The sequence below is a fragment of the Bacillus crepusculi genome, assembly GCF_014764715.1.
Taxonomy (GTDB): domain Bacteria; phylum Bacillota; class Bacilli; order Bacillales; family Bacillaceae; genus Bacillus.
Window position 1 is genome coordinate 230,687 of sequence record NZ_JACXXE010000004.1, and the last position, 57,671, is coordinate 288,357.

Annotated in this window: 56 protein-coding genes and 1 pseudogene (2 of these 57 running past the window's edge); 16 read left to right on the forward strand and 41 right to left on the reverse strand. The window is 42.3% G+C overall.

What is annotated here, in order from left to right; all coding sequences use genetic code 11:
* From IEE86_RS10045 to IEE86_RS10055, 3 genes are all read right to left on the reverse strand, one after another.
* Positions 1 to 802, reverse strand: partial view of an L-lactate permease gene (locus tag IEE86_RS10045; protein WP_191097095.1) — the 5' end (the start) only. The gene continues 821 nt to the left of window position 1, outside the view; only the first 802 of its 1,623 coding nucleotides appear in the window; its start codon is at positions 800 to 802; the stop codon falls past the left edge of the window.
* A gap of 43 nt (positions 803 to 845) precedes the next feature.
* The gene (locus IEE86_RS10050; protein WP_191097096.1) at positions 846 to 1,793 is read right to left on the reverse strand and encodes an L-lactate dehydrogenase; all 948 of its coding nucleotides are present in this window, start codon (positions 1,791 to 1,793) and stop codon (positions 846 to 848) included.
* Positions 1,794 to 2,010: 217 nt separating this feature from the next.
* A complete protein-coding gene (locus IEE86_RS10055; RefSeq protein ID WP_191097097.1) occupies positions 2,011 to 3,441 on the reverse strand; it encodes a YfcC family protein in 1,431 nt (476 codons plus the stop codon).
* A 153-nt stretch (positions 3,442 to 3,594) separates the two neighbouring features.
* Between IEE86_RS10055 and IEE86_RS10060 the strand changes: the two genes are divergently transcribed.
* The gene (locus IEE86_RS10060) at positions 3,595 to 4,722 is read left to right on the forward strand and encodes a M20 peptidase aminoacylase family protein (RefSeq protein ID WP_191097098.1); all 1,128 of its coding nucleotides are present in this window, start codon (positions 3,595 to 3,597) and stop codon (positions 4,720 to 4,722) included.
* Positions 4,723 to 4,769: 47 nt separating this feature from the next.
* Here the strand turns inward: IEE86_RS10060 and IEE86_RS10065 are convergent, their stop codons facing one another.
* From IEE86_RS10065 to IEE86_RS10135, 15 genes are all read right to left on the reverse strand, one after another.
* Positions 4,770 to 5,492, reverse strand: a complete 723-nt coding sequence (locus IEE86_RS10065; RefSeq protein WP_191097099.1) for an SDR family oxidoreductase — start codon at positions 5,490 to 5,492, stop codon at positions 4,770 to 4,772.
* A gap of 133 nt (positions 5,493 to 5,625) precedes the next feature.
* Positions 5,626 to 6,387, reverse strand: coding sequence for an alpha/beta fold hydrolase (locus IEE86_RS10070; RefSeq protein ID WP_224740923.1), 762 nt, complete (start codon positions 6,385 to 6,387; stop codon positions 5,626 to 5,628).
* A gap of 109 nt (positions 6,388 to 6,496) precedes the next feature.
* Entirely contained in the window at positions 6,497 to 7,378 is an 882-nt protein-coding gene (locus IEE86_RS10075; RefSeq protein ID WP_191097101.1) for a glycine betaine ABC transporter substrate-binding protein, read from the reverse strand.
* Positions 7,378 to 8,223 (reverse strand): glycine/proline betaine ABC transporter permease subunit OpuAB, encoded by an 846-nt coding sequence (gene opuAB / locus IEE86_RS10080; protein ID WP_142946592.1) that lies wholly within the window; start codon positions 8,221 to 8,223, stop codon positions 7,378 to 7,380. The genes IEE86_RS10075 and opuAB overlap by 1 nt, the downstream gene beginning before the upstream one ends.
* A gap of 10 nt (positions 8,224 to 8,233) precedes the next feature.
* Entirely contained in the window at positions 8,234 to 9,502 is a 1,269-nt protein-coding gene (gene opuAA, locus IEE86_RS10085; RefSeq protein WP_191097102.1) for a glycine/proline betaine ABC transporter ATP-binding protein OpuAA, read from the reverse strand.
* 397 nt (positions 9,503 to 9,899) lie between these two features.
* Positions 9,900 to 10,994 carry a toxic anion resistance protein gene (locus IEE86_RS10090; RefSeq protein ID WP_034283225.1) on the reverse strand — a complete coding sequence of 365 codons (1,095 nt, stop codon included), beginning with the start codon at positions 10,992 to 10,994 and terminating at the stop codon, positions 9,900 to 9,902.
* A gap of 14 nt (positions 10,995 to 11,008) precedes the next feature.
* Positions 11,009 to 12,625, reverse strand: coding sequence for a YceG family protein (locus IEE86_RS10095; RefSeq protein WP_191097103.1), 1,617 nt, complete (start codon positions 12,623 to 12,625; stop codon positions 11,009 to 11,011).
* Between the two features lie 70 nt (positions 12,626 to 12,695).
* Positions 12,696 to 13,511, reverse strand: a complete 816-nt coding sequence (locus tag IEE86_RS10100) for an HAD family hydrolase (RefSeq protein ID WP_191097104.1) — start codon at positions 13,509 to 13,511, stop codon at positions 12,696 to 12,698.
* Complete coding sequence (locus IEE86_RS10105; RefSeq protein WP_191097105.1) at positions 13,508 to 14,617, reverse strand: cysteine protease StiP family protein; 1,110 nt, start codon at positions 14,615 to 14,617, stop codon at positions 13,508 to 13,510. Before IEE86_RS10105 ends, IEE86_RS10100 begins: the two co-directional genes overlap by 4 nt.
* The gene (locus IEE86_RS10110) at positions 14,610 to 15,941 is read right to left on the reverse strand and encodes a phosphoribosyltransferase family protein (protein WP_191097158.1); all 1,332 of its coding nucleotides are present in this window, start codon (positions 15,939 to 15,941) and stop codon (positions 14,610 to 14,612) included. Before IEE86_RS10110 ends, IEE86_RS10105 begins: the two co-directional genes overlap by 8 nt.
* Positions 15,931 to 17,118, reverse strand: coding sequence for an HpcH/HpaI aldolase/citrate lyase family protein (locus IEE86_RS10115; protein WP_191097106.1), 1,188 nt, complete (start codon positions 17,116 to 17,118; stop codon positions 15,931 to 15,933). Before IEE86_RS10115 ends, IEE86_RS10110 begins: the two co-directional genes overlap by 11 nt.
* Positions 17,119 to 17,219: 101 nt before the next feature.
* On the reverse strand, positions 17,220 to 17,999 hold the full coding sequence (locus tag IEE86_RS10120; protein WP_191097107.1) for a TerC family protein: 780 nt from the start codon (positions 17,997 to 17,999) through the stop codon (positions 17,220 to 17,222).
* 140 nt (positions 18,000 to 18,139) lie between these two features.
* Complete coding sequence (locus IEE86_RS10125) at positions 18,140 to 18,718, reverse strand: TerD family protein (RefSeq protein ID WP_191097108.1); 579 nt, start codon at positions 18,716 to 18,718, stop codon at positions 18,140 to 18,142.
* 40 nt (positions 18,719 to 18,758) lie between these two features.
* A complete protein-coding gene (locus tag IEE86_RS10130) occupies positions 18,759 to 19,340 on the reverse strand; it encodes a TerD family protein (protein WP_099726145.1) in 582 nt (193 codons plus the stop codon).
* Positions 19,341 to 19,360: 20 nt separating this feature from the next.
* On the reverse strand, positions 19,361 to 19,963 hold the full coding sequence (locus IEE86_RS10135; protein ID WP_058015234.1) for a TerD family protein: 603 nt from the start codon (positions 19,961 to 19,963) through the stop codon (positions 19,361 to 19,363).
* Positions 19,964 to 20,389: 426 nt separating this feature from the next.
* Here IEE86_RS10135 and IEE86_RS10140 point away from each other — a divergent pair, with 426 nt between their 5' ends.
* On the forward strand, positions 20,390 to 21,382 hold the full coding sequence (locus tag IEE86_RS10140; protein ID WP_191097109.1) for an LLM class flavin-dependent oxidoreductase: 993 nt from the start codon (positions 20,390 to 20,392) through the stop codon (positions 21,380 to 21,382).
* A gap of 211 nt (positions 21,383 to 21,593) precedes the next feature.
* Positions 21,594 to 22,634 carry an acyltransferase family protein gene (locus tag IEE86_RS10145; RefSeq protein ID WP_191097110.1) on the forward strand — a complete coding sequence of 347 codons (1,041 nt, stop codon included), beginning with the start codon at positions 21,594 to 21,596 and terminating at the stop codon, positions 22,632 to 22,634.
* A gap of 19 nt (positions 22,635 to 22,653) precedes the next feature.
* Here IEE86_RS10145 and IEE86_RS10150 read toward each other — a convergent pair whose 3' ends face one another.
* Positions 22,654 to 23,433 (reverse strand): glucose 1-dehydrogenase, encoded by a 780-nt coding sequence (locus IEE86_RS10150; protein ID WP_191097111.1) that lies wholly within the window; start codon positions 23,431 to 23,433, stop codon positions 22,654 to 22,656.
* Between the two features lie 111 nt (positions 23,434 to 23,544).
* On the reverse strand, positions 23,545 to 23,973 hold the full coding sequence (locus IEE86_RS10155; RefSeq protein WP_191097112.1) for a cell wall hydrolase: 429 nt from the start codon (positions 23,971 to 23,973) through the stop codon (positions 23,545 to 23,547).
* Positions 23,974 to 24,511: 538 nt separating this feature from the next.
* Between IEE86_RS10155 and IEE86_RS10160 the strand changes: the two genes are divergently transcribed.
* Positions 24,512 to 25,573, forward strand: coding sequence for a DUF5105 domain-containing protein (locus IEE86_RS10160; RefSeq protein WP_191097113.1), 1,062 nt, complete (start codon positions 24,512 to 24,514; stop codon positions 25,571 to 25,573).
* Positions 25,574 to 25,676: 103 nt separating this feature from the next.
* On the opposite strand, the pseudogene IEE86_RS10165 reads toward IEE86_RS10160, so the two are convergent.
* A pseudogene (locus IEE86_RS10165) lies at positions 25,677 to 26,141 on the reverse strand (transposase); the annotation flags it as partial.
* 158 nt (positions 26,142 to 26,299) lie between these two features.
* Here IEE86_RS10165 and IEE86_RS10170 point away from each other — a divergent pair.
* Positions 26,300 to 27,121, forward strand: a complete 822-nt coding sequence (locus IEE86_RS10170; RefSeq protein ID WP_191097114.1) for a hypothetical protein — start codon at positions 26,300 to 26,302, stop codon at positions 27,119 to 27,121.
* A gap of 318 nt (positions 27,122 to 27,439) precedes the next feature.
* On the opposite strand, the gene IEE86_RS10175 is transcribed toward IEE86_RS10170, so the two are convergent.
* Together IEE86_RS10175 and IEE86_RS10180 are read right to left on the reverse strand one after the other, a co-directional pair.
* The gene (locus IEE86_RS10175; RefSeq protein WP_191097115.1) at positions 27,440 to 28,615 is read right to left on the reverse strand and encodes an ABC transporter permease; all 1,176 of its coding nucleotides are present in this window, start codon (positions 28,613 to 28,615) and stop codon (positions 27,440 to 27,442) included.
* A complete protein-coding gene (locus tag IEE86_RS10180) occupies positions 28,615 to 29,355 on the reverse strand; it encodes an ATP-binding cassette domain-containing protein (RefSeq protein ID WP_041088909.1) in 741 nt (246 codons plus the stop codon). The genes IEE86_RS10175 and IEE86_RS10180 overlap by 1 nt, the downstream gene beginning before the upstream one ends.
* 161 nt (positions 29,356 to 29,516) lie before the next feature.
* Between IEE86_RS10180 and IEE86_RS10185 the strand changes: the two genes are divergently transcribed.
* Together IEE86_RS10185 and IEE86_RS10190 are read left to right on the forward strand one after the other, a co-directional pair.
* On the forward strand, positions 29,517 to 30,218 hold the full coding sequence (locus tag IEE86_RS10185) for a LytR/AlgR family response regulator transcription factor (protein WP_191097116.1): 702 nt from the start codon (positions 29,517 to 29,519) through the stop codon (positions 30,216 to 30,218).
* Positions 30,219 to 30,229: 11 nt separating this feature from the next.
* Positions 30,230 to 31,204, forward strand: a complete 975-nt coding sequence (locus IEE86_RS10190) for a sensor histidine kinase (RefSeq protein WP_191097117.1) — start codon at positions 30,230 to 30,232, stop codon at positions 31,202 to 31,204.
* Positions 31,205 to 31,232: 28 nt separating this feature from the next.
* On the opposite strand, the gene IEE86_RS10195 is transcribed toward IEE86_RS10190, so the two are convergent.
* Entirely contained in the window at positions 31,233 to 32,162 is a 930-nt protein-coding gene (locus IEE86_RS10195; protein WP_191097118.1) for an aldo/keto reductase, read from the reverse strand.
* 102 nt (positions 32,163 to 32,264) lie between these two features.
* Here IEE86_RS10195 and IEE86_RS10200 point away from each other — a divergent pair, with 102 nt between their 5' ends.
* Together IEE86_RS10200 and IEE86_RS10205 are read left to right on the forward strand one after the other, a co-directional pair.
* On the forward strand, positions 32,265 to 32,540 hold the full coding sequence (locus tag IEE86_RS10200) for a hypothetical protein (RefSeq protein WP_191097119.1): 276 nt from the start codon (positions 32,265 to 32,267) through the stop codon (positions 32,538 to 32,540).
* 314 nt (positions 32,541 to 32,854) lie between these two features.
* Complete coding sequence (locus tag IEE86_RS10205) at positions 32,855 to 33,895, forward strand: DUF4352 domain-containing protein (protein ID WP_191097120.1); 1,041 nt, start codon at positions 32,855 to 32,857, stop codon at positions 33,893 to 33,895.
* Positions 33,896 to 33,941: 46 nt separating this feature from the next.
* On the opposite strand, the gene IEE86_RS10210 is transcribed toward IEE86_RS10205, so the two are convergent.
* The 3 genes from IEE86_RS10210 to IEE86_RS10220 form a co-directional block, all read right to left on the reverse strand.
* A complete protein-coding gene (locus IEE86_RS10210; protein WP_191097121.1) occupies positions 33,942 to 35,027 on the reverse strand; it encodes an SEC-C metal-binding domain-containing protein in 1,086 nt (361 codons plus the stop codon).
* A gap of 193 nt (positions 35,028 to 35,220) precedes the next feature.
* Positions 35,221 to 36,159, reverse strand: a complete 939-nt coding sequence (locus tag IEE86_RS10215) for a response regulator (protein WP_191097122.1) — start codon at positions 36,157 to 36,159, stop codon at positions 35,221 to 35,223.
* 4 nt (positions 36,160 to 36,163) lie between these two features.
* The gene (locus tag IEE86_RS10220; RefSeq protein ID WP_318010279.1) at positions 36,164 to 37,450 is read right to left on the reverse strand and encodes an ATP-binding protein; all 1,287 of its coding nucleotides are present in this window, start codon (positions 37,448 to 37,450) and stop codon (positions 36,164 to 36,166) included.
* A 519-nt stretch (positions 37,451 to 37,969) separates the two neighbouring features.
* Between IEE86_RS10220 and IEE86_RS10225 the strand changes: the two genes are divergently transcribed.
* Positions 37,970 to 38,950: a glutaminase gene (locus tag IEE86_RS10225; RefSeq protein ID WP_191097123.1), complete on the forward strand. Its 981-nt coding sequence runs from the start codon at positions 37,970 to 37,972 to the stop codon at positions 38,948 to 38,950.
* Between the two features lie 32 nt (positions 38,951 to 38,982).
* A complete protein-coding gene (locus tag IEE86_RS10230; RefSeq protein ID WP_191097124.1) occupies positions 38,983 to 40,410 on the forward strand; it encodes an alanine/glycine:cation symporter family protein in 1,428 nt (475 codons plus the stop codon).
* A gap of 38 nt (positions 40,411 to 40,448) precedes the next feature.
* On the opposite strand, the gene IEE86_RS10235 is transcribed toward IEE86_RS10230, so the two are convergent.
* The 4 genes from IEE86_RS10235 to IEE86_RS10250 form a co-directional block, all read right to left on the reverse strand.
* Positions 40,449 to 41,309, reverse strand: coding sequence for an alpha/beta fold hydrolase (locus IEE86_RS10235; protein WP_191097125.1), 861 nt, complete (start codon positions 41,307 to 41,309; stop codon positions 40,449 to 40,451).
* 170 nt (positions 41,310 to 41,479) lie between these two features.
* Positions 41,480 to 41,845, reverse strand: a complete 366-nt coding sequence (locus tag IEE86_RS10240; protein WP_191097126.1) for a VOC family protein — start codon at positions 41,843 to 41,845, stop codon at positions 41,480 to 41,482.
* Positions 41,846 to 41,945: 100 nt separating this feature from the next.
* Positions 41,946 to 43,328, reverse strand: a complete 1,383-nt coding sequence (locus tag IEE86_RS10245; RefSeq protein ID WP_191097127.1) for an amino acid permease — start codon at positions 43,326 to 43,328, stop codon at positions 41,946 to 41,948.
* Between the two features lie 66 nt (positions 43,329 to 43,394).
* Positions 43,395 to 44,903, reverse strand: coding sequence for a class I adenylate-forming enzyme family protein (locus tag IEE86_RS10250; RefSeq protein WP_191097128.1), 1,509 nt, complete (start codon positions 44,901 to 44,903; stop codon positions 43,395 to 43,397).
* A 262-nt stretch (positions 44,904 to 45,165) separates the two neighbouring features.
* Between IEE86_RS10250 and IEE86_RS10255 the strand changes: the two genes are divergently transcribed.
* Entirely contained in the window at positions 45,166 to 45,603 is a 438-nt protein-coding gene (locus tag IEE86_RS10255; protein ID WP_191097129.1) for a MarR family winged helix-turn-helix transcriptional regulator, read from the forward strand.
* 202 nt (positions 45,604 to 45,805) lie between these two features.
* On the opposite strand, the gene IEE86_RS10260 is transcribed toward IEE86_RS10255, so the two are convergent.
* The 4 genes from IEE86_RS10260 to IEE86_RS10275 all read right to left on the reverse strand — a co-directional run bounded on the left by IEE86_RS10260 (position 45,806) and on the right by IEE86_RS10275 (position 50,287).
* Positions 45,806 to 46,939, reverse strand: a complete 1,134-nt coding sequence (locus IEE86_RS10260; RefSeq protein WP_191097130.1) for a zinc-dependent alcohol dehydrogenase — start codon at positions 46,937 to 46,939, stop codon at positions 45,806 to 45,808.
* A gap of 160 nt (positions 46,940 to 47,099) precedes the next feature.
* Positions 47,100 to 48,122, reverse strand: coding sequence for a quercetin 2,3-dioxygenase (locus IEE86_RS10265; RefSeq protein WP_191097131.1), 1,023 nt, complete (start codon positions 48,120 to 48,122; stop codon positions 47,100 to 47,102).
* A gap of 82 nt (positions 48,123 to 48,204) precedes the next feature.
* Entirely contained in the window at positions 48,205 to 48,768 is a 564-nt protein-coding gene (locus tag IEE86_RS10270; protein ID WP_191097132.1) for a TetR/AcrR family transcriptional regulator, read from the reverse strand.
* Positions 48,769 to 48,805: 37 nt separating this feature from the next.
* Entirely contained in the window at positions 48,806 to 50,287 is a 1,482-nt protein-coding gene (locus IEE86_RS10275; RefSeq protein WP_191097133.1) for an amidase, read from the reverse strand.
* Positions 50,288 to 50,457: 170 nt separating this feature from the next.
* On the opposite strand from IEE86_RS10275, the gene IEE86_RS10280 reads away from it, so the two are divergent.
* Positions 50,458 to 52,089 carry a S8 family peptidase gene (locus tag IEE86_RS10280; protein ID WP_191097134.1) on the forward strand — a complete coding sequence of 544 codons (1,632 nt, stop codon included), beginning with the start codon at positions 50,458 to 50,460 and terminating at the stop codon, positions 52,087 to 52,089.
* Positions 52,090 to 52,125: 36 nt separating this feature from the next.
* On the opposite strand, the gene IEE86_RS10285 is transcribed toward IEE86_RS10280, so the two are convergent.
* Complete coding sequence (locus IEE86_RS10285) at positions 52,126 to 52,662, reverse strand: ribonuclease FAU-1 family protein (RefSeq protein WP_191097135.1); 537 nt, start codon at positions 52,660 to 52,662, stop codon at positions 52,126 to 52,128.
* Between the two features lie 116 nt (positions 52,663 to 52,778).
* Between IEE86_RS10285 and IEE86_RS10290 the strand changes: the two genes are divergently transcribed.
* Complete coding sequence (locus IEE86_RS10290) at positions 52,779 to 52,982, forward strand: hypothetical protein (protein WP_191097136.1); 204 nt, start codon at positions 52,779 to 52,781, stop codon at positions 52,980 to 52,982.
* Positions 52,983 to 53,027: 45 nt separating this feature from the next.
* Here IEE86_RS10290 and IEE86_RS10295 read toward each other — a convergent pair whose 3' ends face one another.
* Positions 53,028 to 53,576: a GNAT family N-acetyltransferase gene (locus IEE86_RS10295; protein ID WP_191097137.1), complete on the reverse strand. Its 549-nt coding sequence runs from the start codon at positions 53,574 to 53,576 to the stop codon at positions 53,028 to 53,030.
* Between the two features lie 214 nt (positions 53,577 to 53,790).
* On the opposite strand from IEE86_RS10295, the gene IEE86_RS10300 reads away from it, so the two are divergent.
* Entirely contained in the window at positions 53,791 to 55,008 is a 1,218-nt protein-coding gene (locus tag IEE86_RS10300; protein WP_191097138.1) for a multidrug effflux MFS transporter, read from the forward strand.
* A gap of 209 nt (positions 55,009 to 55,217) precedes the next feature.
* On the opposite strand, the gene IEE86_RS10305 is transcribed toward IEE86_RS10300, so the two are convergent.
* The 4 genes from IEE86_RS10305 to IEE86_RS10320 form a co-directional block, all read right to left on the reverse strand.
* Complete coding sequence (locus tag IEE86_RS10305) at positions 55,218 to 55,388, reverse strand: hypothetical protein (RefSeq protein ID WP_003217225.1); 171 nt, start codon at positions 55,386 to 55,388, stop codon at positions 55,218 to 55,220.
* Positions 55,385 to 55,972 carry a DUF1700 domain-containing protein gene (locus tag IEE86_RS10310; protein WP_191097139.1) on the reverse strand — a complete coding sequence of 196 codons (588 nt, stop codon included), beginning with the start codon at positions 55,970 to 55,972 and terminating at the stop codon, positions 55,385 to 55,387. The genes IEE86_RS10305 and IEE86_RS10310 overlap by 4 nt, the downstream gene beginning before the upstream one ends.
* The gene (locus tag IEE86_RS10315) at positions 55,965 to 56,282 is read right to left on the reverse strand and encodes a PadR family transcriptional regulator (RefSeq protein ID WP_191097140.1); all 318 of its coding nucleotides are present in this window, start codon (positions 56,280 to 56,282) and stop codon (positions 55,965 to 55,967) included. The genes IEE86_RS10310 and IEE86_RS10315 overlap by 8 nt, the downstream gene beginning before the upstream one ends.
* A 92-nt stretch (positions 56,283 to 56,374) precedes the next feature.
* Complete coding sequence (locus IEE86_RS10320) at positions 56,375 to 57,205, reverse strand: YitT family protein (protein ID WP_224740914.1); 831 nt, start codon at positions 57,203 to 57,205, stop codon at positions 56,375 to 56,377.
* Between the two features lie 337 nt (positions 57,206 to 57,542).
* On the opposite strand from IEE86_RS10320, the gene mmuM reads away from it, so the two are divergent.
* Positions 57,543 to 57,671, forward strand: partial view of a homocysteine S-methyltransferase gene (gene mmuM / locus IEE86_RS10325; protein ID WP_191097141.1) — the start only. It continues 816 nt past the right edge of the window; 129 of the gene's 945 nt are visible here — the first part of the coding sequence; the start codon lies at positions 57,543 to 57,545; its stop codon lies off the right edge, out of view.

A 57,671-nucleotide genomic window follows, 5' to 3' on the forward strand; every position in this document is an offset into this window, starting at 1 on the left:
GCCATTTTCGAAGAAATAAAGTCAAAATGCCCATACTTGCTAAGGCAGAAATAATGTTGGCAAGCTCAGGACCCATCGTCACCATTGTGACAGCCTGTAAAATGGCATAGCTTCCACTCACAACAAGCAAGGCTGGCAGTGTTTCTTTCATTCCTTTGAAGCCATCTACAATGAGTATGAGAAGAAAAGGAATACAGAATGAAAGAAACGGGATCGTATATACAAGGGTTTGAGATAATGCAAGCGGCGTCATATTGCCCATTTGTGCCCCTGTAATGACCGGGATGCCCACTGCACCAAATGCGCCAGACGCAGCATTCGCAATTAAGCAGAGCATCGCAGCTTTCAGCGGTTTAAACCCAAGCTCTGTCAAGAGAGCGGCACTGATCGCAATCGGCACACCAAACCCAGCGGCTCCCTCTAAAAATGCGTTAAAGCTAAAACCAATTAATAAGAGCTGAAGACGTTGATCTTGAGAGATTCCTGCAATACTAGAACGAATGACATCAAATTTTCCAGATTTCACAGCAATTTTATAGAGCCATACCGCCATGATGACGATATATCCAATCGGCCACAGCCCACTAGATATACCGAGCAGCACAGCAGATAGCGCCTTTTCAACTGGCATATGAAAGAAGAAAACAGCTGTAACAAAACTGACGATTAAGGTAAAACAAGCGGCTAGAACACCTTTTAACTTAAATACGGTTAATGCAAGTAGGAAAAACAAAATCGGAAGCATTGCCACCAATGCACTGACGAACTCATTACCAAACGGATCATATATTTGCTGCCACATAGTGATTCATCCTTTTCTGCTCAGATAGGTTGCCTTTGATTGCTTAAAAATGAGGAGCCAAAATCTCTTTTAACACATTCACACTGTGTGCGAATTTTTCTTTTTCTGTGTCGTTCAGTGCAAGCTCCATCACTTCTGTTGCGCCATTTCGATTCACAAGGGCAGGTACTCCAATGTAGACATCCTCTGCTCCGTACTCTCCATCTAAGTAAGTGCTGACAGTCAAAATGCTGTTTTCATTGTGCAGGATTGCTCTTGTGATGCGGGCTAAACTCATGGCTACGCCGTAGTAAGTGGCGCCCTTTTTCTCAATGATTTGATAAGCAGCATGACGGACATTTTCCATGATGTCATCTAAGTCTTCTTGTTTGTATTGATCATTTCTCTTCATTAATTCTGTAATCGGTACACTTCCGATATTCGCATGACTCCAAACAGCAAGCTCTGTATCCCCATGCTCTCCAATGATGTACGCATGTACGTTATGTGCCGCTGCTTCAAAATACTCACTGAGCATATATCTAAATCTTGCGGTATCAAGAGTGGTCCCACTGCCAATCACTCGTTCTTTTGGAAGTCCACTGAATTTCCAAGTTGCATATGTCAAAATATCAACAGGGTTTGTGGCAACTAAGAAAATACCATCGAATCCGCTTTTCATCACATTGTCTACAATGCCTTTAAATATATTTAAATTTTTCTCAACAAGGTCAAGTCTCGTTTCACCTGGCTTTTGGTTCGCACCAGCACAGATACACACAATATCTGCATCCTTACAATCCTCATAATCTCCATACCACGTATTCACAGGATGCGGGGCAAATGCTTTCCCGTGGTTTAAATCCATGACGTCACCTATTGCTTTGTCTTGATTCAGATCAATCACAACTAATTCATCTGTAATTGCTTGATTTATTAATGTAAAGGCATAACTGCTGCCGACAAAACCTGCTCCAATAAGTGCTACTTTGTTTACTTTCTCGTTTGTCATTTATCTCATCCTCCTGAGTAAAACTAGGTTGTTTTTGTATGTGAAGTATTTCACATTATTATTGTGCAACACTTCACAAACTTTTGCAAGAGGGTTGCTCAAAAAATATATGTAGCGAATTTGTGAACACACTTATTGTGCTTTCAAAGCGCTGTCTCCATACATTATTTCCACAAGAAAAAAGCTGCCAAACAATTGCCGGCAGCTTTTTATATGTTTAATAAGGTCCCCAGTTGATCATAACGCCGATACAAATAAACACAAGACCGATGACAAACCAGATGAGCGCAAGCGGCACCATAAAACGCAGCCACTTCACATAAGGAATACCACTTGCAGCAAGCACAGCCATCAACACACCGGATGTCGGATTGACGCAGTTGACTACGCCTTCTCCAAGCATCACTGCTTCTACAGCTACCTGTCTTGTGATGCCCATTAAATCAGCGAGCGGCGCAAGAATCGGAATAAAAACAACTGCTTCTCCTGATCCTGATGAAATCAAAAAGTGTAGAAGCGCACTCGCAATATACATCCCAATCGCTCCAGCAATCGGGCTAAATCCTGTCAGCATACTCGCTAAGCCATTGACCACAGTATCAAGCAGCTTACCGTTTTCTAAAATGACTGAAATGCATCGTGCCATCCCGACAATCAGTGCACCGTATACAAGGCTTTGACAGCCGACAATAAACGTTTTTGCAATATCATTGGCCGCCAATCCGCCGAGCAGTCCAGCAGCGATCGCCATAAAAATAAACACACCCGCCATTTCCTTATCGGTCCAGCCAAGCTGAAGTGCGCCATATAAAAATCCGCCAAGTGACAAACCACACACCGCTAAAATCAGCTTATGTCTTCCGGTAAAGTCAGGCTTGTCCACTGATTCCGTATCGGCTCCTCCAAGTCCCTTAGCGGGAAACCATTGATCGCCAAGAAGGCTTCCCTTCTCTTTGTTCTTCAGTCGTTTTGTATATAAGTAGATGTACACAATACTAGAAATCAGAAAGCAAAGATAAATAATGACACGAAGGCCAATTCCAGAAAAGATCGGCAGCTCTGCAATCGTTTGAGATAAGCCTAATGGAGATGGAGATAAAATCGTAGCGTTAAAACCGGCATAGCAGCCGATGTAAATGACCGCCGCTCCCGCCACAGCGTCCCACTTCAAGGAACGTGCCACAATGATGCCGATTGGAATAAACCCAATGACAGAGTTCACGACAATTCCAGTCGTCCCAAGCACAGAAAATAATCCCCCGACAATACAAATAAACAATAATTGCTTCGTTTGAAACCGGCTGATGACATGGTGAATCATTCCGTTAATGGCACCTGTCTTCTCCAAGATTGCAATGGTTCCGCCAGTAAATAGAATCAGAAAAATAATGGAAGATGACCCCACCATTCCTTCTTGAATGGCTGTGAAAAATCCAACCGCACTCACTGGTGATTGATCAATACGATGATAGCTGCCAGGAACGGCTGTTGTGATCTCCCCTGATGTCTTTCGATCAAACTCACCCGCTGGTACAAAATACGTTGCAATGGTACAAATCAGTGCAATCATAAATAAGAGCACATACGCATCCGGCATCTGAAGTTTTCTTTTTTGTTTCTTAGGTGCTGATACTGTCGCTGTTTTCATCTGTCAAAACCCCTTTATCCCGACCTCTATTTCACTTAATTTTCTGAATAATCAAATGATGTGTTATATTATAAACACTGATGATATTTAAGATCAATATTATTTCACTAAAAGAATGTTTTGGCAGATTATCTGTCAGCAAGGAGGCTTCTCATGACAACTTTGACAAACGAGATGAAACAAACCGTGACAGACATCTTTGAACATCTGCACGCCCATCCAGAAATCAGCTGGGAAGAGACAAATACGACGGCTTATATTGAAGATCTATTAAAGAAATTAGGCTGTAAAACGAGAACATTTGAAGACTGTACAGGGGTAATCGGTGAAATTGGGGAAGGCGCACCAGTGGTTGCTGTGAGAGCCGATATTGACGCCCTCTGGCAGGAAGTAGATGGCGTTTTCCAAGCCAACCATTCATGCGGACACGATGCACATATGACGATGGCACTTGGGACATTCATGGCATTGAAAGAAAAAGAACTCCCAAGTGGCACGATCCGATTCATTTTTCAGCCTGCTGAAGAAAGAGGCGGCGGCGCTTTAAAGATGATCGAAAAAGGTGTGTTAGCTGACGTCGATTATTTATACGGGGTGCATGTGCGCCCAATTCAAGAAACCTTAAACGGACGCTGCGCTCCTGCCATTTTGCATGGATCAAGTAATCATTACGTCGGGACCATTCTAGGGGAGGAAGCACACGGTGCACGCCCGCACCTTGGGGTCAACGTCATTGAAGTCGCATCTACCCTCGTGCAAAGACTGGCGCATATCCATGTCGATCCAAGAGTCGCGCATTCTGTGAAAATGACCAATCTAAACGCTGGGGGCGGCAGCTCAAACATCATACCTGGAAAGGCATCCTTTACATTAGATGTTCGAGCACAAACAAACGAAGTGATGGATGAACTTGAAAAGGAAATTGAAAGAGCCGTTCATTCTGTAGCAGATGCCTTCGGCGCTTCTATTACACTTTCAACAGATCACCGTTTACCAGCGGCGACATTAAATGAGGATGCCGTTCAAATCATGTCTAATGCGATTGAACACGTTTTAGGCAAAGAACAGCTCGACCCGCCCATCGTGACAACAGGCGGAGAGGACTTTCACTTTTATGCAGCAAAAGTTCCGCATATCAAATCCACGATGCTCGGATTAGGCTGTGATTTAACACCAGGTCTCCACCATCCTTATATGACATTCGACCGCTCTGCTATCTTTACCGGCATTGAGATATTGACTGAGGCTGTATACAAAACGCTTCAGCAACAGTCATCGTAATAAAATAAAAAAGCCACCCGTCTTCAAGGCGGGTGGTCTACTTATGATTAAGCATTCAAATCTGTCATTGCTGGGACATTGATTTCTTTCACACAGGATACCCTTGATAAATGAATCACACATCTCGCAAGCTCCACAATATCTTGTACAGGTATTCTCGTTTCATCATATAATGAGATGGCTTTTTCTGCTCCATCCTCATATGGGACTTCCGCCGCCAGCTCTCCCGGATTGATACAAGTGACGGATATTTTATCTTTTCTCACGTGCTCTCTAAGAGCATTCACGATCCCGCGCAAGCCAAATTTAGACGCAACAAAGGAAACCTGCGACAGGTTCGTATGGTCGAGTCCCGCAGTCGAGCCAACCACAATCATCTTTCCATTCTTCGATTTCCTTACGTGCGGAAGCAATGCTTGGATGTAGGTAATCGTTGAAGTCACATTCACATTGATTAAATGAGCGATATCCTCTGGCTGATCCTGATCGAATGAGTAATCGTCCTCAAAGCCTCGTTTCTCCCATAAACCGACGTTATAAATCAGTACATCAATGGTCTTGTTCTCCAATGCTTCGAGCATAAAAGGGATATGGGTTTGGCTTGATAAATCGATTTTCAGCCAAATTCTATGTACTCCGTCATCTATGTTCAAACTACTTGGTTCACTTCGCGACACAATCCAAACTGTATCTCCACTTGAAGGAAGACCTTTCACAAAAGCGTCCCCTAATCCTTGACTTGCGCCGAATATGATATAGTTTTTACTCATTGGCTCCTCCTTCTATGGCTTGCAAGCCCCCATTCATACAGCGGCTCGACTGTAAGCGTTTTATACCTATATCATACAAGTTCTAAGAAACGCTTGCCTCTTTTGTGCCTGCCTTCCCTTTCTCATGGCTTGACTACCTGATTTCTTCTAATTCTGCTGGTAACTCACGCGCCTCTACAAAGCATTTGATCATTTCGGTAAAGAGGTCCTTCTTTTCAAATGTAAATGTATGCCCAATGGCTGGAACGATGAATCCTTTTGCCTTTGGGTGTGCATTCGTTATTTTTTTCGCTGACCGTTTCATGATGCCTTTTTCCTTTTCTCCCACTGTGACAAGAATCCTCGCCTTCGCTTGTTGAAACGTGTCTGGAAGCTTGTAATGCAGGTTTTCTTGAAACATCGTAAGAAGGGTTTCCTTCCGCAGATGTTTTGAATCAGCCGCATAGCTTTCCAGCACATAGGTTGGAAGCCCCATCTTTTCAGCTTGGAGCTGGATAAACCAATCCTTCTTTAATAACGGGTACATAAGAGGTAAAATGGGCTTCACCATCAAGTAGAGCCACGGCAATGGCATCACTAGGGCGCTATTGATCACGGCGATGTCTATGAGGTCTGGCTCTCTCGATAACACATCAACGGCAATCTGCGCACCTAGAGAGAACCCTACGAGAATGACTGTACGGCCGTGCGCATGCTCTTCAACCCATGAGATGATCTCACGGGTGCTTTCTCGCATGGAAAATAGCTGTTCATTTGCTCTAGTCCCGTGACCGATGAGATCAGGGGTATAGCAATCATACGTTTCTTTAAATGCTTCCATCTGTTCCTTCCACATCCAGCTGCTTACTCCTCCGCCATGTAGAAAAATCATGATTGGCTTATCCATATCCATCATCGACAACTCGTCCACCATCCTTATGTATAAGAAAAAAGCAGCCGCTTTTTGAGCAGACTGCTTTTTCCATATGCTCCCTTCTATTATAAGGGAACTGTTATACAATTGGCTATTTTTTCAAATCCTCAATGGAATTCACGTTCTTCATATATGTCGGAACAACGAGACCCATTCGAAGACCCTTCATGCTTGTACCGAGGTCATCATATTTCCCTTTAAACTTCGCTGCATACGTTTTATGCGTATTTGGCAGCCATGCAGATAATGATGCATCAGCACTTCCGGTTGCAATTGCTGTCCACATTGGACCTGCTTCAACCTGAGTCAAGGTCACTTTAAACCCGAGTTCACGCAATACTTCTGCTGCCACATTGGTACTTGCAATCTCACTATCCCACGCGACATAGGCAAGATTGATTTTGTCACCATTTGACTTTTTCACGCCTTTTGTCCATTTCGCTACTTGGTCTTTATGCTTTTTCACATATTTCATGGCGGCATCCTTTGGTTTGACACCATCTTGGATATCAATCATGACTTCACCCATGTCATCTTGAGACCATTTAAACTGACTAAGCATTTTGGCTGCTTCCGGTTGATCCTTTGCAAATCCTTTACGTGAAATCGTATGAATTTCTTCCGCTTCACCGTAAGATTTCTTTGGATCTTTTAAATATTTTAAATCATAGCGGGAAAACATCCAGTGTGGATTCCAGCCAGTGATAATTATTGGCTTTTTACGGTCATAAGATTTTTTGAGCGTTGCTGTCATGGCTGCACTTGATGCAGACACAACCGTCCAATCCTCTAAGCCGTAATCCTTTTTCGCTTGATCTGTTAGAGCCATAATACCTGAACCCGGATCAATCCCGATAATGGTTTTATTGACCTGCTGTGCTGCACTCGCATTTGAATCTGATTGTGCACCACAAGCGGCTAATAAAAAGACAAGCAGGGCGGTCATCCCAATGTAGAGAGACTTTTTCCACATTAAGCATTCCCCCTGGTTTTTTTCGTTTTAATGTTTTGTGTAATACGGTCAAGTGTAATCGCCACAATAACAATGGCAATACCAGCTTCAAAACCAATCCCTGTTTTCAGCTGCGTTACCGCACTATATACTTCCGAACCAAGTCCTGGTGCACCTACCATTGCCGCAATGACGACCATTGATAAAGCAAGCATAATACTTTGGTTGATCCCAGCTAGAATGGTTTTTGTTGCTAGTGGAAGCTGCACTTTGAATAAACGCTGGAATGTTGTTGAACCAAATGCTTCTGTCGCTTCAATTAAATCCGCTGGTACTTGTTTAATACCGAGAATCGTCATACGAATCGTTGGCGGCATGGAGAAAATAACCGATGCCACAACCCCAGGAACAACTCCAATATTAAAGAAGAAGATCGCTGGTAAAAGATAAACGAATGCAGGCATTGTCTGCATTAAGTCTAAAATAGGTGTGACAATTTTACGCACAGTTTCCTTCTGTGATGCCCATATACCAATCGGAACCCCGATCACGATAGAAATGACCACAGCTGTTAGAACAAGTGCAAGTGTTTGAAGCATTGGCTGCCAGTAGCCTAAATAGTCGATCAGCAAGAATCCAATAAGTGTGAAAAGAGCAACTCCTCTTGTACTGATCCACCAAGCGATGCCAGCAAAGATAAGTGTTAAAATAATGGATGGAATGACGCCAAGTGCTGCCACAATTCCATTCACCGTTCCAGCTAATCCATTTGTTATGCCATCAAAGAAACCACCAAAGGTTAATGTTAACCAGTCAACAAATCGATCGATATAATCCGCGAACGGAATTCTAGGTAAATCACTCATACTAAACATCTTATTCTACCTCCTGTGCAGAAGGCTCTTGTGTTTTTATTTCCTCAAGCTTGTTAGAAGACATGTTGATATACTCATCATTACCTGATAATGCACCAATTAATGCACCTCTGACCACAATACCCTTCATTCTGTTTTTCTCATCTACAACTGCAATTGGAATGTTTGCCGCATCAGACACTGCATCAAAGATTTCTGTCAAATACGTAGATTCCAATACCGTCGTGAATTCTTTATCAAGAACTGTTTCAAGCGACGCACCTGTTTCCGCCGCCTTTTTCGCTGCTTGTGCAGAAATAACACCTAACAAATGCTTTTTCTTATCCACTGCATAGATAGACGAAATACCAAGGTTCTTCATAAGTGTGAGCGCAACGCGAGCCCCTTTGTCGATCTGAACCGTTTCTGCACGTTTCATAATATGACCAGCGGTTAATACTTTAGAAAGATCCACATCTTCTACGAAACGTTCTACATATTCATTCGATGGATTCATTAGAATTTCTTCTGGTGTCCCGATTTGAACGATATTTCCGTCCTTCATCAGGACAATGCGGTCACCAATACGAAGCGCTTCATCTAAGTCATGGGTAATGAAAATAATCGTTTTTCCTACAGACGTATGAAGCTCAAGCAATTCATCCTGCATATCTTTACGAATTAATGGATCTAGTGCACTGAATGCTTCATCCATTAATAAAATGTCAGGGTCATTTGCTAATGCACGAGCCAATCCAACACGCTGCTGCATCCCACCACTTAATTGATTTGGGTATTGCTCTTCAAAGCCTTCAAGTCCAACAAGCTTTAAAGATTCAAGCGCTTTTGCGCGGCGCTCTTCTTTTTCTACACCTTGCAATTCAAGTCCGTACTCCGTGTTCTCAAGAATTGTACGATGCGGGAACAATGCGAAGTTTTGGAAAACCATGCTGATCTTTTTCCGTCTCACTTCACGCAATTGATCCTTTGACATATTTGTTATCATATCCCCATCAATAAATATTTCTCCGGAGGTTGGTTCAATTAACCTATTTAGCAGCCGCACAAGTGTGGACTTTCCGCTCCCTGATAGCCCCATGATGACAAATATCTCGCCGTCATACACATCAAAATTTGCTCGATTGACACCAACTGTTGCGCCGGTCTCTTTCAGGATCTCTCTTTTTGTTTTCCCTTTTTCAAGCATTTGAGATGCTTTTTTAGCATTTTTACCGAAAATTTTAGATACATTATTTATCTTGATTTTGATATTTCTCTCTTCAGAATTCATATTTTCCCTCCAAATTAGCATCTTTATAACCGTAACATAAGCGTTATGATGCGAACAATCTTTAGAATTCGCTTATTTCCGTACAATATGTATGAATTCCATATAGAGGTCTGGTGATTAGAGTTTATACGCCGTATTACTCGTAAATCCTATAGAATGCTTCATAAACTACATATTTTACGGGGTATTTTCTCTCATCAGACAATATTTTACCGGAAATTCCTAATTGTGCTAAAAATAAGTCGAATGCTCATGACAACGGACTTTTTCATTCATGGGTGAACCATTCCCCTGAACAGGATTTACCCGATAATGGTCACATAAAAACCAATTCCCTCAAATTTTAATAAAAAAATAAAACAACTGCCTGCAACTTTAGTTACAGACAGCTCATTTTTTAGGACTCTAGGGCAGCCCGCTTAATATTATCTTGAAGCTCAAGCATACGTTTTGTTCCATCTTCGCGTAATCGTTTGTTTTCCTCTTCGATCTGCTTCGTCTCTTTCATCCCCTGTACAATCGTATTAAAGGAGGATTCAATCGTCTCTATGTCGATACTTGGACGGCCTGATAACTTGGCAATCTCAACACTTTGACTAGAGATATTTTCAGCATTTCGTTTCAGCATTTCATTTGTTCTTCTGTCCAGCTCACTCATTGAATCAGCCACAAGCTTTTGTCTTTTCGCTGTGACAGCTTGAATGATGCCATTTTTGAAAATTGGAATGGTGATGATGAACGCAGAGTTGATTTTCCCGATTAATTTCGTATTCCCACGCTGCAGCAAACGGATTTGCGGTGCCGTTTGAAGAGCCACCATCCGTGCCATATCAAGGTCATATACACGCTCTTCAAGCGCTTGAATGCCATTACGAAGCGTATCAAGCTCCATTTGTGCCAGCTGGTTTCCACTAGCCGCTTTTTCTTCATAAGAAGGAACCAATTGCTTTAATTCTTCAATTTTCATTTGACCCGCTACGACATACTTTTCAAGCTCCATATAGTATTGAATGTTATGCTCATACATTTCTTCAAGCGTCACAGTCGATTTGGTCATTTCGTCTTTATATTTACTGATTTCCACATTGATTTTTTCAATCTCCGCACCGAGCGTTTGATATTTACTGAAAATCTTTTCGATCATGCTACCGCCGCGCTTAAAGATTTTTGATAACAAACCACCCTTTGGCTCGTCAAAATCATTCTTATCAAAGCGATCCATAATCTTTCCAAGCTGCGTGAGCATCGTTCCTGAGTCTGTGACACTTGTTGAGCGCATCATGGAAAGGATACGATCAGAGAATTTAGAGATTTCGACGGCCGGCTGCTTTCCGTATTCAAGCAGCTCAAGCTGATTTTTCGCATCAATCTGTCTCGCAATATTCTGCACTTCTGGTTCATTTCGAAGCTGAACGCGAATGTCATCTGCCTTCTCAATGGTGATTTCCTCTTTATCAATTGAAATGATGTCATTTCCGTTTGTGTTTGTCATAAGCTTTGATCTCCTTATCGGTTTTTAATGGATTGAAATAACTTTCTGACGATAGACGGCTCTTTAAACTCCTGGTTCATGACCATTTCATCGAGCCAATGGGTATCAAATAATTGGTCATCTATATACCGTTCGATACACTGATATCCCGCCGGATGATACACGAAGAGATCCACACCCATTTCATTTAGGAAAATCAGGGCAGCCGCATCAGAACGAGTCAGCTCACCATTATATTCCGTATGGTATAAAATCACTTTCGGTACGGTTTGTGCATAATCAAAGGTTTGAATCAGTTCAATGAGATCCTGACTCATATGCAGAGCCTGCTTGAATAAATAAATGCGAACATCTAATTCGGTCTCATTGCCTTCTTTTAATAGCTTCGGATGCTGACAGATTCGAGATATCGCCTCTGCTATCGCCCGTTGTGTGCCTTCATATAGATGAGAAAACTGCCACACATTGCTTTTCATTAATAATTCAGGGTCAATCTCTCCAGAAGGAGAAAGTGCATGCTGATAATGAAATTGATAATTCGAAGACACTTCTTTCGTAAAAGGGAAATGGCGAATGGTCTTCGTCTCTTTCCACTCCATCAATGTGTGGATACGATCCCAGTATTCACGTTTGTCTCGCGTGACACCCATCATTTTCGCAAAAAGGTTTGGGATCTGTATCTTGTCCCTGTCTGCTTTAAAATTAGGACGGATAAAGGAACGTTCCTTCGCAATTAAAAACAGCTCATCATACGTTGTCTTCAGCGTAATGGATTGAGGGGTATGATCTCTGAATTGCCACGGTTTATACAGCATGGAATCTTCTGTGTGAAGCACCTCTTCAAGCTCTCTTGTCGAACGGTACGCCACCGTTGATTTCCTCTCAGGCTTTTCAGTAGGAAACGGCTCAAGCTTTGAACTACCCGGATACTGATCAATAAAAGTCAGCTTTTCTTCTGGATCTAATTCGCGGAATACATCCTTGCCCTCTGGATGAAATAGCACAACATCACAGCCAATTAGCATGACATAGTAAAGAAAATAAAGCTGACTTTTATTCGCCTCTCCATACCAAATGACTGCCGGCATTTTTTCTTCTATATTGACTTCCTTCAGCCACGGGCCTAGATGATTATTTGAAAACTTCACCACATCTAGTAGGACCCGGCGGAAATCAGGATGCTGAAACCCGCCCTCATGCAGCTGCTTGAAATGCTCAAACACCTTGATTAATGAAAGGCGGATATGCCGGTTCATCACAGGGTTTGGATGGCGTACAATCAACTGTTCGCCATCTAAAAAAGCCACAAAGCGATTCACAGACAACCCCTTTTCTTCTTGGTTAATCAAATGAATTCGTTGGAGCGCTTGAAAATGCTCCGGCTCAATATGACGATTGAGTGTTTCACTTAAAAGATGCATGCCTTCTTTTTCATATAATTCATGTAAATAAATAAAATAATCGGTTGCATCATGCGGAGTTCCAAGGACCCGGGCGGCGAGATGCGGTAAGGATAACGTATGCTCGTCCCTTACATAACCATCTCGTTCAGGGAGCGGCTTTTCTAGCACGTTTTTCCAGGCTTCCTGCTCCGCCCGTGTATGGGTAACATTGATTTCTTTATAACTCACGCCGCTCCTTCCTTTCTCCTATATTTTCTCGAAAGCTACTACTATCATATCATTCAGCCTTCTACTTCTGCTATCGAATCGAAGGCTTTTTTCCAGTGATCATCTGCTCTGCGACATATGCGGCGATTTCATCTGCTGCTGCCATGCCAGATGCTGTCGTGGGCTCAAGTGATGGATCAAAGTCGAGCACTTCTCCATGCCTTGGGGCAAAGCCCATATCTGCCTGTCGAATGAGACCTGCATCTAAGAGGGAATCACCCGCACCATATACATATTCAAGCTCCAGCCGTTCCTTTAGAAAAGCAACAGCAGCCCACTTATTGAGCGGCTGCGGAATAAAATAAAGCTTCCGGCCCTGAAGTGAAACCTGCCAGCCTCTCTCCTCGCCCCACAGCTTCAATTCAGTAAGTGGAATGTGAGACAGATACTCGTCTTTCATGATCAAATAAAGAAATCTTCCCTCGGCTGTCCGGGTGCGCTTGACCCATGCCGCCACCGGTAGTTGAGAGATAGCTCTCAGCATCTCTCTGACTGGCATACACTCTCTGAGTCTCTCATCTACAATGACCTGCCAATCCTCAAGCGGCTTGCCGTGATGAAGGATACAGCCCCCATTTGTCGTGACGGCATACGCCGGTGTAAGCTCTTGTTGAAAGAAGGTGATTCGTTCATACTGGGCGGTCGTTCGTGTCGTCACTGGGATGAACCAGCCTGATTGATGAATCGTCTGTAAGGACTTTTTCGTTTCAACCGACATATAGGAAAGCGGCCGGTCATCCAGCACCTCAACTAAATCATAATCTCCTTCATACTCATACTGATCCAGCACTCGATGTGAGTAAATCAGTGTCCGGTCTAAATCACTGGCAAATGCACATGTCTTCATGACGATTGCTCCATTGGGCGAATCAATCCGCAGCATGTGTAGGACATATTCGCATATTCAATAACCGGAACACCTCTGTCCTCTGCCAATAGCAAAATATGCTTCAGCTTCTCCTGAGACCCAGGCTGAATGAGGATTTTCCAAGGGATTCTTCTGAGCAGCACGCGGGTCGTCTCACCAACACCCGGCTTAATCAAATGTGTATTTTCAATTCCAAATTCCTGACCGATCGCTTCAATAGACATCATCCCCCGCCAGTCAGCAGGCGCCCCTTGCGTGAGAATGGTCTCTGCTTTCTCTTTTACACGCGGTCCGAGCCCAGAAAATGCCTCTTCAATCGTATCCACATACAGATTGGACACATCCTCATCCAGTAGCTCTTTGTAATACTTGGCTCCATGGAAATCATCGGCATTGATCCAGCGGTTGTTTAATACCGTACGACTGACAAGTCCAGATACCGTCGAATTCAGGCAAGCACTTGGAATGAGAAAGTCCTCTCTCGTTCCGTATACATTTGTACAATAACCAGGATCAGCCAGTACAGCCAGTTCACTCGAGAGACGAACACCATACTTTTTTTCAACATCAATCACTGCTTGTTGAAGCTCTTTCGAAATTGCGCCTTTTCCAGTCCACCCATCAATAAAGGCAATCTCAAAGCCTGGATGTTCTTTGAGCATATAATGCAGCGCATTCTCATCTATTCCGCGGTCACGAATAATCGAGATGCTGTAATGCGGTAGATCGAGACCATATGTCTTTCGAATATATCGTTTAATAAGCACCCCAATCGGCGTTCCCGCTCTAGCCAAACTGCAAAGCACCGTTTGAAAGCCTCGCTTTTTCACAATCTGTTCTGCGACAACAGCTACTGCTTCTGCTACCTTTTCCTTACTCTCTTCAAGAGATTGATAGAATAAAGTCATATAAGATGCCGTCGGCTTATACTCAATTGGCAGCATTTCTGAATAATGCGCACCACTTTGAATCGAACGCTCCCGCTCCTCTGTACTTTTCTCCATCTCAATGGATGATAAATCCTTGAGTAAGAAGGTTACATCCTGCTCCGGATAGCTTCCCATCTTTGTAGACACATTAGCCATTCACCTTCACCTCATCTGATAAAGTCACAATATGCACATGCTTCACATGCCGCTCGGCAAATAAGTGAACAAGCGGAAGCAATGCCTCCTGAGAGACCTTTTTCTCGAAAAAGAGAAACACATCATCGTATTGATCTTTTGGTATGTTGTACACATAGTGCTGAATTCGGGCATCCTCTGGACTTACAAAGGTAAACCCATTTTGAACAGCATATCCAGCCTTTTCAACGGGATGGATTGGACTTCTCGTCGTTGAATGAAAGAGAACGCCATCCCCCATATGTGCTGCCAGTCTCATCGGCACATACATCAGCTCGCCTGTTCCTAAACAAAGTGTCTGTTTCCCTTTTCGCTCCTGCTTTAGCTTCAGCCCAGCCTCAGCAGCTGCTTGATCGATGGCTTCCGTATCCGCTGCGCTTAAACCAAAACGACCTGTTTCATGTATATATGGCGTATGACCAGCCAAATTTGTTGCATGTGAAAGGGAATATGGCAGTTGCTTAAAGAAAGATTGAAGGGAATGAAAAGAGAGAGCGGGTCTATTCTCTTGCTCAGTCATTTCATATGAATAAGCAGGCTCATCCAATGTTTTGCCCCGAAAAACCATCTTCCCTTTTAATAAAGACAATGCTGTGATGTGAATACCAAGCTCTTCTTGAAGCTGACACATAGCTTCCTCGTGCTCCTCTGTCCGCCAATCCAAAATGGAAAGAATGGTATAAGAATGACGCGGGTACTTTGCATGAAGGTCCCGAATGATGTTGATATTTGTACGGCCTGTCGTGACTTCATCATCTACTAATACAATGGGGCGGTCTGTACGAAGTAATGCTTCGTCTGCATAACAAAGCTGATCCGTTGCATGTGAATGTTCCTCTTCAAATACCAATGATGGGTCAAGATCCAGCAGCTGTTCACGTGTCGTATGAATGTAAGATGCGCCTTCTATCACATCATACACACCATGACCAAGAGCGGTGGCCGTTTCAGCAAAACCGATCACAATCGGCTGTTTGCCTGCCGACAGCTTCTCTTTTTTGAGCGCTTCATAGGCTTCAGTTAACGCCGCGTGGTCATCCGTCTTAAGTGCTTCTACTAGACGGTCTTGATGCAGGGGCGTCTTGCCCGTTTGCTCCTTGGCATAAGCCATGGCCAAAAGACCCGAGACAAGAAGCGGTTTCACTGGATGAACAGGAATGTGCTTACCGAGCACCTTACTAACGAATAAAAAGGCTCGTTTTTTGTTCACCCTTGCCGCCATCTCAAAAAGATGCTCTTTTTCCAGCTGAAGCGCACTTTCTTTGAGGTCAAGGTCAACCTCCATATGTTCCAAGATGTTCAGCGTATGAAGCTTCTGCTTCTGTGAGTATGTCGATATAGCTTCTATTTTCATGAAACACCCCGTAAATGTCTGACTTTATTAAAATGTTCTCTGCCCACAGGTAATGCGGCTTCGTTTCATTCATTTTATTAGAGAAGGCACTTTTCATCACGCCAACTGTGCCGTCTGCATGTTCCAAAATGCTTAATGCATCCATATACTCTTCCTTTGTCACAACGTACATGCTTTGAACTGGCTTAAGATGTGTTGGATGAATCACTGTCTTTCCATGTATGCCGTTTGCTACATCTAGCCTTGTCTCTTTGAGTAAGCCTTGCATGTCATCGAAATCAGAAGAAGGCGGTTCGCCGCCCTTAGAAAGCGCACGGATGAATGGCTTCTGTTCTTTTCGCGCTGGGCCAAAATGTTCCCATACAGCACCAGATACCACAAAAGAACGACCAAAATAATTGATGATATCTGTGATCAAATCAGCAATCAATCTGATCTCATAGATGGTCGTGTCGCGGTCACGGCGAATGCCATACAACCCGCAAAGATCCGTTGCCCCAATGCGAATATTCAAAATATATTCCTCATTACCTAGCATGATCTGCTTTAACTCAGACAACACTGCATATCTTGTTTCTTTTTCTAATAAATCGGGTGTTTCCAAAATGGGCATCCCATAAAGTTTCCTTTTCATTTGTGCTGAAGCCCGTTTCAGGCTGTCCAAATATTCCTGCGCATTATGAACCGAACACTTCGGGAACACAAAGCCCGTGAGTAAATGTAGAGATGAACCGAGCAAGCCGGTCATTTTGAGTAGCTGCTTCGGCGAACGAACCCGAATAAATAAAAGCGGCAAATGGTCAGCTGTTTCAGGACCATGAGTTATTTTCTCCTTGAGACTGGCCAATTGTGCCACTAGATTCTGTTCGGCCATCTCCACTTCTTGATCACCAATGGCATCCTCCAAACAAAATACAACAGAGCAAAGCGCTTCATATTTCTGCGAAAGCAGCATGTCTGCTACATCCTGTCTTGTCGCAGGCATATACAAAGTAGCACCTAATGCATGCGCAAGTACATGCTTTGGCGTCAATGAATGAATCGCCGCCGGCTGTTTCAAAAAAATATCGTGCTGCCTCGCCTCTGATAAAAAACGAAAATATCGCATGCAGTGCCACCTCCTGTTGTTTAGAGAGAAAATCGAACAAATGACTTGATGATTCAAAAAAGGATGGAGCCGCTAATCAACTCCATTCCTTTTTGATCTTCCTATTCTTCTTTTGAAGCCGCAGCTTCATTTGTTACATCTTGATGTTTCTTCTTATTGATTTTATGAACAATAAACGTTCCGATAAATGCTAGGATGATAATCGCAAAGAATGCGAGATGCGGGATTTCAATATGAGCTGCACTCAAGCCCATTTTGACTGCGATAATCCCAATGAGAATAAATGCTGTATTCTCAAGCTCTGGTATACGGTCAATAAGAACAAGGAATAACTGTGCCACTGTTCGCATCATAAGAATACCAAGCATTCCGCCTAATAGAAGAATCCATACTTCCTCAGATACAGCGAATGCCGCAAGAATACTGTCAACCGAGAAGGCAAGGTCCATAATTTCTACAGAAATAACGGTTGCCCAGAAGACGCCAAATACACGAATCATCCAGCCTTCTTTTTTCAATTCCTTCGCTTCGTCATCGCCGTCACCTAACCAGAAGTGCTTAATGACAAGCCATGCTAAATATGCAGCTCCGAGAACCTTAATCCACCAGAACTTAATCAGCAGCATCCCTACGCCAATGAATAGAAAACGGAAGAAATAAGCGCCAATTAATCCGTAGGTTAATGCCTTTTTACGCTGCTTTTCTGGTAAATGTTTCACCATGACAGCTAATACAAGTGCGTTATCTGCTGATAACAATCCTTCAAGCACAACAAGGGTCCCAATGAGCCCCCAAGAGACAGGGTTTGTTAATACCTCTGCCCACATATGCCAATCAAAAAACGAAGCATACGTGTCCAACATATGTTTCAAAATGTCCAACTGTTTTTCCTCCTATAAGTGTAGAAGCATCAGCAGGCTTTCGCCTGCTGCTATTCTTGATCGCTGTTTCTTTCTCACTTTGGAAAAGGCCCTCATATGAGTCATTGGCAGCGCCTCTCGAATGTTTTTGTTTCTCTTATTTACACTTCTAACCCATAATTTTGACAAAGAGCTGCAAGTCCGCCAGAGAATCCGCTTCCGATCGCGTTAAACTTCCAATCGCTTCCGTGGCGATACAATTCACACACCACAACAGCTGTTTCAATTGAGAAGTCTTCCCCTAAATCAAAGCGAATCAATTCTTCCCCGCTCTCTTCATTTACAACACGAACAAATGCATTCGAGACTTGTCCAAAATTCTGGCTGCGCGCCTCTGCATCATGAATCGTCACTGTAATTCCGATACGATCAATGTTAGCAGGAATTTTTGAGAAATCAACGAGAATTTGCTCGTCATCTCCATCTCCTTCACCCGTTCGGTTATCACCTGTATGAGTGACACTGCCGCTCGGATGCTGAAGATTATTATAGAACACAAAATCTGTCTCTTGCTGACAGCGATTGTTTGCATCCACTAAGAAAGCCGAAGCGTCCAAATCAAATTCGGCTCCACCTGAATATTTATTCGTATCCCAGCCAAGTCCGATCATCACTTTTGTCAGCCCTGGGTTGGTTTTCGTTAAATCGACACGTTGTCCTTTTGAAAGCTGAATCGCCATATCGTTTCTCTCCTGTCTTTGAAAATATGAAAACTAGTCGTTACCCGATATCTAAGCCGAAGTCCGTTGCAATGCGTGCAAGTCCGCCTTGATAACCCGATCCGACAGCTGAGAATTTCCATTCCCCGCCATGACGGTATAATTCACCTACAATAATTGCCGTTTCGATTGAGAAGTCCTCTGCCAAATCATAACGAATGAGCTCTTCATTCGATGCCGCATTTAAAATACGTACATATGCGTTAGACACTTGTCCGAAATTTTGGCTGCGTGCTTCTGCATCATGAATCGTAATGACAAATGAAATTTTCTCAACACTCGCTGGCACAGCTGAAAGGTCGACATTGACCTGCTCGTCATCTCCGTCTCCTTCACCAGTGCGGTTATCGCCTGTATGTACGACACTGCCGCCTCCGCCAGTTGTTTGATTGTAAAAGACAAAGTCAGATGGAGAGCTCGCTTTACCTGCTGCATCTAAAAGGAATACACTTGCGTCTAGATCAAAGTCTTGTCCGCCATCATACTTATTAACATCCCAACCAAGGCCAACGACCACTTTTGTTAAACCTGGATTTGTTTTTGTTAAATCAATTTTTTGACCTTTCGCTAAAGAAATTCCCACTAGGAACCTCTCCCTTCTGATTAAATGTAGTTTCTCGTAATATCGGCTAGCTTCGCATCATTTGTACCATTTCCAACAGCCGCAAACTTCCAATCATTCTCGTGGCGATAAAGCTCTCCGACGATTAATGATGTTTTACCTGCATATTCATCTTTTAAATTATATTTCACTAACTCTTGATTGTTTGAACGATCAACAATTCGGATGTAAGCATTTTGAATCATACCAAAGTGTTGGTTCCTTCTAAGGGCATCATAGATATTTACGACAAACACCAATTTATTCACATTGCCTGGCACCTTGCTTAAGTTGACGAGAACTTGTTCATCATCTCCGTCTCCTTCACCTGTCAGGTTGTCACCTGTATGCTCGACACTGCCGCATTTGCTTTTCAAGTTGCCAAAATAAATTAAATCTTTATTTTCAGTAAACTTATCGTTTTTCAGCATCAGTACGGAAGCGTCACAATCAATATCAGCGCCGCCTCCGCCGCCAAACAGCTTTCCTAAAAAACCGCCGCCTTGTGATACAGGGTCCCAGCCAAGTCCAACAAGAATATTCGTTAATCCTGCCTTCCCTTTTGTTAAATCAATACGTTGACCTTTTTCTAATGTAATCGCCAAATCAATCACTCCTCCAGCATAATAAAAATCTATTTATTAAGCGATGGACCCTATTAAAATCATCATACATGAAAATTCGACAAAATTCATGAAATGACCTTGGAGCCACTTACTCTTTTTTCTATTTACTAGTATATACGATCTATGCTCATTATAGGTTTCAACAACATGATATTTTTTTAAAGAAACATCCACATTTAAAATGGTTCCTGTCGTAAACGGAGTGTTTCATGTGAAACATTGTCGAATGCTCCCGGTGAACAAGCATTTACTGATGAACAGAGTGCTGTAAAGGTTTCATATGTTGATATAGAAAATATCCATGCAATCGTTTAGAGGATAAACCCTTTCGTTTCCTTCCATCCATGGATTTCTTTATACTTGTGCATAGAGAACATTCAACGTGTTGATGAAAGGATGTTGATGATGCCATCACTTCATATATTAGATCAAGTCGCCATTCCTAAAGGGCAGACAGCGCAGGAGACATTGATTCACACAACGCAGCTAGCTCAGCTTGCTGAATCACTTGGGTATGAGCGCTATTGGTTCGCTGAACACCACAGCACAAGAGGGCTTGCGAGTACAGCCCCTGAAATATTAATGGCTCATATTGCAGCTCACACATCGACCTTGCGTACCGGGTCTGGTGGTATTTTACTTCCGCAGTACAGTCCTTTTAAAGTAGCAGAGATCACGCGGCAGCTTGAAGCGCTTTATCCTGGACGGATTGAGATCGGTGTTGGCAAATCTCCAGGCGGCATCGAAAGGACGAGACTCGCTTTGACGGACGGTGTGAATAAAGACCTGTCTCAGTTTGACCGCCAGCTGAAGGATCTTCTTTTTTACTTATCAGATAGTCTGCCTTCCGGTCATCCGCATGCAGGGGTAAAAGCGGCTCCGCTTGTCGATTCACATCCGCCGGTTTGGCTGCTTGGATTAGGAGAAAATAGTGCCAAGCAGGCAGCGGCGCTTGGCATCAACTATATTTTCGGCCACTTTATTCACCCTGCACGCGGCAAACAAGCTTTTGAGACGTATCAGTCGCAGTTTTCTCCGTCTGTTTTTTCCCGACAGCCACACTCTATGTTTGCTGTCTTTGTGATCTGCGGTGAAACAGATGAGGAGGCTGACCGGATCGCCAGCAGTACAGATTTATGGCTGCTTCGTGTTGAAAAGGGGCTAGATAGCCGCGTTCCTTCTGTAGAAGAAGCAAGTGCCTATCACTACACCGCGCAGGAAAAGAAAAAAGTGTTACAAAACCGCCAGCGAATGGTTGTCGGCTCGAAGGAAACAGTGAAAGAGCAATTACAGACCTTGATGGACCGCTATCAAACGGATGACATCATGATTTTGAACAATTCATTTGATCCGATAGAAAAACAGCGCTCCTACAAACGAATAGCAGAACTATTTTGAAGCCAATCCTCTTGGCTTCTTTTTTACATTGTCATAAAAAATGGGAAATGTAACATGGAGATGTCAAAATTCTTCTATCTGTCATCTGAACGCAAATGTGTCTTCGAATCGTTAGCGAACTGTAAACGCATGAAGGGTGTACCTCTAATATAGTAGAGGTACATATTGAATGAACGGTTCACGATGCTGAGAAGGAAGGAGATGATAGGCCATGAAACAGAGACTCGATTGGGTAGATGCAGCTAAAGGAATTGGCATTCTGCTCGTGGTCATGGCGCATGTGCCCATTCCAGATTCGCTCAAGCAATTCATTTACTCTTTTCATATGCCGCTTTTCTTTTTACTATCAGGCATGATGTTTCGATCATCCTCACGCCCCGCTATGTCATTTATGCAGAAGAAAGCCAAAAGCTTACTCTTGCCCTATCTCTATTTCTCTATCATTACGTATGTTTTCTGGTTCTCCGTTACCCGTTTTTTCGCCTTCAAGGGGCAAACGGATATAGACCCCTTCGTTCCTTTTACAGGGATTTTTATATCCAATGCAGATGAAGCTAGGCTGACGCATAACCCAGCCATCTGGTTTTTAACAACGCTCTTTTTAGTAGAAATCCTATTTTTCTTTATGCACCGCCTGACAAAAGGAAAGCCCGCCGCCTTGATCTTACTGACTGTTCTTTGCGGAGGTGCTGGATATGCCTCTACCTTGCTTTTAGATCAAAGTCTTCCTTGGAATGCCAATGTGGCCTTGACGGCTGTTGTGTTTTATTCGATTGGTTTTTTGGCAAAGCAATGGTTTGTGGAATTAAAAACAGATCCAACTCTTCTGCTATGTACAGGTTTACTTGTGCTGACAGCTTACATGCAGAGCTTTAATTCGCGGATCGATATGCGCGTGAACGACTATGGAGATCTATTCATTTTCTATGCATGTGCACTGCTCGGTTCAGCTGCTGTCATTTATTTAAGCTTCAAATTAAAAGCGTCCCCTATTTTGACGTATCTCGGACGAAATTCCATTGTCATTCTTGTCTTGCAGTTTGCCGGCATCGATATCATGAAAGCATTTGTTTATTATGGACTTGGCATCAATATAGCCGATACAGCGCAGCTCTCTTGGACCCTCTTTTACACGATTGGGACATTGCTGCTCATGGTGCCATGCATCTCCTTCCTAAGCAAGTATCCGATGCTGCTCGGTAAACCAGCCAAAGCAACACACCGCTACGAACAAAAAACATCCGCCGGCTAATCGGACGGATGTTTTTCCATTAATCATTCATTTGAGAAGGATAAAGCGTCATTCCTCCATCCACAAATAATGTTGTGCCTGTGATATACGCAGCTTCCTTAGATACGAGGAATGCAGCGGCGGCCCCTATCTCCTTCGGATCACCAAAGGTTCTCATCGGAATCTTCTCTAACTGCTTTTGTTTTTTCTGTTCATCCTGCAAATCATCATTCGATTCGGTTGCCATTGTACCTGGTGCAATCGCATTGACCCGAATACCCGCTTCGGCATAATCAAGAGCCAGCGTCTTCGTCATCATATTCATTCCGCCTTTTGTAGTGGAATAATGAACATTGAACGGGCGCGGGATCTCCTGATGTACACTGGATATATTTAAAATCGTTCCTTTAATGCCATGCTCCATCATATAAGCGATCGCAGCCTTTGCTCCTAAAAATGCGCCTGTGATATTCACATCCATGACTTTTTGCCATTGCTCCAGCGTCATCTCATGCGGCATCGCTTCTTCGCCGTTAAAGCCTGAATTGTTGACGAACACATCTACTGTACCGAATTGCTCCAGTGCTGTATCCATGATGGCTTGAATTCCTTCCTCTTTAGAAACATCAGCATGCACTTTCACCGCTTGACCTCCGCGTTGCTGAATGGCTTGTACCGTTTCTTCAGCACCCTCTTCATCGCCCTTATAGTTCACCACCACATTCATTTGCTCTTGTCCAAATCGCAAGGCGATGGCTTGTCCGATTCCCTTTGAAGAGCCTGTGACAATGGCTGTTTTCCCTTTTAAATCTTGATACATCTTCATTTCCTCCAATCACGTGCTTCATCTTGTTGATACACAATGGTTACCCATTTTGAAAAAAAGAAAAACACAACCCTCTTGTTGAAAAGGATTGTGCTGTTCATCCAGCTAAAAGGTGTTATAAACATTTTCACACGTTTCCGCTGTTGGCTGATAAAAGCAATGCGACTTATACCTTGCCACAAACGGCTGATTGTACCAAGTGGGTGGACAATCTCCAGGTGGTTTAAAATACCAAAGGCTGAATTTCGCAGGCCAAAACCGTTCTCCATTGATATTCCTCCGCGCAAGTGCTTTCTCAGTTTCTCGTGCCCGCTGATAAAAGTAACCATGCGTGACAGCTTCAAATGCATGCTCCTGATAAATCATTTGTGGAATCGTACGCAGCCCTTTAAAGTCAGAGCAGTTGGCACGCAACCGATTGATGCCGACATTTCCTACGAGTAGCATCCCTTGCTTCCCTTCACCTTCTGCTTCCGCTCTTAGCAGTCTGGCCATTAAATCAATATCAGAGCTTGTCGCTCTTACCACTGCCATACATCCACCTCCTTCTCATTTCTCTTTTATTTTATGTGGCGTTTCTGTGTAGATGACTGCCATTTTGACATGAAAAAGTACGTTCAGTGTCGACAGCCTGTCTAAACACCTCAAGATTCCGCTGGACATATGTCTTTCTGTCAACAACACACAAACCAAGTGATCATACACATTACAGGAAAAATTATTCATTACCATATACTCATTTACAAGACATAAAAATCCTTCTAATTGCTACATCTTCTTCAAAAACAGTCATTTAAACCTATTCAATAATCAGACTCAAAACCTTAAAATATAAAATGTTGAGTTTTTACAGGAGATATCAAACAATAAAATACACATTTCTCCTCACAACTTAGTGTCATTTTTACTACTTGAAGCGAATCAACCTTAGTAACGCACTGAGGTATTGACAGTACTTTCGCTTCATTCTACAGTAAAAAACATACAGTATTTTTCTTTTTGTGCAAAAAGAATGATATGAGCTAAAGCTTTCCAATGAAATTCACCATAAACCCGAGGAGGAAAACATGCCATGTTTAAAAAGAAATTATCCCTGTTTCTTCTGATTTTGTGTGTAACTGTTGTCGCTGCTGCTTGTAGTGGTGGAAAAGACAAAACAGCTGCGAAAGAAAGCGATACAAAAAAATCCCTTGATGCAGCAGAGGTAAAGGTAGAAAGTGCTGAGTACACATTACCCCCTCAATACGATACATCTGTACAGGACGATCAGTATGTATTAAAAGTGAACGTATCTGTAAAAAACATCAGCAAAGAGCCTCTAAATGTTGATAAAAGCAACTTCACGCTTTACCAAGATGACGCACAGGTGTCTACAATCTCTCCTGATGACTACAATGAGGTATTATCTGTAAGCTCTCTAAATGCAGGAAAAGTATCAAAGGGCGGTCTTTTCTACGTTGTTGATAAAGACAAAGACTATCAACTGGTTTACACAGAGCCAGGTACTGGTTCGAAAAAAGATGACAAAACACTAGAATTCGATATTAAAGGAAAAGACTTAATGAAAAAGGCAGATACACTTCAAGCATCTGCAAAGGCTCTTTCTTCTTATATTGATGTCATGATTTTTGGTAAGAAAAATGACGATTTCGAAAAACTAACGGGTGACAACAAATCAACCGTTGTGAACGAATTTGATAAATCATTCAAACAAGGCTACATCTCTTCCTCGGGTATTTCTTCTAGCTCAGCGAAGGACGAAAACCTTGATAAGCTTCTAAAAGCTGTGAAAGAAACATTAGCTGAAAAATCAAAAGTTTCAACAAAAACAAAATCAATCAGCGGTGATAAAGCAGTCGTGACTGTGACTCTCACACCAATTGACGCAAGCCCGCTTGTTGATCGTTTAAAAGAGAAAGCAACTGAGTTCTACAGCAAAAACCGTACAGCTTCTTATGATGATGCACAAAAATATTTACTCTCGATTTATCCAGAAGAGTTTAAAAAATTAGGACCATCATCTTCTGAAGAAACAGTAGAAGTCAACATGAAGAAAAATGATATCGACCAATGGAAACTTGATTTGAACGATTACAAAACAAGCTCATTAGTTGAGAAATTCATTAAGAACTAAAGAAAAACCCCCGGTTCCCGGGGTTTCAGACCGTAGACAAACCTCACCTTTACTTTAAGTAAAAGTGGGGTTTTCACTTATTTTGATAACATCTATCAGTTGTTTACGCTGGACATGGTCCTTTCCATGTCCAGTTTGCTAGCTTTTTGAGATTCATGGCAGCGAAAGTAAGCATCGCCTGCATTGAAACTTTTTTTAGTCCACGAAGTTTCGTCCAACGCATACCATGCTTTTCTTTTGCATCCGCAAAAACACGTTCAATCGTTTCTTTACGTTTTGCATAGATGTTCTTATTCATTTGGGTGTGTCTGAGATGGTCAGCTTCATCTAAGTAGTCCTGCCAAATATGACGATGAATCTGTTTAGTGTGATTTTGACTGTGTGTACAATTTTCAAGTAATTGGCAAGAACGACATATCACTGAATCAGACGCATATTGCTTATATCCCTCTCTCGTCGTTGTGCGATAAGAGAGAATTTGCCCGTTTGGGCAAATGTAACAATCAAAATGTGCATCATACACATATTCACTCTTTTTCAAGTAACCAGCTTTTGTTCTCGGACGAGTTTTTATAAAAACACTATATATGTATTTCACATCACCCAAAAATATTATTAAAATTAATTACATTTAAATTTAAATTATTCTTTAATGGTAAATTTAAACTCTTTTATTTTATCAATATGTTAAAATTAATTACCAATTAAAGGAGTGATATCAAAAATATGAAAATTAACTTTATGTTGAAGAGAGCCACAATTTTAACTGTATTCGTTTTTACTCTTAGCGCTTTATCACCTTTGACTAGTTTCGCAGAACCTAATCAAGTTAAAGATCCTGTTTTAGAAGGGGTCTTAGCTTCTGAGACTGTAGAAGGGATAGACACTACTGTAAAATTAGATGATAGCGTTCTATCCAAAAGTTTTGATCTCGAAGAAGAAGTTATGAATCTACCTTCTATAAATGAAATGACAAATAAAGAAAAAAAATTATTTTATCAAATAGTAGACCAACAAACAGAATTATCCGGTGTTGACGAAAAAGAATTATTTAAAGAAGCAATAGTAGATTTCTTTGATGAAAATTCTGAAACATATCAAGATTTGACTGGTGTACAATCTGAATTAGAAAAAGAAATGGAATCTTTAGATAATAATCAAAATGACTTTAGTGATAATCAATTTGCTACAATAAAAAATACTTTTAGTGATATGATTGGAATTAAAGAGACTCAGGCAGCTTGGAAGATTGGTTTATCTGTAAGGGTAACAGGTGCTATAATAAACACTGCTATTGGAATAGCAGTGGGAGGGGGAGTAGGAGCTATTCAATCATTTATTATCAGTAAAGGAAAGAAAGAAGCTCAGAAAATATTTACCCGAACAGTTACAAGTAAACTAAAAGCATGGGGTGCAAAACACCTAGCAACAGCAGTTGGCGTTTCTGTAGCTTTCGCTTTAAATTATTTAGACATTGGTACTCAAATTGCTAAACAGTTAGATAAACGAGATAAACGACCTAATAATGGTTGGGTTGATATATATTAAGAGGAGTCTATTATTATATGAAAAATATAATGAAATACATTGTCTTTGCATGTGTAATTACAATATTTTATTATTTCTATAATATGTATGTACCTAAAAATATTTTTTATTTTCTTGCTTTGCCTATTACCTTTATTATTTATTGGTTTATTTCCAAAATATTCGATAAAAAAGAAAGGTCCGATAACTGAGTTTTTAAACCATTTTTAGTAGAAAAGATTGTATGATATTTACTTACTTTCAGTTTGGTTTACAAATTTAATATCTTTTCTCCATAAACAATTTAATAAACGCCCTCTTTTAAAAGAGGGCGTTTATTTATTTTGCCAGCATCCATTTCTCTTTCATAAACAAGCTTCTCACGACGACAAACAAGATGACGACTGCGAGGGCCGAGGAGCCGAGTGTCAGGGCGATAGACATTGGATCGAGGATACCAAACATCAATTGCTTACACAGCGCGTGAATATTGAGGAATGGGATCGCAAAGTAATACGTATCTAGCTGCGTAGCACCTGCTCTCATGGTAAAGAACATCGGAAGCACACCTAGTGTAATAATCATGGACATGTAAGACTGTGCTTCTTTGACTGAACCTGAAACCACGCTGATCAGCAGTTCGATCATCGATACCATGAAGGAGAAGATAATTAATGCCGCAAACATGACGCCGATAATGCTCCACATTTGATCACCAAAATTCAGTGCTTGTTTCAGCTTTTCTGTAAAGAGTAATGTGGATAGAAGCAGCATGCCGATGGCCACAATTCCACTTAAAATACCAAACATGGAGACAGCGAGCCATTTCCCAATTAAAAGCTGGAGTCTGCTGGCCGGTGTCAGGAATAAGGCTTCAATCGACTTTCGGTCCTTTTCACCCGCAACAATATCAAGCGCAGCTGGTAAAGCACCAGAGATGACGGAGGTCACCAAGATCATAGGAAGAAGAATCGACAAAAGCATAGCGGTCATTCCGTTTTCCCCTTCTTCGCCTTCCTCTACATCAACAGACTGCACCTCAAACGGATGAATAACGGACGTGTTGATTTGATCGTTTGCTAAACGTTTTTCCACCACTTGATTTTGATACTGCTCTAGCAATGATTGCAGCATTTGAACCGTTATGACCGAATCATCGTCCGTTGTATATCCATAGATTTTGATCGCAAATGACTTTTGATGCTGAAGCATATCGTCTGCCTCTTTCGGCATTTCCAGGTAAGCATTCGCCTTTCCATCTTTGACAGCTTGCTGCGGGTCTTCAAATGTTTCAAGTGTGAGGTTTTTAACCTCTTTGATCATTTGATTCATTTCAGTTGGAAGCTGTTCATTCACTGCGACCGTATAGGTTTCATCCCCTGGGTCTGCAATCATGCTTTCATAAAAGAACACAAGCCCAAGCATCGTCAAAAGGGGAATCAGCACTGTTAAAAGGAGCGTTTTTCGGTCTCTTAGTGCATCTGTCATTTCTTTAAAAAATACGGTTTTCCACATTATGAAATCCCCCTAGCGAGCTTCGACATAAAGATATAGTTCAGGTCTTCACTTTGTTCCTGTGCATATAATTCTGGAAGTGTCCCTTTGTAAACAAGCTCTCCTTGATGAATCATCATGACGCTGTCACAGAGCTGGCTGACTTCTTCCATGATGTGACTTGAAAATAGGATGGTTTTATTTTGCTGTTTGAGCTGATGAATAAAATCTCTGAAAATATTACTTGAGGTGATGTCTAGGCCTGTCGTTGGCTCATCAAATAAGATAATATCAGGATCATGAATTAAGGTTCTGGCAATCGCCACCTTTTGTTTCATCCCCCTTGAAAATCCTTTCACCTTGCGATCCATATATTGTCTCATCCCAAAACGCTTTGCCAAATCCTCTATTCTTGCTTTGATTTCATGCTGATCTAGGCCATATAATTTGCCAAAGTATTCAAGGTTTTCTCGTGCCGTCAAACGGTCGTATAGCCCCGTCTCTCCACCAAACAAGACACCAATTCGCTTTTTCACTTCTGTTGATTCTTTCACCGTATCAAAGCCTGCGACAGTGACTGTTCCATGCGTAGGCTCCAATAACGTCGCAACCGCACGCAATAATGTGGTTTTTCCTGCACCATTTTCCCCCAAGATGCCAACAACTTCCCCTTCCTTCACGGAGAACGTCATGTGTTTCATCGCTTTCACGACTTTTTTCTTATCTTTAAACCAGCAGCTGCAATCGCTGAGAGTAATCATTAGATTCGCCCCTTTCGACTTTCTAAGTCTATGATAGAAAAAATAATGCTTGCCTGACATAAAAATGTCGCGAAACGTCCTTTTTCTGTCTTGAAATGATCTATTTTAAAAAAACAAATGGTAAAATAGACAAATAATAAGAAGAGTCATAGGTGATTTTTATGATAAAAGTGGGTCTCGTTGATGATTACCGAGTAGATTTAGAAAAGCTGCACGCCATTGTAAGCAGAATGGAGACTGTTGACATTGTCTTTGTCACACAGTCAGCAGAGGATGCCTATGAGAAGGTCAAACAGGGAGACATTGATCTGTTGTTCGCAGACATTGAAATGCCCGGAATGTCCGGTTATGAATTAGCGGACCTCATCCATTCTCACGCACTGAATGTCGATGTTGTGTTTGTGACAGGAAACAGCGGATATGCGGTCCATGCGTTTGATTTGAATGTTCATGATTATATTATGAAGCCCTATCATGCCGATCGAATTGCCAAATCCTTAGAGCGCTACATGTCAACCAAGCAGGAGAAAAGCATTCATGGACGGCTTCTCATCAAGCAGCAGTCAGATATCCATGTCTTGCAGAAGAAGGATGTCATTTTTGTTGAACGAACCGGCCGATCAACGACCATTGTGACAACAACGGGAGATATCCAAACATACCAGACGTTAAACGAGTTAAAGGGAGATTTAGCTGAAAAGGATTTTATACGCTCGCACCGATCGTTTATTATCAATATTCACTACATTAAAAACTTTTCGGCGTATGCCAAAAATTCGTTTATCGTGGCTTTTGAAGGCACTGATAAAAAAGCCATGATGACCAAACAGCAATTAGAGTACTTTAAGAAATACTATTTTTAAGGAGAACGAACGTGAACGCTTTCTATCTTGGATTCCGCATATATGCTCTCATATGGCTAGGTCTTGCGTTTCAAGCTACGGCTGAGGCTTTTCTTCCGTTAACGTCATTGGTATTGTGGCTTCTCACCCTTTGTGTCATTGGTCTTTATACATTTTTTATTTGCAAAAGATTTTGGCCACATACCAGTGGATACGTGATCTTAGCCGCTTTTGTGCTGATCACCTGCGCAGGGCTTTCGCTTTTTCTGACACAAGAAAATGGGCTGGGCCACCTTTTGACTTTTATGATCATGATCACAGCAGATCTCCTTTCATTGAAGATGATGCAGACAGAACGCCGGTTAAACGGACGGCTTCAAGAACTGACAAACGCAGAATCGAGAACCAATGAATTGCTACTTGAGCTGCGCAGTAAACACCATGAAACAGCCAGACATTTAAATGCCTTTTCCACATCGAACGACGAGCATGAGATCAAAGATTTCATTCAGCAATACGTCAAACATTTCCCTTGGATTAAAGGGGAAAATGCTTATATCGCCTCAACCCTTCATCCCTTTTTCCAGCGGTCTGAAAAAGAGAAGATTGCACTTTCCCTAGATCTTCAAGCACCATTTTCTTCCCTTCCTTTTTCTAAGGCTGATCAGGTTAGTTTTACTGGCAACCTGCTTGACAATGCACTAGATGCAGCAATTGAAGCGAAGCAAGCCGGGAAAGAGGGTAGCATCACGATCACGACCTCCATACGGAGCGGGCTATTTTTGATCCACTGTGAAAACAGTACAAAAGGAATGGAAAAACACGTATTAGATCATTTGTTCAAAACCTTTGGCCGCTCGACAAAAGGTGGCGATCATCAAGGAATGGGGACGTATATCATTCATCAGCTGGTCGAAAAGGCAGACGGTACGCTTGATTTCACTTACCGCTCTCCAAATCTGCGGCTCATCATCAAAATCCCTCTCACGGGTGACATAAAAAAATAAGGTGCAGCAGTGCACCTTATTTTTTATGTTAAGAGAAGATTTGGTCGATTTGCTTGATTTCCTCTTCTGTTAATTGAACATCATTTGTTTTGAGGTTTTGCAAGACTTGCTCTGCTCGTTTTGCACCAGGAATAATGGCATCAATGCCATCCTGCGCTAAGAGCCAAGCCAGTGCGACATGTGCCGTTTCTGCATTCTTCGATTGTGCAATGACCTTGAGCTTGTCTACCTTTTCGAGGTTTTGAAGGAATGCATCGCCTTGGAAAAGCGGGTCCTTCGCTCGAATGTCATCAAATGTCGCATCCTTTGTAAATTTCCCAGTCAACAAGCCTGATGCCAACGGAAAATAAGGAATAAAGGAAATGCCATGCTCGACGCAGTATGGGAGGAGATCCTGCTCCGCCTGACGTTTGAGCAGAGAATACTCCGACTGAAGTACGTCTAAGTAACCATCTCGGTTAAAGGCTTGTAGCTGTTCAAAATCGAGATTTGATGCACCAATCGCCCTGATTTTCCCTTCATCCTTCAATTCCTTTAATGTGCCTGCCACTTCTTCCAGCGGCGTGCGCCCGTCCGGGAAATGCATGTAGTACAAATCAATATAATCTGTTTGCAGCCGTTTCAGGCTATTTTCGACCTGGCCTCTTAAAAAATCACGGCTGTTATCAAGTTCAATTTGCCCGTTTACTTCTTTATGAGCCCCTTTTGTCGCAAGGACAAGCTTTTCTCTGCCGCCTCTTTTGGCAATGATCTCACCGATCAATTCCTCTGAACGACCCAGCCCATAAATAAAAGCAGAATCTAAGAAATTGACACCTTGATCAAGAGCCGTCTCCACAAGCTCCCGTCCAGCATCTTCACTTAGATTCGGGAATAAGTTATGTCCACCTACCGCATTCGTACCAAGCCCTATCGGATTCACCTGTAAATCAGTTCGTCCAAGCGTTACCTTTTTCAAAAGCTCATCTCCCTTATTCTCTTAATCATCCTTATTTTCCCATGAATCATTTCCAACATTCAAGTATCCTGCTCTCTGAAAATCAACCTGCAGGTGGACGCCGTGAAAATAGAAGGTGCGTATGATGAAGATAGACTAAAACGAAAGGGAGATCTTCTCATGACCATTCAAATTGTCATCATCATGATCATTCTGCTGCTGAGAACAGGCAAGGAAAAAGAAATCCGCCCCGTCAGGCTTATCATAGGACCGCTCATTTTATTAGGCGCTTTCTCTTTTTCGTTCACTCAGCATATTCAACTGACAGCTATGAGCCTGCTTGTGATTACTGGTTTTGCAATCGGGCTGTGGAGAGGTAAACACCGTCTTGTGAAATAGAAACTACCTTCATTTCAAGATTTTTATACAAAAAAACATTTAAAACCCATGATAAATCTATAAATCAATTCTTATTAACTAGTATATTATGCTTATTTAATTCCTTTTTTTATAGGTAATTGTGTTAAAAATTATCAAAGATAGGGACTAAAACCTATTCCTCATCACGAATGAATTCCGATAGAATGAATAGTGCAAATCGTCATTAGGAGATTTTCCCCTTTAACGCCCGAATATACCTTTCTATCTGTTTCTTTTTTCTTAGTCAGATAGCGGGATTGAAATGACGAAAGAAAAGCAAAGGAGCATCAACTGTGAATCTTAAAAAAATAAGTGCACTCCTCATGATTTCATTCGTGATGATCATCTCTGCAGCCTGCCAGAGCTCAGCAAAATCAACCGATGCTGATCAAAAATCAACGAAAACAGCAGAGGTAAAAGTCAATAGCTACGAATATACGTTACCAGCAGACTCAACAACTACATTGCGGGACAATGAAATGGTGTTAAAGGTCAACCTGACGATTACAAATAAAGGTGACAAAGCCCTTTCATTATATAACTCTGACTTCTCCCTTTATCAGGACGATGCCAAAGTATCTGATTTGAAATTTTACGGCAGTAAAGACCGCCTTGATCTTGGCTCATTGAACAAAGGAAAGTCACTGTCAGGTGCTCTTTATTTCCTAGTGGATAAAGGCAAAAAATATCAGTTTATCTACCAAGACAGCATCAAGAAAAATAGTGACTCTATCGAAATTGAACTTGATGGCAGCAAGATACTCGATACAGCGAAAAAACTGGATAACCCAGCAAAAGCGCTATCAGCTTATACCGATATTATTGTCTTTGACAAAAAGAATGACCAATTCTCAGAATTAACGGGTGACAACCAATCAGATGTCGTCAATAAATATCATGAAATGTTTGTGAAAGACTTCAAGAGAAGCGCAGGGATATATGGAAACGAAGTCAGTGACCGTGATATTCTGTCCATGTACAAACGCATTCAAAACACCATGAAGGATAAAGCAAAAGTTGAAACCAGTGTGAAAACCATCTCAGATGACGAGGCGAAGGTTGTCGCACAAGTAACAGGCATTGATGCTTCTAACTTAAAAGACAAACTTGATAAGCAAAGAGACGTGTTTTACAACGGAAAAATCCGCTCTAAAGAGGAATTGTATAAGAAAAGCTTGAACATGTATGCATCTGAATTCGAGAAGCTTCCTCCAGTCTCCAGCCCAGCTGAATATGAAGTGAAAATGAAACGTAATGGGGATGGTCAGTGGAAAATCGACCTTAACGATTACAATACAGAGCAGTACATGAGCGGTTTTATTAAAACAAGATAATCTAAAAAAAGACGCTGGCCCCTGAAGGTGCCGCGTCTTCTTTGTGTTATACAGTCGCCTCTTGCTCTTCTTTGACCGCTTTTTCAATATCTTTAAAACGGCTCGATACAGTAGACGCACTAATGCCGTACTTTTTCGCGATTTGCGCTTGAGAAAGCGGGGCATCGCTTGCAAGTGAATGAATATAATATTCGATTCCCGCAGCAAATGAAGCTGCTTTACGGATCACAGGTGATTTCTGATCACAGTAGGCTTTCCAAACCGTTAAAGCGCCATCAGTCAGGCTTTGGTCACCGTGCTCCTTCATTCCATCTTCAATGAGCTTGGCTGTTTCCAGTTGAACGTCACTTGCCCAGTCCATACGATCTGCTGATAGACCTGCATCCCCTTCCGCTTGAGCAGGTGCTTCAGTTTCTTCTACTTCCTGCTTCGCAAACATGCACTTCAGCACGTCAGGGAATGATTCTCTCATAAATGTGCTGCGCGCCCCTCCATTTGCTTCATGCGCTTCAACAAGCTGGCGAACCTGAAGAAGAAGGGTATCTGTAAACTCTTTCGCAAACATCGTATATTGAATGAAAAACTCTGCTTTTTCTTCAAACTGAACAGGGAAACCAAGCACGAGACTGCCCTTCTCTGGCAGCACTGTTTGATCTGGTTTTACATCCACTTCAACCTTCTCCGCTGTCACCATATCCTCAAAATAAAGAGACTTGTCCGTTTTTTCATTTAATAAAAGCAAAGATGGTTCCATGTCTGTCCATGATTGAACCACTTGTTTTGTTTTCGGACGGGTAATATCCTCTGCTTTCTTTGTCAGGAATTCCTGGAAAATGGTTTCTTTCTGATCAGTTAACGGGCGGAAGAAAATGCCCCATACACTCAAATGAAAGACTGAGATTTGTTGCGTTTCTTTATCCATGTCCGCAAGAAATGAAAACTCATTAATAAACTGATTGATCGCTCTCTGATGCTTAGAGAAAGCATAATTCATTAAATCCTTTTGAACTTGTACAGCTTCCTTAAACACAAGCTCAGACGTTTGTTCTCCGCCTGACTTTCGGCCACAGCAATGTTTATATTTTTTTCCGCTTCCGCAAGGGCAGAGCGCATTTCGTTTAATTTTTCCCAAAATAAAACCTCCGACATTCTAGTCTAACCTCACTATTTTAACAAACGATTACACACGAGAGTTTTATTTTCAAGAAAAAAGAAAAATCAGAATGGTCAGATAAATGAACCAGGCACCTGAATAGCACGACAGATCATAGAAAAGTGCTCCCATTCTCTGTTTATTTTCTCCAATCATTCCAACAGATTTTTTGTTAGCTCATTCCTTCGAATAGCTGCTTCGCTTCGAAATAAAAAATTTGAACGAACTTCTTCGTATTGACTCTACCCGTTGATCCTGCAGATGAAGATGACTTCTGCATTTCCTTCATTCTTTGGCTGACATCGGTAAAATCGAAAAACTTTGACGCATAGTGCTCAAACTTAGGATTTGAGAAATCTGTTAATCCTAATGAAGCGAAATGATTCAAGGAATGATGAATGGCTCGTCTAATTCGCTGCTCTGCCGCTTTCACTTCCCGCATCACTTCCACATCGGTCGCACCATGACCCAGCTTTTTCTCCGCCGTTTTGATAAACAGCTGCTTTAGCGGCGGGAAATTGACCTCATGAGAATTGGCGGTCTGTGTTTCATGTAAGTAGATCAGTATCTCTAGTAAATCCTTAGAGCCGCTCTCTCCGACAATTCCTAATTCAGATAGGAGAAATTCTCCTGCCTCTTTTATCGTTCTTCGCTTCGCCCCAGCAGTCGTATCATGAGAAATCACAGGCTCCAACGGCAGCACATGGCGAAGGGAGGCTTGAATATCGTAAATCGATTTTTCCAGCTTGATCCGCTCCATGACTTTTCGAATCACACTGACGATCTCAATTCGATTGACTGGTTTATGAATATAATATTCAATCCCCAGTTCATAGGCTTCTGCCATCATCTCTTTCGCCTCTACTTGAGAAATCATGATGACCTTACCTTTGAATTCAGGGTGAATATGGCGAATGGTTTGAATGCCATCTCTCGCAGGCATTAAAAGATCAATCAAAAGGATGTCTACTTTTTTTAGGTTTAATGAATGTGCCTCTAACCCAACTCCGTCACCCGCTTCATCCACAACCTCTCCCAAATCCTCATCCTCAATGATTTGACCTAAAATCGAGCGTATTGCACGATCATCATCTGCAATGAAAAATCGCATACACTCACCCTCTCTGTATTAAATTTTTTATCGGAAGGACAAGCTGAAATGCTGTACCTTTTGTTTCTTTTTGTTCGATTTGGATTTGACCGCCAAGCTCTTGAACCAGCTCTCTCACATAGGATAAGCCAATCCCAGTAGACGGTGTACCAAAGGCGTCAAATTTCGAGGTGTAGCCTGGATCAAAGACAACCTCTCTCAATTTTTCAGGAATACCAGGACCATCATCATCTATTCGAATCTCTATTTTATCATGTCTGCCTTCCAGTACGAGCGAGATCGTTCCGTTATCTTCTATTGCTTCAACTGCATTTGCCACTAGATTATTAATCAGCGATAAGAAAATGAACACATGATAATCATGCATATGAATGCCTCTTATATCAGATGTAAAGGAGATGTTTTTCCCTAGAGATAGAGCGTATTTCTCTTGAATGCGGATCACAATGTGAACAAGCTCTTCGGCTTTCATATAGTCTTGCATGTTTTCCTTAGAAATCAGCTTTGAAAGCCCAGCATAAATACGCTGATTGTCCTTTTTTACCTCATGGATTTCGCCTGCGAGCTTCAACAGCTCTTGACTCACTTTCTTCCCTGCTTCTTGTTCATGCAGCAGACGGTAAAGCCGGTAGGATTCTTGCGTAATATGCTCTGTATGCTTTAACGTTTTCTTTAAATGAACCGTTTCCTCATATAAATTTGAAATGATCATCATCATATGCTCATTTTGTTTCATGATCTGTTTCTCTCTTGATTGTGCCTCATACAGCCTCATCATATTAAAAAAACTGATCACCACAAAGCTGTGAGCAAACGCAATGAGGAACATATCACTTAGCTTTGATATGGTCATCGTTGTATCAAACACTAAAAATTGTACAAACAGCTCGACAAAATCAGCAACTAATTCGATCATGAGGCCTATGAATCCAATGAATATAGAGCGCTGTTTGAAACGTCCTATGCGGACGGCAAAAAACAGAAAAGCATAAGTGAAATAGAAAAAGAAGCTTGGGAATTGCTGATAAAATGATGCAGCCAGATTAGCATTTTGCTGAATCAGATCTAAGCCTACTCGAAAAAGCACAATGGCTGCGCCTGTTAAAAACCCCGGCAGCAGCAGTCTAGATTTTCTTAAGAGTAATAAACAAAAGAAAAACGCAGGTGCCCCAAAACTGATACGAAATGTCTCGTTTACAGGATAAAACTTCAGCTCTCCTGCAAGGGGCACAATGACCACCATAAAAATTAAAATGAATGCGTCTTTTTTGACAAGCTGGTTTAAACTCAAATGACTGACATCCCTTCCCCTGTTTGCATAGCCACAGTATACAAGGAGACTCTTTTCTTCACAATGTGCAAAAAAATAATTTCCATGACTTCTTTTATCATCAAAATCTTTTTTTATGACTATTCTCAGAGGCTTCAAGGTGACCTTTCAGCTATTCTTCATTTTGGATATTGCCCTACAATCATGGGAATTGTTTAGACAATTACCGGCAGGCTGATTTTTTATTTGTAAGTTTTTCTGTAGATTTTCGTCAGATTGTGTAGTTTCCAAGATAAATTGAATGAACAATTTTAGTGAAACTATATGTAAGCGTTTTCTGAATTTTCACTAAAAACCCTTTTTGTTTTTTCGCCGCCAAAGCCTTCATTTGAACATATATTTAGGTGTAAAGGAGTGGTACAAGCAGCGCATGACAAGTTCTTTGAAGATGTGTAACATGTTTTCGTGCCTATTTGATCGCATTCTTTGTCATCCGCCAATTCAATAGGGTACTTTTTGATTTTTGATTGGAGGAATCGTATGAAAACAGCAATTTCTAATAATACACAACACCCATGCCAGTCTTCTGTTGATCAATGGGCAGAAGAAATACGTCCGTATTACAAAAACGGTCAGAATGCTGGCTACATTCCAGCACTCGGAAAAGTGAATTCCTCTCAACTTGGTATCAGCGTGATAGGCCCAGATGGATCATCTGTACGTTATGGTGATTGGGACGTTCCCTTTACCCTGCAAAGTATCTCAAAAGTCATCAGCTTTATAGCTGCCTGTTTAGGAAGAGGCGTACCTTACGTCTTGGACCGGGTAGATGTAGAGCCAACTGGTGATGCATTTAATTCCATCTACCGCCTTGAGATGCATAAGCCAGGGAAACCCTTTAACCCAATGATTAATGCTGGAGCTATTACCGTATCCTCCATCCTTCCTGGAAAGACTTCTACAGAAAAGCTAGCATATATTTTCGATTTAATCGAAAACTTAATAGGTAAGCGTCCTTCTGTGAATGAAGAGGTTTATCAATCAGAATGGGCAACTGCCCATCGAAACCGGGCACTTGCTTATTATTTGAAAGAAACCAATTACTTAGAATCAGATGTCGAGGACACGTTAGAAGTGTATTTAAAGCAATGTTCCATCGAGGTCACAACAGAGGACATCGCCTTGATTGGACTGATTATATCAAGTGATGGCTATCATCCCTTTAAACAAGTCCAAGTCATCCCAAAGGATATCGCAAGACTAACAAAAGCATTGATGCTGACATGCGGCATGTATAATGCGTCTGGTAATTTTGCTGCTTTCGTAGGCGTACCAGCCAAAAGTGGTGTGTCTGGAGGAATTATGGCTTGCGTTCCGCCAAGCGCAAGAAGAGAATTTCCGTTTCAGACAGGCTGCGGAATCGGCATTTACGGTCCTGCCATTGATGATTGTGGAAATAGCATTACCGGTGTCATGATGCTGAAAAAGCTCGCCAAAGAGTGGGATCTCAGTATTTTTTAAAAGAACAGTGATGAATTCGAAGAGGTGATGTTATGAACGAAAAAGCTTTGCTATCTTATTTAACAACTACAAATGATTTTATTTGGACTTATCTTATCATTGCTCTGTTACTTGGAGTAGGCGTCTACTTCACATATAGATCACGCTTCCTGCAAGTCAGAATGCTCAAAGAAATGCTGCGTGTTCTAAAAGAAGGAAGAAAAGAAAAAGAGGGGATCTCACCGTTCCAAGCTTTTGCCATCAGTATGGCAGCACGTGTAGGAACAGGGAATATCACAGGGATTGCCATCGCGATTGCGATCGGTGGACCTGGCGCAATCTTCTGGATGTGGATCGTAGCGATTATCGGTTCTGCTTCAAGCTTTGTTGAAAGTACACTGGCTCAGGTGTATAAAGTAAAAGATAAAACAGGATTCCGCGGTGGACCTGCTTATTACATGGAAAAAGGGTTAAACAAGCGCTGGATGGGGATTTTATTTGCCATCCTGATCACGATCTCTTTTGGGATTGTCTTTAACGCAGTGCAATCAAATACAATCACCGTCGCTTTTAAAAACTCTTTTGGTCTAGATCGTTTAACTGTCGGAATCGTTATGGCTGTTATTTTTGCGGCCATTATTTTCAAAGGGATCAAAGCGATTGCAAAAGCATCTGAATATGTTGTCGTTTTTCTTGCCGTTGCTTACATCGGGATTGCTTTCTTTGTCATTATCACAAATATCACTGAACTACCAGGTGTCATCAGTACGATTGTGAAGCACGCTTTCGGATTTGAACAGTTTGCCGGCGGTACATTAGGTGGAGCATTGTTACAAGGGATTAAACGCGGTCTCTTCTCAAACGAAGCCGGTATGGGTAGTGCCCCTAACGCAGCAGCAACTGCTGTCACGAGCCACCCTGTAAAACAAGGGTTAATCCAAGCATTTGGTGTGTTAACAGATACGTTAATTATTTGTACAAGTACAGCCTTTCTTGTTCTGTTCTCTGATGCGTATAAAACAACCAATCTGGAAGGAATTGAGCTAACTCAGGCTTCATTAAGCCAGCACATTGGGCCTTGGGCTTCTGGATTCCTGGCGATCATGATTTTCTTATTCGCTTTTAGTACGTTAATCGGTAACTATTACTATGGTGAAACGAACATTGAGTTCTTGGGAGCGAATAAAATTTGGCTCAACATCTATCGTGTTGCTGTCATTGGCATGGTTTTATTCGGAGCCGTTGCCACTGTTCCTCTCGTTTGGGGTCTAGCTGACTTATTCATGGGTCTCATGGTCATCGTCAACCTCATTGCCATTACCATGCTGTCTAAAGTCGCCTTTGCAGCACTGAAGGATTACATGCGACAGAAAAAAGAAGGCAAAGATCCTGTTTTCTATAAAAACGCCGTTCCTAACAATGAACAGATTGAATGCTGGGACGACGAACCGGTTTCCTTGAAAAAGAATCAAATCGGGTAAATCAAAAAAGCTCTGGTCATCTGATCAGAGCTTTTTTCTTATTTTAAAAATTCGAGTATGAGCTTATTCACGACTTCTGGTTTTTCATGATTGATCCAATGAGAGGCATCATCGACAAAAATCAGCTGTCCATTTGGACAAATTTTAATTGATTCCTTCGCAAGCCTTCTGCTTAAAAACTTGTCCTCCATCCCCCAAATCATGCGAACAGGGACTAAAATTCGTTTTGATATCGGTTTTTCAAAACCGCCTTTTTTGATGGCTCGGTACCAATTCAGCATGGAGGTTATGGCTCCTGGCTGCGTCCAAGCCAGCTTGTAGCTTGAGACATCCTCATTGGTGAACAAGTGTGGTCTAGCCGTCAGCCCAATCGCTTCATCCAGCCTTTGAAATTGATTTTCCTGTAGTGCTGCCTCTGGTACATTTGGGAGCTGAAAGAAAGCAATATAGGAGCTCTTCTTCCACTGCGGCGGATAAAACGGAAGAACCTTCATCATCACTCGCGGATGCGGCATATTAACAATGATGAGCTTCTCTACATATTGAGAGCGTGTAGATGCCAAATGCCAGGCAACCGCTCCGCCCCAATCATGTCCGCCGACAATGGCCTTTTGCTTCGGACTCAGCGCCTTAATTAATCCCACGATATCATCTCTTAATTTGTCTAAAACGTATGATTCAACTCCTTCTGGTTTGTCACTCAGATGGTATCCCCTTTGATCAGGAACAACGACACGATATCCCGCCTCAGCCAGGGGGAGGATTTGATTTTTCCAACCATACCAAAACTCAGGAAATCCATGCAGCAGGACCAGCAGTGGACCATCTTCAGGGCCAGCCATTGCTGTATGGAGCTTTATGCCATTTGTTTGGATATATTGAAACTCAACTTGTTCCATTCCTTTGCCACCCTTCTCCTTGTCCTTTTATTCTTTCAACATAGCATATTTTCCATTTTTCAGAAAACAAAAACACTCTAAAAAACCTTCACTCATGTGAAGGCCAGATTATTGACAGAGGGCTAAATATTTTAGCCCTTTGTCTCCTTTTCAGCGTGTTAGAAAACGATCTATTTCATGTAATTCAGAACCCAGATCAACCCATTTTTCCGGTCCTGTACTTGTCCGTGAAGTGCGCCAAAGAACGTATCCTGCAATTCCACCAGTACATCTCCATCCGCTTCCAGCGCTTCATACACAGCCTTTAGTTCTTCTTCATTGTCAAACTGCATGATCAACCTGAGATTCTCCGGCTTTGGTGTGCGGCCAAACGTATCTGAAAAGTGAAGCAGTGATTCTCCAAGGTGCAATTCAGCATGTAACACACGGTCTTCATGTTCATTTAAAATATGAATATCCCCGCCAAAAATCCCTTGATAATATTGAAGAGATTCCTTCACATCTTCTACGACAATATAAGGACTAACGCTGATCATATCCCTCATCCTCCTCTTGTTCCGTCCATCTTCTCTTTTATAGTTTATCCCAAATCGTAAGAAAAAAGGCACAAATCGTCAACGGATTTGCACCTTTTTCTCATAAAGATTTCGCTAATTCACTGTGTTTGTTTGAATACGCTGCGTACATGACGACACCGATTAACAGCCAAACTCCAAAATAAAGCCATGTCCGGCCTGGTAAATTAAACATGAGGAACAAGCAGCAGCCCATTGATAGGATGGGCAAGACCGGTACAAAAGGAACCCGGAATCCCCTCTCAAGCTGCTGATGTGTCTTTCTCAAAATGAGCACAGATAAGCTCACCATCGCAAACGTCAGTAAAGCACCGATATTCGCTAAGTTGGACAGATCTTTCAAATCAATAAACCCTGAAATAACAGCTGTCATTCCGCCAATCATCCATATGCTTGCAACAGGTGTATCGCTCTTGTTTGTTTTTGAAAACACTTTAGGCAAGAGCCCGTCACGGCCCATCGCATAGGCAATTCGAGTTGCCGCATAATTATTGGCGAAAATCACAGCCATCAATCCAATGACGGCACCGACAGAAATAATACCAGCCACGCTATTTTGATGCACACTTTGCAATACATAGGACATAGCTTCTGTGACATTCAGCTTTGTATAGTGCACCATACCTGTCATGACCAAACAAACGACAATATAAATAACCGTACAAATCAGTAATGAACCAATAATACCAATTGGCAGGTTTCGCTGTGGATTTTTCACCTCTTCTGCAGAGGCCGAAATCGCATCAAATCCTAAAAAGGCAAAAAATACAGCAGCTGCACCGGCAATCACGCCTTCCGTCCCAAACGGCATAAACGGCTGCCAATTGGCTGGCTGTACATAAAAACCGCCTACTACAATGAAAAGAACAATAATACCAAGTTTCACAAACACCATGATATTATTGAATTTTTTACTTTCCTTCGTTCCTCTAGATAAGATCCACGCAATCAGTAAAGCAATGATAATCGCTGGCAGATTCATGTATCCGCCTTGCTCTGGCCCCGCTAAGAATTGATGGGGGATAGAGATTCCAAACCCCTCCAGCAGACTGTTGAAATAACTAGACCACCCACTGGCCACAGCCGAAGCAGTCAGCATATAAACGGATAATAAAGTCCATCCCATCAGATGACCCACAAGCTCACCCATCGTTGTATATGAATAAATGTACGCGCTGCCGAATACAGGAAGCGCTGAAGCCATTTCCGCATAACAAAGTGCTGCTAAACTGCATACAATCGCTGCAATCGCAAAGGAGAAAATGACAGCCGGTCCTGCATCCTTAGCCGCTGTAATTCCGGTTAACACCATGACTCCTGTGCCAATCACAGCCCCTATACCAAGAAGCGTAAGATCAAGCCCGCCCAGCGTTTTCTTTACCTTTTGCTGCCTACTCTGTTCTAACAAATCGTGAATTTGTTTCTTACGAAGAATTTGTCGCAAAACCTTTCCCTCCAAAACGTTAGAAAAACAAAAAATCATTCAAATTTCATTATAGCAGAATAGGTCCTACGCATTCACAACCATTTCACGTAAATCTTTCTTCATAATTTTACCAAGCTTGTTTTTTGGCAGTTCTTGCGTGAAATGAATGGACGGCACTTTGTAATCTGCCAAACGCTCCTGGCAATAGCTCACGACATCTTGCTCGCAAAAATCGGCGGATTCGTCTTTCACGATATATGCACTTGGCACTTCACCATATAAATCGTCTGGTACCCCAATCACAGCTGATTCAATGACTCCTGGAATTTGATCAATGACTTCTTCCACTTGGTCAGGATAGATATTATCCCCGCCATACAAAATCACATCTTTGTATCTGCCTGTAATATAAAGAAAACCGTCTTCATTTAGATAGCCTGCATCTCCCATATGGAACCAGCCGTCTTTCAGCACCTTCTCAGTAGCGTCAGGCTGATGGTAATAGCCAAGGAAATAAAATGGGCTTCTCATCACGACTTCGCCAATTTCTCCAGCTGGCAGTGTCTCTTCTGTCTCTGGATGAACGATTTTCACTTCTACATCCGCATCCACTTGACCAGCAGAGCCCATTTTATCCTCGCCCATCGCAGGATGCCATGCACTGACAACCCATGCTTCCGTACTTCCGTAGCCATGCATCATCTGAATGCCCACTTCTTTGTATTCCTTAATTAAGCGTACCGGCACCTTCGTACCGCCAGAAATCGCAATTTCAAAGGATGAGAGATCATACGAACCACGTTTCATCTCTTCTAGCATGTACGTATAAGCTGATGGGAAGGCCATCATAAACGTAATTCTTTCCTTTTCAATCGTTTCTAAAATGCGCTTCGGCGTTGCATCATGTAAAAAGACAAGGGTATACCCTTCAATCGCAGCTGCAATCAGATGATTAATTGAACTCATATGATACAACGGATGACTCGCCAAGTAACGTTTTCCTTTCAGATCGAATCCTCGATTCCCACGTCTTGTTAAAAATTGATAAATTCGCCCATGTCCGACCATACATCCTTTTGGATTGCCTGTTGTTCCAGAGGTGAATAAAATCATCGCTAGATCCTCTTCTGATACCTCTTCAGCAAGGTTACTGCCATCATTTGATGCCAAAATGTCTTCAAACAGCTGTGTTGTTTTTGCATTTACACCGGATTCCACCATGAGGCAATCCTCTAAAGAAACATTCACAGCGGCAATGATGTCACGGAATTCCCGGTCAAAAAATAAAGCCTTTGGCTCTGCTTTTTTCAAAATGCCTTCCAGCTCAAAAGAAGTAAGCTGCCAGCTAAGTGGGACTGCGACTGCACCCGCTTTAATGGCTGCCAGCATAATTGTTGAAAAGTGATGATGGTTTTGACAAATAAAGCAAACGCGGTCACCCTTTCGAATGCCCTTACGATGTAAGTAATGAGCAAGCTGGTCAATGCGTTTTGCATATTCTTCAAATGTATAAGACACACCACCGCCAGTTACCGCTTCAATTTGTGAAGAGCGTTCCATTCTGTCGTTTAGTAATGCCTGTAAAGTATTCAATATCTTCATCTCCAAACGTTTAATTTCCAATAGCCCACTTCCAGCGAATTGGGTTGGCAGATTTTATCTCATTCACATTCTAAAATAAAAAACGAGGAAAGTAAAATCATTTCATTTTGGAATTATTCTTTTTATTAATTGATAATATAGGTAATTTTATAGCCGTCTTCCATTTTGGTTTAAATGATGATGATTATTATGATAAGATAGACCTAGTAATTGATCGGAAAATGCGAATGCAATAGGAAAAGAGGTATGGAGAATGCAACATTTCGAGTTAGAGGCAAGTTTGTTAGACCATGCACTGACAAAGTATTTAAAGGCGACGAAACGAATAGATGAAGAGAATATTCCGAAGAATGTCACGAATATCAAAGGGTTTATTTTGCGCATCATCTACCGTCATCAATCATGTACTGTGAAAAATATTCTACAGGAAGTTTCATTATCTCCCTCTGCGACAACTACCGCTCTCAATCACTTAGAAGATGAAGGGCTGATTATCCGCTCTCGAAATAACAATGATCGCCGTACGGTATGGATTACCCTCTCTGAATCGGGTGAACAAATCGCTAAACAAATGATCGACAATCGCCAATTGCTTATCAATCAGCTGTTCAACCATTTATCAGAGGACGACAAAAAAACATTTTTTGAATTAATCGAAAAAATGATGGATGAGCACACATTAAAGGCTTAGGAGCATTCCTAAGCCTTTCGTTTATTGACAACGGGCTAAAATAAAGATCCTTGTAGCCCTTTGTCTTCTTTTTTTTCAGCGAGACATGAAAACCTTTGCCGCCACAGGAAGGACGAATACCGGAGCGAACTGGGGATTCGTGAGTACCGGAACGCAGGACTAGCGCAGAATGAGAGGCTTGGTCTACTCTGCGGCCTTCTTTTTATGGCTTTAAGATGACCTTTATACAATCATCCTGTTTTTCGTTGAATATTTGGTAAGCATGTGCGGCATCATCTAATGGCAATTGATGTGTGATGATCGCTCTAGGATCAATTTCACCTGTTGTTACTTTTTGATAGAGTGTTGACATGTACCCTCTTGCCGGCGCCTGCCCCATTTTTAGTGTGACGTTTCTTGCGAAAAAAGCGCCTAATGGGAACATATTATACAGACCGCCATACACACCAGTCAGCTGAACCGTTCCACATTTCCGTACAGCTTTTGTGGCAATTTGAATCGGTCCAATCGTCCCGCCTTGCAGCTTGAGTTTCTGCTCAATTTTTTCAAGAGGCGACTTCTTTCCGTCCATCCCCACACAATCAATGACAACATCGGCTCCCCCCTTGGTGAGCTCCTTTAACGTTTCTCCCATATCGGGATCCTCTGTAAAATCAAAGACTTCCACGCCGCTCATCCGTTTTGCATGATGCAGGCGGTAATCAATATAATCAACGGCGATGACCCGCTCTGCCCCTTTTTGCCATGCAAATTGCTGCGCCATTAACCCTACAGGTCCACAGCCTAACACGATGACCGTATCGCCCTTTTTCACACCTGCGTGCTCGACGCTCCAATAGGCAGTCGGCAGGACATCTGATAAGAACAGCAGTTGTTCATCCTCTAACTCGCAATCATCCGGCACCTTAAACGGGGTGTAGTTTCCAAAGGGCACGCGTAAATATTCTGCTTGTCCTCCGGGATAATTCCCATATTTCTCACTATATCCAAAAAGCCCGCCTGAATCATAGTGAGGGTTTGAATGGTCGCATTGGCTTTCTAAGTGGTGATGGCAATATTGACATTGACCACATGCAACCGTAAATGGAATGACAACACGATCTCCCTTTTTTACCGCTGTGACATCTGGTCCAACTTCCTCTACAATTCCCATTGGCTCGTGTCCAATCACATAGCCGATGGGAAGCGGGAAATTCCCTTGATACAAATGTAAATCTGATCCACAAATCGCTGTTGAGGTAATTCGAACGATGACATCTTCACGATCTTGAATAGATGGCGCAGTTACTTTCTTCACTGCAATACGATTTTTCCCTTGATAGGTAACAGCTCTCACATGCATTTCCTCCTTTAACTCGAATCATCTTTCCTTAGCTTCACCTTGAATGGCTGGTTCATTCATCAGATCAAGAATTATGTCGCGCAGTCGAAAAGCGAAATAGCCCGTCGATCAATTCGACAGGCTTTTGATAAAACATGTGTAACGCGTTACATACTCATTCTTTTTCGAGAAAACACAAATCATATTGAGCTAACGTCTCCCGGTCGATCATCAGGTTCCCTTCCTGAATAAAATAAGGACACATACTTGGGCTTTCTGATTCTTCAAACTGCTCATACACCTGCTCAATATCTCCTGGGAGCAGCAACACCAAAAATTTATTTGAATGAGACACTAATTCATAAGAGTGGATGGTTTCAGGCGGTATATAGGCAAAGTCACCCGGCATCAGACAAATATCCTCTCCGTTCAAATCAAGGTTCATTTTTCCTTCCACACAATAGAGGGCTTCTGTATGCACCTTATGATAATGCGGAGGAAAATATTTACCATTCATCCCTTCAATCACAAAATGACTGAATCCGCCTCCTGTAGTTTCTTTTGTCGCAATCAGCTCATGAAGCTGACCATCAATGATGTATTGCTTCCCTTCACCAGCCTCTAATACATAAGGCTGAACTGCGTGAGGGAGCTCACTATGAAATAACAATGAGGGCTTGGTTGTATTGGATAGCTCTCTAATGCCGTGCATCAGCATGAGATCGCTTTCTTTTTCAGCTTGCTGAAAACAGTCTGCATCAAAGGCTTGATTGGTCATCGGCCATTCATTCTGCAAGAGCCTCTTCCCAATTTGCTGATAAATATCTGTCCTTTGTCCGCCCAATGTATACGAAATAAACCTAGTTTTGTGACTATGCATTCTATAGCCATGAATTGTTTTGGGCGGAATATGAATATAATCACAGGCCGTCACCATATACTTTTTACCGTCCAATATCACTTCCAGCTTCCCTTCCAGCACAAAGATGGTTTCAAATAGCGTCTCATGACAATGCAACGGAAAATAAGCTCCTTTCCCACCTGTGATTAAGACAAGCTCAAACAACTGATTCGTTTGATTTGCTTCTGCCAGCACATGAACAAGCTGATTCTCCAGACCATACAGCTTTCCCGAACCAGACGCGGTATAAAAAGAGGTATCTTCGGATTGCTTGATCGATTGCGGTTGCTCCGACATATCCCATCACTCCTCATGACGAATTGACTATCTTTATTATATAGACCAATTGATATAATAGATAGACAATATGCGAGAGATTTTACTCCTCTCGCATAAATAAGTGTCTAAGGTAACATTTTACGTGTTCTAACGGGGTCGTTTGCTTGAGTGCTGTGGTCATTGATAGACCTCCGATCACCATTGAATGAAGGAGAGATGCCAGCTCATCTGCTTTGCTTTCTTCATAACCGCTGTTCATCAGCTTTTTTTTCACAAGCTCCTGCCAGCGGATCATTTCTTGTTTGCAAGCCGCATGGAGCTGTGTATGATCAGGCTTGGACTCTGCCGCCAGCAAGACAATCGGAATCCCTCTTTCACTTTCTTGGTTCATAAATCCTTGAATGATGTTTGTCACAAAACGATCAATGGCGATATATGGGTCATCCGAATAAGCAAAGCTTTCCTCAATTCGGTTGATGACCTTTTGACTCATATATTCAACAGCTGCTATGGCTAGCTCTTCTTTTCCATTTGGAAAGTAATAATAAAGAGAGCCTTTCGGCGTACCGCTCTCTCTAATGATTTGATTCAATCCTGTCGCATGATATCCCTGTTTACGCAAAAGAAGTGCGGCCGTTTGAATGATTTTGTCCTTCGTACTCACGTATGACACTCCTTTCCCTCCATAGACAAATATCGTTTCAACGTATGAGTTGATTTGTTCCTTTCCAAATCGAGGATGTTTCCATTTCTGCTGCAAGTCGAAGCAGCCAATCCTCTTTCCCCTTAGGTGCTGTGACCTGTACACCTAAAGGCATGCCCGCCTCAGTAAGATGAACAGGAACGCTCATAGAAGGCTGACCCGTTAAGTTGGCAAGCTGTGTAAATGGTGTATAGGTCAAACTCTTTAAGAACATGTCATAAATGAGATCCTGCTGCGCTTGCATTGAGAGAGATGACACACGTAAAAGTTGAGTGATTTCTTCTTTCGAATGCATCAACTCGCCAATCTTTGGAGCTGAATAGGCAGTAGCTGGTGTCACATAGAGATCGTAGATTTGATGAAATGACGCCATTTGTGCAGCCGCCATATCCCACGCATCAAGACTTTCTGTATAAGCAGCAGCAGTCACATTCTTGCCAGCCTCCGCCAGCACCCATGCCACAATATCCGTTTCCTCTGGCTTTACTGGACGCCCTAATGAACGAGCCAAGGATGTGAATAATGCCGACATTTCTCCGCTGTTCATAACGTAGTATTGCTGCATCAAATGGATACCATCAATTGCCGGCTTGGCTTCTTCTACTTGGTGCCCTTGCTCACTCAGCCATTTCACTGTTTGCTGAACTGCCTGCTTCGCTTCCTCACTGACCTTCGTCCCAACTGGAGATTCTACACTGTAAGCAATTCGCATAGAAGAGGTATGTTTCACAAGATCCTCTTGGTAGCTGCCGTCATATAACGGCGTTTGGAAAGCCGCTTCTGGCTGAATGACTTGAAGCAGATCAAGAAGTGCTGCACTGTCACGCACTGTTTTTGTGAGTGTAAAGTCAATGGAAGCCCCTTGCCACTGCCTTCCTGCACCTGGTCCTACCGGTGTTCTCCCCCTTGTTGGCTTTAGTCCAAATAAACCAGTAAAGGATGCTGGAATACGAATAGATCCTCCGCCATCACTCGCTCCACCCGCAGGTACAATGCCACTTGCCACAGCTGCTGCTGTCCCCCCGCTTGAACCGCCCGGGGAATACTCGGCGTTCCAAGGGTTCCTCGTTGGACCATGTAAAGCGGGCTCTGTTACATTCCTTAATCCGAATTCCGGTGTGTTTGTATGACCGATCATGAGGAGCCCAGCCTGCTTCAATCGATGGACAAAGTGGGAGTCCGTTTTCGCCTTTACATCCTTTAACAGCATAGCGCCTGCTGTCAGCGGTTCATTTTTCAGCCCTTGCGATATATTTTTTAGCACAAACGGAACACCAGCAAAAGGCTGATTCATATCTAATTGCTTCATGTCTTTTAACACTTGATCCTGTCTTGTCTGAATCACCGCATTTAGTGCTGGATTGACCTCCTCCAATCTAGCAAATGCAGCCTGTACAAGCTCCTCGGGCATGACCTGCTTTTCCCGTACAAGTGCTGCCAGACCAGTCGCATCATACGTCATATACTCTTTTACGTTCATCGGCATGTCCTTCTTTCTCTTCATATGATCTCTCTATTGTCTACTAGAATTGTATGAAATTCAATTTCAGGCTACCTCTGCAAAAAAACTTTCTAACAAGACTATGATTCTTCTAACCATCCATCTAATTTCTCCGATATAATAAAGAAAAAAGACGGAGGTCATCTCGTATGCAAGGAGCCATTGCCCTGAAAAAGAAAATATTCGTGGTCATCGCGTTTCTTCTTGCTTTGACAACTGCTTTGCCCTTCCATTCGCAGGCAGCTGCACCGCCAAAAGAAACAGATGTCATCATCGTCTATAAAAATCAAAAAGGGAAGCAAACCGCTATTGAGGAAAGTGAAAAAGTGAACGCACAGTACATACACCTTCCCGCTGTCGCTGTGACAGCAGATGAACAAGCGGTCACCTCACTTAAAAAAGACCCAAACATCGCTTATGTTTCAAAAAATGTAAAGGTCAAACTCGCTTCTTCTACGGTGAAAAAAACCGCTGCTGCTACTAGTCAGGATGCATTGATACAAAAATCTTACAACCTGCAAAAGCTTAATGTAAAGCAAGCGATAAAAGAAGGCGTTACTGGGAAAAATGTGAAAGTAGCTGTTTTGGATACTGGTATTTTCCCACATGAGGATTTAAAGGTAGCCGGAGGTAAATCATTCGTGAATTACACGTCCTCTTACAAGGATGATGAAGGACACGGAACACATGTCGCTGGCACGATTGGTGCGCTCAATAACGATTACGGAACAGTCGGCGTCGCTTCCGGTGTGAAGCTGTATGCCGTGAAAGTGCTAGATAAAAAGGGAGAAGGCGACTTATACAGTCTGCTTCGAGGCATTGATTGGGCAATTAGCAATAAGATGGATATGATTAATCTGAGCCTAGGCTTTGAGGATAACATTCCGATTTTGCGTTCAGCTGTAGATGAAGCATATAAAAAAGGATTGCTGGTGGTTGCTGCAAGCGGAAATGATGGGAAGAAGAACCATATTAGCTACCCTGCCGCATACAGTAGCGTCATCGCTGTTTCTGCAACGACTGACAAAGACAAACTATCGTCGATCTCCAATACAGGGAAAGAGATCGAATTTTCTGCCCCTGGTGAAAACGTCATCAGCACTTATTTAAAAAATGAATATTGGTATGCAACCGGTACATCACAAGCTGCACCGCACGTCACAGGGATGCTGGCACTGTTAAAACAGCTTCATCCGAAGAAAACAAATGCACAGCTTCGCACCTTATTGCGCAGCTATACAGTGGATCTTGGCGCAAAAGGAAAGGATTCACAATTCGGCTATGGTCGCGTGCAATATGTGCCGCAATCAACCTTTTTAAAGGCCGCGACCAGCACTGTCAAAAAAGCTGAAACATCTAAAAAGCAGGCAGATGTCGATCAAGCCAAAACGAGAATCGGCCGACTCACTGCAAGCAAACAAAAAACAGCACTGACAGAACGGGTGAAGAAAGTCCAAGCAAATATTGATATCCGCTCCGCACGTGCAAAGGTCCAAGCAGCCGAAAAAAACAAAACACAAGGCGCCATTAAAAGCGCACAAACGGCCATTAAAAAGCTAAACAAAGGCAAAGAAAAAACAAGCCTGCAAAACCGGCTCGACAAAGTCAAAAAACAAGTTGCCTATCAAAAGAAAGTGACAACTGCTAAACAAAAGGTGAAAAAAGCGGAAGCCAAACGAACAAAGAAAACAAAAGCAGCTGCTCAAACTGCGGTCAAACAACTAAAAGCATCTAAAACGAAAACCGATTTACAAAAACGATTAAATCGAATAAAGGTCTAACCGAAAAACGATTCCTTTAAGCGGGGAATCGTTTTTTTATTTTATCATCGCCTCAAACAAAGCGTGAGAGTATCTCTCTTTTGCATCTGATCTGACTTGATCGAGTATGCTTTCTAACGAAGCAATCACACTCCCTAATGCTCGGTGGACTAAACCATGTTCAAAGGAAGCTAGACTCTCCGGCAGTTCATCTTCATCTAAAACAAAGAAATCACCGCTTGGAAGAACGAGAAGATCAATAATGAAATCTTCAAAAATGACTGACTGATTCTTAAACCATGTGTTCCCAACAATATTAAAATAAGAGCCAAGTTCTCTCCCTTGATCATCTCTCCAAAAATATACATTGTACGCCCGATCCTTCCAATAATAGGCGGTCGTATAGCTCCCTTTTGGGATGGTCAGAGCACCATCTCCTGCCCTCATCGCAAATGTCTCTTCAATTTTGTGAAACAGGACCACCTGCTGCCCCTGTGCATCTAACAGCTGACAATGATGATCCACAGTCTTCCCGTCATACCTGATTTTTCTTTCGATCACTTTACCCAAAGGATCTGCATGTAGTGGAAACAATATGTCACAACTCCTTTTGCAACTGCTTTCTCTTATTCCAGTATACACCGATTTTTTTTGAAGAAATAAAGGGTTGCTACATTTACTTATGGAAGACCTATGATGAGGTGAAATAAATGAACGGAATCACGATTCTTGAAAACCTTACAATGCTTGGACAAATCGTCCTCATTTTTTGCGGCTATGCCCTTTATATGCGGCTGGTGAAAACGAAGAGAGAACGAAAGCTGTCTCCTTATGAGCGCATGTTAAAATTCTTTGTCGTGTTCGGTTTCATCTCGTGGGGTGTATCCTATTGGGCGCTTGTACTATGGGCGTAAATTGAAAAAGGAAGAGCTGTCCAGTAGGACTTGCTCTTCCTTTTATTACGCGTGATGTGTTGAACCTGCTGGCTGTTCTTTCTGAATGACATATTGATAGCTCTTCACATGCGTCCCATTTTGATTCACAAATTCTTTATCTAGTGCACGCTCAAAACCCATTCTTTCATAAAGACGGATGGCTGCCTGCATTTTATCAGATGTATGAAGATACAGGACATTTTCGCCCCATGATTGCGTCAGTTCAATACTTTTACGCAGCAATGACTCTGCAATTCCTTTGCCCCTGACATCGGGATCTACTCCTAAAAAACGAACAATGGCTGATGTAATGCCCATTTCAGGTTTATCATACGCTTGTTCAGATGAACGGAACATTTGCAGCGTCCCCACGACTTTACCTTCAAGCTCTGCCACAAGCATGAGCTCCATGTTCGGATTATCTACAGCTGCTGCAAGCGCTGCAGAATAATTTTGCCAGCCTTCCTCTGTAAATTGAGGCTCATACTGTGCGTATGATTTGATCAGCACATGCCTGATGGCCTCATGATCTTCTTTGACTGCTTGACGAATCATCAGCTCTTGCTGCTTCATGTCAGCACCTCCTGTTGTCAATTGATGGATATACGTATCATGCAATCACTGCATGTCAATGACCTTGTTCTTTTCTCTACTCATTCAATGTAAAGAGTCTCATTCGAAAGATCAATTATTTTGCATGAAATCAGCTTTGAAAATTTTTCATTGAAAAGAAACGCTTGATTCATTATGCTGTTTTGAGGAAGTATACAAGGAGTGTTGTCATGATATGAGTTCTATATCTTATCCCCAAGATTCGAAAAAAAATCGTTTCCTCCTTGCCGCATTGCTTGGGTCTTTAACAGCCCTTGCACCGCTGGCAATGGATATGTATTTACCTGCTTTGCCTAATATCGCCCGGGATTTTGAAGCAAGCACCGCTTTGTCCCAATTAAGCCTTATGGCTTGTCTCATTGGACTTGCGCTTGGACAGCTGATTGCGGGACCGATCAGTGATACGATCGGCAGAAGGAAGCCGCTGATGATTGGCTTAATCATCTTTATAGCCGTATCTCTTTTATGTACAGTGGTTACATCGATTTGGACGTTCATTCTCTTAAGGCTGATTCAGGGACTTGCTGGTTCAGCCGGCATTGTCATTGCACGAGCCATCGTACGAGATCATTATGAAGGGTCTGAGATGACGAAATTCTTTGCCCTACTCATGTTAGTCAACGGAGTTGCTCCGGCAGCGGCACCGATTGTGGGTGGACAGATTTTACGCTTCACAACATGGCAGGGTGTATTTGTTCTACTAGGAATCCTCGGGGCTTTAATGCTGCTAAGATCCATTTTTTCACTTCAAGAAAGCTTACCAGCGGATCGCAGACAGACCGGAGGCTTTCAACAGATTGTTGGTGCCATGAAAATTTTAGCGAGTGATCGTCTCTTTGTTGGGTACGCTCTCTCGCAAGGTCTTGTATTCGCAGCGATGTTTGCCTATATTTCTGGCTCACCGTTTGTGCTTCAGGATCTTTTTCACCTTTCTCCACAAGGATTTAGTGCTGCATTTGCGGTGAATAGTCTTGGCATTATCACGGCTGGACAAGTATTTGCCCGTGTCGCTGCAAAAATCGGCGAAGAGAAAGTCCTTCGCATTGGACTGCTGACAGCGGCCCTAGGCGGCGTCACCCTATTTATCATGATTTCCATTGATGCAGGATTGTATGGTATTCTCATTCCGCTCTTTTTTGTTGTCTCAAGCGTTGGGATTGTCGGCACCTCTGCACCGTCTCTTGCGATGCAGCATCACGGGGCACATGCAGGAAGTGCCGCTGCCCTCATCGGTGTTGCGCAAATGTTGCTAGGCGCTTGTATGACACCTCTTGTCGGCCTAGCCGGAAGCCAAACAGCCTTTCCAATGGGGCTGATTATTATGCTCTGTGACCTTGGCGCACTCTGCTGTTATTTTTTCTTTGTTGCCAGAGCGAAAAAAAGACCCGCATAAGCGGGTCACAGATTGTTGAAAAAAGACTAAAATGGTGTTGATTTTAGCCCTTTGTCTTCTTTTCAGCGTGATAGAAAACCTTTGCAGCCCTAGGAAGGACGAGCATCGGCGCGGAGCGAATTTGACATTCGTGAGCACCGAAGCGCAGGACTGACACCGAATGCGAGGGTTTGTCTACACGCTAAGACCCGCATAAGCGGGTCTTTCATTTATGGCTTGCTCCAATTGATCGTGCGGAACACATTGTTCTGGTCATTGTTGTGATATGCATCTAGGTCAAAGCCTGAAAGTCCAAAACCAATTGCCATGACAATTCCTCCGGCAACGGTGAAGATGATCCCCCATTTGATGCATTGCTTTTTTAAATCATTCACGTTCATACTCTCACGACCCTCTTTTTAAACATTCCCATGAATGCCTTAGTGGTTTGAACAGTCATTTGCACAAATAGCTTTGTCAAATACGCCGTGGCTATGCCGCTTAATAATCCGGTACCTAATAGAAGAATACCAACACCAATCTGCGTCACCACCACATGCAAACCGTCCTGAAAGATAAACGGAGAACCAATGATGCTCCAAAAACCGCCGAGCAGACCAACCAGCGTCATTGTCCCTGTCACGAGTGGAATGCACCAAATCACCATATACACAGAAAGAATCAGTAGGAAAACTGTTGCTAGAATGCTGCCCCATAACGGAAAGCCCAAAATGAGGATGGAGACCCTTGTGGCTTTTTCTCCAAACGTCGGCACCTGAACGGTTTTGATTCCTTGTTCCTTCAAAATCCCTTCAGCGATGATGGCAGGTTGCCCGACTTGATGAACTGCCTCCTGTTCACTGTAGCCATCTTCCTGATAATCCTCGATCATTTCATCATAATACTCGATAAACCGTTCACTTTCTTTTTCGCCTAGACGATGCAGGTGCTTCTCTAAGCTGGCTAAAAATTCTATTTTATTCATTGCCCTGTCCTCCAGAAATAAAGTCGTAAATCGCCATCACCTGATTCCATTCCTTTAAAAACTGCGCTATATGCTCCCGGCCGCTTTTTGTCATCCGATAGTACTTTCTTAATCGACTGTTATGTTCCTGGGAATAGGTCTCTACATAATTGTTTTGCTCTAGCCGCTTTAATATCGGATATAATGTTGATTCTGAAATCTCAATACAATGGGACATATCTTTAATGATTTGATAACCATAGGAATCGCCTTTCTTTAATACCGCCAGTACACAAAATTCCAGTAAACCTTTTTTTAATTGTGCATTCATGATTACAACTCCTAACCATTTATACCATACAATACATAGTATTATGTGACAAGAGGTATAAAGTATAAAAAAAGACCCGATTAGGGCCTTTTTTATATATTCACAAATCCTTCTCCAAACACATCCCGCACGTCATGGACAACAACGAATGCGTCTCGATCAATTTTCTTGATAATTTTCTTCAGGCGCATGAGCTCTTGCTTTTGAATGACCGCGTAGAGAATTTCCTTCGATTCCTTTGAATAATGACCGCGTCCGTTTAAAATTGTCACGCCTCGGTCCAGGGTGTGATTGATTTCTTCGGCAATATCATCTTTACATGAAGAAATGATCGTGACCGCCTTTTTCGTGTTGAGTCCTTCTATGACGAAGTCCATCACCTTTGTGGCGACGTAAAGCATCACAATGGTAAACATTAATTTTTCCGCACCAATAATGAAGTAGGAAGCAAATACGACGATCAGATCAAAGAACAAGATGGCATAGCTCACGTTCCAGTCTAAATACTTGTTGGCAATTCTTCCGAGAATGGCAGAACCCGCTGTTGTTCCGCCTGCTCTTAATACAAGACCAATCCCAATTCCGATGATCATTCCTGCGAAAATCGCTCCAATGATCATTTCATGTACATTCACGACCCATGTTGTGGTCAGGTGTAAAAATAGAGAGTTACTTGCGACAGCCACCACTGTGTAAATCGTGGTTTTCTTGTCCAAGTATTTATACCCTACAAGCAGCAAGATCGCATTAAGTACAAGGTTCGTCAGCCATGGTGCAATTTCAAACATATAATAAAAAATGATGGACAGCCCCGTTACACCGCCTTCACCAAATTCAAGCGGAATGACAAACATGTTCACAGCTGCAGCAAATAAAAAAGAACCAATGAGAATCATGGCAATATCTTTTACACATTTTTTCAATTTCTTCTTTCCTCCTTTTTTTAAGCATATAAAAAACCCTCTTTCTGCACGAAAGAAGACAGTCATTGGATAAAATAAAAATCAAAAGACAGCGCCTTTTGATAAAGCTTTCTGAAATGAACCTTTTCATAATATATATCTCTTTTTAGAGGCTGTCAATGACATGGTTTTCTATTATTTTGACTGCATGTTTATGCACGAAAACCCGCTTGTTTTCAGGGTTTTTCCGGCATGATATGCTTTTTCCTCTCCTTGACAAAAACACTTTAGTCATTTAAACTACTGCCTCATATCATACCCATCATTTCCGATCAAAAAAGGAGGCTGTTCTATTCCTATGAACCCTATTCAAAGCCGTTTACAGGCTCACGCACCTTTGATTTTAGATGGCGCACTTGCAACGGAGCTTGAACGAAAGGGCTGTAACTTAAATGACAGTTTATGGTCAGCCAAAATACTCATTGAA

Coding starts and splice junctions, on each gene's coding strand:
- IEE86_RS10160 (WP_191097113.1), top strand. CDS start 24,512: ATGTTTAAAAAGAAATTATCCCTGTTTCTTCTGATTTTGTGTGTAACT.
- IEE86_RS10100 (WP_191097104.1), bottom strand. CDS start 13,511: ATGAAGACATGTGCATTTGCCAGTGATTTAGACCGGACACTGATTTAC.
- IEE86_RS10155 (WP_191097112.1), bottom strand. CDS start 23,973: ATGGCAGTGGTAAGAGCGACAAGCTCTGATATTGATTTAATGGCCAGA.
- IEE86_RS10230 (WP_191097124.1), top strand. CDS start 38,983: ATGAACGAAAAAGCTTTGCTATCTTATTTAACAACTACAAATGATTTT.
- IEE86_RS10215 (WP_191097122.1), bottom strand. CDS start 36,159: ATGCGATTTTTCATTGCAGATGATGATCGTGCAATACGCTCGATTTTA.
- IEE86_RS10305 (WP_003217225.1), bottom strand. CDS start 55,388: ATGAACGTGAATGATTTAAAAAAGCAATGCATCAAATGGGGGATCATC.
- IEE86_RS10185 (WP_191097116.1), top strand. CDS start 29,517: ATGATAAAAGTGGGTCTCGTTGATGATTACCGAGTAGATTTAGAAAAG.
- IEE86_RS10295 (WP_191097137.1), bottom strand. CDS start 53,576: ATGAAGCAGCAAGAGCTGATGATTCGTCAAGCAGTCAAAGAAGATCAT.
- IEE86_RS10290 (WP_191097136.1), top strand. CDS start 52,779: ATGAACGGAATCACGATTCTTGAAAACCTTACAATGCTTGGACAAATC.
- IEE86_RS10065 (WP_191097099.1), bottom strand. CDS start 5,492: ATGAGTAAAAACTATATCATATTCGGCGCAAGTCAAGGATTAGGGGAC.
- IEE86_RS10280 (WP_191097134.1), top strand. CDS start 50,458: ATGCAAGGAGCCATTGCCCTGAAAAAGAAAATATTCGTGGTCATCGCG.
- IEE86_RS10180 (WP_041088909.1), bottom strand. CDS start 29,355: ATGATTACTCTCAGCGATTGCAGCTGCTGGTTTAAAGATAAGAAAAAA.
- IEE86_RS10175 (WP_191097115.1), bottom strand. CDS start 28,615: ATGTGGAAAACCGTATTTTTTAAAGAAATGACAGATGCACTAAGAGAC.
- opuAA (WP_191097102.1), bottom strand. CDS start 9,502: ATGAATTCTGAAGAGAGAAATATCAAAATCAAGATAAATAATGTATCT.
- IEE86_RS10090 (WP_034283225.1), bottom strand. CDS start 10,994: ATGACAAACACAAACGGAAATGACATCATTTCAATTGATAAAGAGGAA.
- IEE86_RS10255 (WP_191097129.1), top strand. CDS start 45,166: ATGCAACATTTCGAGTTAGAGGCAAGTTTGTTAGACCATGCACTGACA.
- IEE86_RS10075 (WP_191097101.1), bottom strand. CDS start 7,378: ATGTGGAAAAAGTCTCTCTACATTGGGATGACCGCCCTGCTTGTCTTT.
- IEE86_RS10145 (WP_191097110.1), top strand. CDS start 21,594: ATGAAACAGAGACTCGATTGGGTAGATGCAGCTAAAGGAATTGGCATT.
- IEE86_RS10315 (WP_191097140.1), bottom strand. CDS start 56,282: ATGAATGCACAATTAAAAAAAGGTTTACTGGAATTTTGTGTACTGGCG.
- IEE86_RS10105 (WP_191097105.1), bottom strand. CDS start 14,617: ATGGCTAATGTGTCTACAAAGATGGGAAGCTATCCGGAGCAGGATGTA.
- IEE86_RS10275 (WP_191097133.1), bottom strand. CDS start 50,287: ATGAACGTAAAAGAGTATATGACGTATGATGCGACTGGTCTGGCAGCA.
- IEE86_RS10055 (WP_191097097.1), bottom strand. CDS start 3,441: ATGAAAACAGCGACAGTATCAGCACCTAAGAAACAAAAAAGAAAACTT.
- IEE86_RS10240 (WP_191097126.1), bottom strand. CDS start 41,845: ATGATCAGCGTTAGTCCTTATATTGTCGTAGAAGATGTGAAGGAATCT.
- IEE86_RS10115 (WP_191097106.1), bottom strand. CDS start 17,118: ATGCGATATTTTCGTTTTTTATCAGAGGCGAGGCAGCACGATATTTTT.
- IEE86_RS10125 (WP_191097108.1), bottom strand. CDS start 18,718: ATGGCGATTCAGCTTTCAAAAGGACAACGTGTCGATTTAACGAAAACC.
- IEE86_RS10235 (WP_191097125.1), bottom strand. CDS start 41,309: ATGGAACAAGTTGAGTTTCAATATATCCAAACAAATGGCATAAAGCTC.
- IEE86_RS10310 (WP_191097139.1), bottom strand. CDS start 55,972: ATGAATAAAATAGAATTTTTAGCCAGCTTAGAGAAGCACCTGCATCGT.
- IEE86_RS10150 (WP_191097111.1), bottom strand. CDS start 23,433: ATGTATCAAGATTTAAAAGGGAAAACAGCCATTGTCACAGGCTCTTCA.
- IEE86_RS10300 (WP_191097138.1), top strand. CDS start 53,791: ATGAGTTCTATATCTTATCCCCAAGATTCGAAAAAAAATCGTTTCCTC.
- opuAB (WP_142946592.1), bottom strand. CDS start 8,223: ATGAGTGATTTACCTAGAATTCCGTTCGCGGATTATATCGATCGATTT.
- IEE86_RS10110 (WP_191097158.1), bottom strand. CDS start 15,941: ATGGAGGTTGACCTTGACCTCAAAGAAAGTGCGCTTCAGCTGGAAAAA.
- IEE86_RS10225 (WP_191097123.1), top strand. CDS start 37,970: ATGAAAACAGCAATTTCTAATAATACACAACACCCATGCCAGTCTTCT.
- IEE86_RS10070 (WP_224740923.1), bottom strand. CDS start 6,387: ATGATGGATATGGATAAGCCAATCATGATTTTTCTACATGGCGGAGGA.
- IEE86_RS10265 (WP_191097131.1), bottom strand. CDS start 48,122: ATGTCGGAGCAACCGCAATCGATCAAGCAATCCGAAGATACCTCTTTT.
- IEE86_RS10060 (WP_191097098.1), top strand. CDS start 3,595: ATGACAACTTTGACAAACGAGATGAAACAAACCGTGACAGACATCTTT.
- IEE86_RS10170 (WP_191097114.1), top strand. CDS start 26,300: ATGAAAATTAACTTTATGTTGAAGAGAGCCACAATTTTAACTGTATTC.
- IEE86_RS10050 (WP_191097096.1), bottom strand. CDS start 1,793: ATGACAAACGAGAAAGTAAACAAAGTAGCACTTATTGGAGCAGGTTTT.
- IEE86_RS10140 (WP_191097109.1), top strand. CDS start 20,390: ATGCCATCACTTCATATATTAGATCAAGTCGCCATTCCTAAAGGGCAG.